The sequence below is a fragment of the Buchnera aphidicola (Sarucallis kahawaluokalani) genome (assembly GCF_005080725.1).
GTDB classification, from domain to species: domain Bacteria; phylum Pseudomonadota; class Gammaproteobacteria; order Enterobacterales; family Enterobacteriaceae; genus Buchnera_L; species Buchnera_L aphidicola_AF.
In genome coordinates, this window is sequence record NZ_CP032999.1 from 85,276 (window position 1) to 142,946 (window position 57,671).

Here is a 57,671-nt window from a genome sequence, read left to right on the forward strand (position 1 = left end):
GAACGTTTATGCTATAAAATAATTTTTTTATTTCTTATTTTTTTTTATAATATATTTATTATAATAACATAATTATTTTTTTTTATTTTTTTTATATAAGGTTAATATGTTTACTGGTATTACACATGGTGTTGCTACAGTATTAGGTATGCAAAAACAACAGGATTTTCAAATTCTGAAAATACAATTTCCGGCTAATTTAGTAAAAAATTTAAAAGTAGGAGCTTCTGTTTCAAATAATGGTTGTTGTTTAACGGTATTTAAAATTAAAAATTATAATATTTATTTTCATGTCATGCAAGAAACCTTACAAAAAACTAATCTTATATTATTAAATGTTGGTTCTAAAATTAATATTGAACGATCTTTAAAATTCGGGGATGAAATTGGTGGGCATTTAATGTCAGGTCATATTATTGGAACAGCGAAAATTTTAAATATTATTAACTTTGGAAACAATAAAAAAATTTTTTTTCAAATTAATAATTTAAAAATTATGAAATACATATTTTTGAAAGGTTTTATTGGAATTGATGGAATTAGTTTGACTGTTGGTGAAATACATAAAAATATTTTTTGTATATATTTTATTCCGGAGACAATATCTACAACAAATATTAAGATGAGAAAAATAGGAGATACAGTAAATATTGAAGTTGATTATTATACGCAAATTGTAGTAGATAGGGCAGAAAATTATTTTAAAAAACTTTATAAAAGTACTTTATAACATATGATTATTTTTTTTAAATATTACATGTTATATTAATATATTATTATTGTATATGTTATTTTATATATTGAGATGATATAATATTTTATGAATACAAAAAATTTATTATATGAATTACAAACCAGGGGTTTTATTGCCAAAGTAAGTAATATCTTTGATTTAAACAAAAATATTGTAAATACTAATATTTCTGTTTATTGTGGTTTTGATCCTACTGCAGATAGTTTACATGTCGGTCATCTTTTACCATTATTATGTTTACGATGGTTTCAAAAATATGGACATAAAATTGTTATCTTAATAGGTTACGCAACTAGTTTAATTGGTGATCCTAGTTTTAAAAATAAAGAACGTCATTTAATGTTGCCAAATCTGTTATTAAAATGGGAAAAAAATATTATTATACAAATTAATAAATTTTTTGAAGATAATAATTTTAATAAACCGATCATCATAAATAATTACGATTGGTTTAAAAAAATAAATATGATTGTATTTTTACGTGATATTGGTAAATTATTTTCAGTTAATAATATGATAAACAAAAAATCTGTTAAAAATAGAATTAATAGAATAGATCAAGGTATATCATTTACGGAATTTTCATATAGTATACTTCAAGCATACGATTTTCTGCAATTATACAAAATTCATCAAGTAATTTTACAAATTGGTGGTTCCGATCAATGGGGAAATATTATTTCTGGAGTGAATTTAGTACGTAAAATGTATCATGATCAAGTGTTTGGGTTAACTATACCATTATTAACTCAATCTAATGGAACAAAGTTTGGTAAAACAGAAAATAATCAGACAATTTGGTTAAGTAGCGATCGTACAAGTCCATATACTTTTTATCAATTTTGGTTAAATATAGATGATAAACAAGTATATTCATTTTTAAAATTGTTTACTTTTTTAGATCTTCAAATAATTGAAGAAATACATAATACAAATAGTAGAATACAAGATGTTAAAGTAATTCTTGCAGATTATATTACAGCAATGGTACATGGAAAAAAAAAATTATATGCTGCTAAAAGAATAACACACAATTTATTTTGTGGTAAAATTATCAATTTGCGGAAATCTGATTTTTTACAATTACAACAAGATGGTATATTTTGTATTAATGCATCTGTATCACAAGATTTAAAAACAATACTTATAAATACGAATTTTGCAGTATCCCGAAGTGATGCACATCGTTTAATTATTGGTAGTGGTCTTAAAATCAATGGTAGAAGAGAAAGAAATCCAGATTATCAGTTTACCAATGTAGATAAATTATTTAAAAGATTTACGATACTTTCTAAAGGTAAGAAAAAACATGTTTTATTATCTTGGTAGTTGTTTATAACAATATTATTTTTTTTTGATAATGCTAAAACTATCTCCACATCCGCAATATGTATGGATATTTGGATTATTAAATTTAATATGCATGTTGATTCCATCAGTTGTAACAAAATCGATTTCTGTTTTATCCATGAGTAACATATCTTGAAAAGATATATATATATTAATATTATTTTTGCAATATACATAAAAGCTACTTTTATCTTCGGAGTATTTATGTTTTATTAGTGATAAATTGTAGCGAAAACCTGCACATCCGGATTTTTTGATATTAATTTGTATACCAATACAGTTATTATTTTTTTTAATTAGGTGATCAAGGTATTTTTCTGCTGCATTAGTTATGGTAATACCAGACCATTTTTTTTTTATATTCATAATATTATAATTTATTTTAGATATTTGATTAATATTATAGTTTATTTATTATAATTTTATCAAAATAATTTTAAGATTCATATATTAATCTATTTCATATTGATGATGTAGTTTAATTTTTAGTATCATACAAATATTTTAATTCAATCATGACAATTATTTTTACGAATTTAGCCAAATTTCATTATATTTATTTAATTACACTATTATATTTTTAATGTAAAAATAATTTAGAGTTATGATATGAAAAAAACAGATGAGTTACGTACAATACGAATTGATCCGTTAATTACCCCTCTGGATTTAGCAAAACGTTATCCATTAACATCCGATATTATTGATAACGTGATCCTAACACGTGCAAATATTGCAAATATTATTACAGGAAAAGATAAAAGATTATTAGTTATTATCGGTCCTTGTTCATTACATGATCCTATAGCAGCTGTTGAGTACGCTAAAAAACTGTTTATATTAAGGAAAAAATATTCTTCTCGTCTTGAAATTATTATGCGTACATATTTTGAAAAACCTAGAACGGTAGTAGGTTGGAAGGGGTTAATTTCAGATCCTGATTTAAATAATAGTTTCAAAGTAAATCGAGGTTTGTCCGTAGCACGTAAATTACTTTTAGATATTAATGCCATAGGTATGCCTGCTGCAACAGAGTTTTTAGATATGGTGATTGGTCAGTTTATTGCTGATTTAATTAGCTGGGGTGCTATTGGCGCAAGAACTACTGAAAGTCAAATTCATAGAGAGATGGCATCTGCTCTTTCTTGTCCGGTGGGTTTTAAAAATGGTACCGATGGAAATATTGATATTGCTATTGATGCAATTCGAGCTGCGCAAGTTAGACATTTATTTTTTGCACCAGATAAACATGGTCAAATGACAATTAATCATACTACTGGTAATCCGTATTCACATATTATTCTTCGCGGAGGAAAACGTCCAAATTACCACTCTGATGATGTAAAATATGTGATTAAAAAATTAAGAAATTTTCAATTACCTGAGTATATTATGATTGATTGTAGTCATGGAAATTGTTTAAAACAACATCGTGTGCAATGCGATGTAGCTGATGTTATATGTAAACAAATTGTTGATGGTACAAAAAATATTTCTGGTGTTATGATTGAAAGTTTCCTAAAAGAAGGTGCTCAAAATGCTTTTCCAAAAAGACACTTAATATATGGTAAATCAATTACTGATCCTTGTTTAGGATGGGAAGATAGTGTAAGTATTCTTGATAATTTAGCTAAAGCTATTGATCATCGTTTTTAAATAATGATGCCAGTCATAGTGACTGGTATCTTTAGTATGATAAAAATATATGTTTTATTGTATAATTATATTATATTTGGTTTTATTTAATTTAAAAATATATTACATGTTTTTATATAATATATAATATATATATAAATTTTTATAAGGAATTTCGAATGCCTGTTATTACATTACTTAATGGAAAAAAAAAAATATATAAAAATATTGTTTCATTAGTAAAAGTAGCAGAAGATATTAAAAAAGGATTTTCAAAAATTATTTTTGGAGCTATGATTAATGGAAAAATTGTTGATATTCATTATTTTATTGAAACAGATGTTTGTATACAGTTTTTAACCGTGAAAGATATTCAATCGAATATATTATTTGCTTATTCATGTTTACAAATGTTAGCATATTCATGTAAAAAAATATGGAAAACTTCAAAAATAGGTATTGGTAATGTTATTAAAAATAAATTTTATTGTGATATTGATATTAATCGCCAATTAAATGAACAAGATATTGTAATGTTAGAAGAATATATGAATAAATTAATTAATAAGAAGTATAATATTCTTTTTAAAAATTTATCATTTTTTGATGTTAAAAAGATTCTTACATTACAAAATGAGTCATATAAGCTATATTACTTAAAAAAAAAATTTCTTTTAAATCAGTTAATTCCTGTTTACTTACATGAAAATTATTTAGATTTATATTTTGGTCCACAATTACCGAATGTAAAATATTGTTTATATTTTAAATTACAACGATGTATAATAATATATCGGAATTATGAAATATCAAATAAAAATTTTCAACGTATTCATGGTACAGTATGGTTGAATCAACAGGAAATGTTATATGATTTAAATAGATCACAGATGATATATAAACGAGATCACAGAAAAATTAATAGAGTGATGAAGTTATACCATAAACAAAAAGAAGCACCTGGAATGATTTTTTGGCATCCTCATGGATGGATTATTTTTAATGAACTAAAACATTTTATTAGTTCACAATTAAAAAAATGGAAATATCAAGAAATAAATACACCACTTATGTTAAATAAAAGTTTATGGAAAATTAGTGGTCACTTAAAAAATTTTAGTAATTCAATTTTTTTTACTCGTTCTGAGAATAATAAATATTGTATTAAACCTATGAATTGTCCTGCGCATATACAAATTTTTAACAGGTATTTACGATCTTATCGCGAACTTCCAATAAGATTTGCAGAATTTGGTGTTTGTCATCGTGATGAAAAATCTGGTGCATTATATGGTTTATTACGATTGAAAAGTTTTACCCAGGATGATGCACATATATTTTGTACTCCAGAACAAGTAAAAACAGAAATTAGTAATTGTATTAAAATGATTATGGAATCATATAAAATATTCGGGTTTAAAAATATTTATATTAAATTCTCAACTCGTCCCAAGAAAAGAATTGGTGATGATGCTATTTGGGATAAAGCAGAGTGTAGTTTACAAAGTGCGTTAATAGATGCTGGGCTTAAATTTGAATATCAGAAAGGTGAAGGAGCATTTTATGGTCCTAAAATTGAATTTATTTTAGAGGATTGTTTACATAGATTATGGCAATGTGGAACTATACAACTTGATTTTTATTTACCTGAACGTTTTGGTTCATACTATATTGATGAGAGTAATCATCACCAAACACCAGTTATGATTCACCGTGCAATATTAGGTTCCATGGAAAGGTTTATTGGGATATTATTGGAAGAATATTCAGGTTTATTACCAATTTGGTTATCTCCAATACAAGTTGTTATTCTTAATATTAATGATCAACATAATGAATATGTTATTAATATTTATAAAAAATTATTCAAAGAAAATATTAGAGTTCAATATGATATTAAAAATGAAAAAATTAATTTTAAAATAAGAAAATATATTGTGGAGAAGATCCCTTATATATTAATTTGTGGTGATAAAGAAATAGATTGTAATCAAGTTAGTGTGCGTAATCGAGATAATATAACAAAGGTAATGCATATCGATAATTTTATAAAAACAATAAAATACGAAATTGATTCTCGTGTTTTATAAATTATGGAGGAATAAGTATTAAAGCTAGTAAACGTATGCAATTCATGAAAAATAATCGTATTAATGACGAAATTAAAGCAAATAAAATTAGATTAATTGGTGTTAATAATGAATTAATTGGTATTGTCAGTTTTAGGGAAGGTTTACAGCATGCTCAAAAGTTACAATTAGATTTAGTTGAAATTAGTCCTAATGCACATCCTATAGTATGTCGTATTATGGATTACGGTAAATTTTTATATAAAAAGAGTAAAAATATAAAAGAACAAAGAAAAAAACAAAAATCTATACATATTAAAGAAATTAAATTTCGTCCAAATACAGATATTGGTGATTATCAAGTTAAATTAAATCATTTAATCCGATTTTTAAAACAAGGACATAAAATTAAAGTTACTATAAGGTTTCGAGGAAGAGAAATGGCACATCAACATATTGGATTAAATATGTTACATAGAATTAAAGATGATTTAAAAGAAATATCTATTATAGAATCATTTCCTAAAAAAATTGAAGGTCGTCAAATGTTAATGGTATTATCCCCAAAAAAAATATAATCATGTAATCTAATAAAAATAAAGGTAATTTTTTATGCCAAAATTGAAAACATTAAAAAGCGCTGCTAAACGTTTTAAAAGTATTAAATCTGGAAAATTTAAACGCAAACAGTCGAATTTGCGACATATTTTGACAAAAAAAACATCGAATCGTAAGAGACATCTTCGATCAAAAATTTTAGTTTCTTATGCAGATCAACGTCATGTACAATCCTTTTTTCCATACATTTAATGTATTATTTTTTAAATTAATTATAATATTTTAAGGAATTTAAGATGGCTCGTGTAAAACGTGGTGTAACTGCTCGTGTAAAACATAAAAAGATTTTACAACAAGCAAGTGGGTATTATGGTGCTCGGTCACGCGTATATCGTGTTGCAAAACAAGCAGTGATTAAAGCTGGTCAATATGCCTATCGTGATAGAAAACAAAAAAAAAGACAATTTCGAAAGCTTTGGATTACTCGAATTAATGCTGCAACTCGTATTCATCAAATGTCATATAGTAATTTTATGTTTGGTTTAAAAAAGATAGGAATGATAATTAATCGAAAAATTTTATCTAATATTGCCATGTTAGATAATAATACATTTAGTTTTTTAATACAAAATATAAAAAATCATGTAAAATAATTTTTAATATATTTTTCTACATAAGCTTCCTATATTCTTGGAAGCTTTGATAATTAAATTTTTAGGAATTATTGTGAGTAAATTAAGTATTATGTTTAATGAAATTCAGTTTTTAAAAGATTTTCATATACAATTAAATAATATTCGTGTAGAGAAAGAATTGGAAGATTTAAGAATTAAATATCTTGGAAAAAAAGGTTTGATTACTGCTTATATTCATAATTCTCGGATGTTAGAATTAGATGAACGAAAAAATTTTTGTAGAAAAATCAACAAAATTAAAAAAGAAATTATGTTGATTTTAAATGAAAAAAAGATATATTTTCAAAATAAATATATTCAAAAAAATATTGATTTACAAAAAATAGATATTTCATTACCAGGTAGTAGAAATAAAATAGGTTGTATGCATCCTATTACTACTACTATTTATTATATAGAAAGTATTTTTACTCAACTAGGTTTTGAAATTATTACAGATAGTTTAGAAATAGAAAATGAGTATTATAATTTTAGTGCTTTAAATATACCAATTTTTCATCCTGCTCGTGATAGAAAAGATACCTTTTGGTTTAATAGTAATATTTTGTTACGTACTCAAACTTCTAATATGCAAATCCATGTTATAGAAAAAAGAAATTTACCAATTAAAATTATTGTTCCGGGAAAAGTATATCGTAAAGATTATGATCAAACACATAGTCCTATGTTTCATCAAATTGAAGGTTTAATCATTGATCAGAATATTAATTTTGCAAATTTAAAATGGATTATTAGTAATTTTTTAAAAATATTTTTTAATGAATATGTAAAAATTAGGTTTCGCTCTTCTTATTTTCCGTTTACTGTATTATCTGCTGAAGTTGATATTATGCGAGATGATAATACCTGGTTAGAAATTTTAGGATGTGGTATGGTACATCCTAATATTTTACAACGATTTGATATTGACACTACTAAGTATTCCGGAATTGCATTTGGTATCGGGGTAGAAAGAATATTAATGTTAAATTATAGAATAAATGACTTACGTACATTTACCAGGAATGATTTAAGGTTTTTAAAACAATTTAAACAAGGTAGATACTTTGCATGAAACTCAGTGAACAGTCTTTACGTAATTGGATTGATACAAAATTAACTATTCAAGATATTTGTCAACAATTAACTGATTTTGGTTTAGAAGTAGAAGAAAGTAAAGCATATATTAATACTTTTGAAAAAGTTATTATCGGTCAGATTACATCTTATAGTAATTATTCTAATACTGGTTTTATAGTTTATAAAGTAAATATAGGTATAAAAAATATTAATGTTATATGTCATAAAGTTTATATTAAAGAAAATATTAAGGTATTTATTGCTCATAATGGTACGAAATTGTTTAATAATCATGTTGTACAGGCACTGCATGTACATGGTGTAGTTTCAGATGGTATATTTTGTACATTTCATGATTTAGGTTTAATGAAAAATAAAAATCAAATTGTACAATTACCAGACTCTGCACCAATAGGTTTATATATTAAAAATTATAATTTTTATAAAGATAAAATTATTAAAATTAATACTACTTTTAATAGAACAGATGTGTTTGGTTCATTCGGTATTGCAAGAGATTTAGCTATCTTAAATAATTTACCGCTTCCTAAAATTATGAATGTTAAGATACCTGTTTTAAATAAAAATACATGTAATATATGTATTGAACATCATAATATGATATATAAGTATTGTGGAAGGGTTATTAAAAATATTAACTTACATGTAAAAACGCCAATATGGATAAAAGAAAAATTAATTAAATGTCAAATTAGTCCTGTTAATATTGTAGTAGATATTATAAATTATGTATTTATGGAATTAGGGCAATCTGTATATGCGTTTACTTTTTCAGATGATATATATAATATTTGTGTTGGTTTTTTAAAAAAAAATATATTATTAAAAGATAATAAAAATATTTGTTTAAATAGTAAAAGTATGGTTTTGAAACATAAAGATAAAATTTTATCATTTTTGGGAAATATTGATTTTAATTATTTTCCTGTAAATTTAAGTAATCAACATTTATTTGTTGGATCATTTTTTATTGATCTAGATATTTTAAATTATTCTACTCATTATATACAATTAAATAATCAGATGAAATTCAATGAATATTTTGTTGATCCAGATTCACAAAAAAATGTTATAGAATATACAACATATTTGTTTTTAAAAATATGTGGTGGCGATTCTAGTACCATATGTAGTATACAATCAAAAAAATATGATCAATATGTATATCGAAAAATTAAATTAAGTTATCATCATGTAATAAAAATGATTGGTCATAATATTTCTTATAATATGATTGAAAAAATATTAATACAATTACGATATCATGTAATTTCGAAAGGTTATGTTTGGTATATCACTCCTCCCTCTTGGAGACCTGATCTCATGATCGAGGAAGATATAATATCTGAAATTTTAAAAATTTATCATCAAAATAACATATTATCTTTGCCTTTATTAAGTAAACATACAGTATTTAAAACAAATAGATTAATTAATTACTTAAAACGTGTCAAATATAATTTAATAGATCGCGGTTATTATGAAATTATTACCTATAGCTTTATTGATCCAAAAATTCAGAAATTAATAAATCCAGGTAAAAAATATTTATCTGTACAAAATCCTATCTCGCAAGATATGTCATGCATGCGACTTTCTTTATGGCCTGGTTTGTTAACAATTTTATTGTATCATCAGAATCGTCAGCATGAAGAGGTTCGTTTTTTTGAAAGTGGTTTATGTTATTTACCTAGTGAGAATAATATTTTAGGAGTAGATCAAAACTTGTATTTTTCAGGAATAATTGGTAACATTGGTGCTAAAAAAAAATGGAATATACCTGCTAAAAAATTTGATTTTTATGATATAAAAGGAGATATAGAGTCCATTTTTGATGTTATTGGTTGTTTAGATAAAATTACATTTTGTAAAGAAAAAATTAATGGTTTACATCCTAATAATAGTACTGTAATTATTTTTAATAAAGAAATTATTGGATATATGGGAGAAATAGATCCATTTTTATCAAAGAAAATGAATTTAATTTATTCTACTTTTTTGTTTGAGTTGTTTTGGTATAAATTAAAATTTCAACACGATATTCAAATTACTGCAGTATCAGAATTCCCATATATTAGAAGAGATATTTCTATTATTGTTTATAATACTATCTTAGTATCGGATATAATTCTTACTTTAAAACAAACATGTTTATCTGATCTTATTAAAATCCAAGTTGCTGATGTTTATACCGGTGATGCTATTACATCAGGTTATAAAAGTATAACATTTAAGTTATTATTTCAAAGTACATATACAACATTAACAGACAATTATGTTGATTCTATGATTAGCGCGTCTATGACAGTTTTACAAAATAAATTTAATGCCATCTTAAGAAGATAGTTTGCACTACTTAAATAAATTATATATTTTTAATTTATAATTTCATAAAATCTATAAAAGATAAAAATATTTTTTGAATATTGTATAATAAAATTATTCTATTGTTTTGAATATTTTTTTTAGTATATTTAATTGAGTTTTGATCTAAAAAATCATTAATTGGTTGATTTAATGTAAATAGTAGTTGTAGAATCTTGGAATATTTTTGATGTTGTATCAGATGATACAGGATACAATGAATATTATTTGTAATGATAAATAATATTTTTTCTTTCTCATTTTGAATTAATTGATAGTTTATATTATCTTGTTTTTGACAAATTTTATTTTTTTTAAGTAGATTAAAGATTCTTTTATATGTAAAAATTAATTTTTTAAAGTGGATATTTTCTTTAAATGTTAATACAGTATTTAATATGAGATTTATTTTTAATAAATTATTTTTGTGACATGCTACAATTGATTTAATAATATTAATATTATGTTTTTTTTTGTACCATGCGTATAATCTATTTTTTATAAAATTCATTATCTCGTCTTGATGGTTTTTATTAGTATACAAATGAGAATAGGTTAAAATTGCATATTTAATTATATGTGTTAAATTAATATCAATTTTTTTTTCTATAATAATTCGTATAATACCTATAGTTAGTCTTCTTAAAAAGAATGGATCTTTATCTTTTTTTGGTTTATAATTAATTAAAAATAAACCTACAATTGTATCAATTTTTTCAGCAAGTGCTAAAGTACAACTTAATGTATTAGAAGGTAATGTATCCTGAGAAAATTTTGGTTTATACTGTTCTTGAATAGATAGGGCTATGTTTTTTGATTCACCATTTTTTAAGGCGTAATATTTTCCAATTATACCTCTTAATTCTGGAAATTCGTATACCATATTAGTATTAAGATCGCATTTCGATAAATATGCCGCACGTATGCTACAAGAAAGACTAGTATTTGTATATTTTGCAATTTGTGTAATTAATTTCATTAGTCGATAAGATTTATCTAACATATTTCCTAATTTTTCGTGAAAGATAATATCTTTTAATAATAAAAAGTTTTCTTGTAGTGTTTTTTTTTGGTCTTTTTCAATAAAAAATGAGATATCAAATAATCGTGCATGTAATACACGTTCATTTTCTAATATAATTTGATGATAATTTTTAGTATGTGTATTAGCAACAATTATAAAATAATTAGTAAATTTATTATCATGAATATAATATATTGGAATAAATTTCTGTATTTTTTCCATAACATATATAATAATTTTTTTTGGAATATGTAGGAATTTTTTTTTAAATTTTCCTAAAAAAATTTTTGGCCATTCTACTAAATAAGTTATTTCTTCTAATAAATTTTCATGAATATAAATTTTTCCTTGTATTGTATTAGCTATTTTTTTTGCTTGATATTGAATTTTTTTTTTTCTAATTTTGTATTTTGCTATTACTTTTCCTTTTTTATATAAAATATTTTCATATTCTTCGGCATTTTGAATGTTAATTTTTTTAAATTTAGTAAATATATTTCCATATAAATATTTTTTTGTAAATAAATTTTCTAGGTTAAATGGAATAAATTGTTCTTGTAGTAGGATAAGAATTTTACGAATCGGTCGAATAAATTTTATATTATTATTATTATTCCATAACATATTTTTTTTTATAAATATATTTTTTAGTGCATATTTTATAATATTTAATAAAACATCTTTTATAGATTTTTTTTTTTGTATTTTTTTGTATGATAACCATGTACCTTTTTCAGTATGTATACGATGTATTTGTGTTAATGTAATATTGAATTTTTTTAACCATTTTAATGCTGGTTGCATGATTTGTCCTTGATCGTTAAAAGAATATTTGATTGCCGGACCTCTATGTTCAATAGTTTGTGTCATTAGTTTTGTATTAATTTTTTTAATAATTACAGCAATTCTCCTGTGAGTGTCAAATAAATTTATTTTTGAAAATTTCATTTGATATTTATTTAGTTCGGATACAATATTGCAATAAAATTGACGAGATATATTTCTTACTTGTTTTGCTGGAATATCTTCAACATTTAATTCTATTAAGCATGTTTTATAGTTCATTTGATGTCAATTATACCTTTAAATTAATGGAAATCCTTTTTTTTTTCTATTTTTATATTGTTGCTTTGCTATTGTAGTAGATATATTACGAATTTTTAAAATGTATTTTTGTCTTTCGGTATTAGAAATAACTTTTTTAGCATCAATTAAATTAAAATAATGAATTGCATGTAAGATATGTTCATAAGAAGGTATTACTAATGGATATTTTAAATTTATTAATCTCATTGATTCTTTTCGGTGTATATTGAATAATTTCATTAATAAATTAATATTAGAAATATCAAAATTATATATTGACTGCTCAATTTCATTATTTTGAAATAATGTTTGGTAATTAATTTTATAGTATTTATTTTGATCCCATATAATATCATACACATTATCTACGTTTTGTATGTGCATAGCTATTCTTTCTAATCCATATGTTATTTCAGTTATGATAGGTTTGCATGTTAATGAACCCATTTTTTGAAAATAGGTAAATTGTGTAATTTCCATACCATTTAACCATATTTCCCATCCCATACCCCAAGCACCTAATGTAGGATTTTCCCAATTATCTTCAATAAAACGTACATCATTTAATGTGATATCTATATTGATTTGTTCCAAAGACTTTAAGTATAATTTTTGTATATTATCTGGTGCAGGTTTTAACATGACTTGGAATTGATAGTATTGTTGTAAACGGTTTGGATTGTCTCCATAACGCCCATCGGTGGGACGTCTTGAATGCTGTAGATATGCTACATGATATGGTTCAGGACCAATTGATTTCAAAAAAGTATTTTGATGAAATGTGCCAGCGCCAACAGTAATATCTATTGGTTCTATAATAATGCATCCTTGTTGTGACCAAAAATTTTTTAATGTATTAATTATATTAATACAACTATTATTTTTTTTCATATTATATAAATTAATTGTTTAAGTGTCTGAAGTGTATAATATTTTAATTATTATCAATACATGTTAAGTGATTTAATAGGATATATGATATTATCAAATATTTTTATTAAAATAAATTTTATGATTTTTTAATATATGATTTACATATAAAAAATATATATATTTTATGTATATCCCGTTGTAGTATATTTTTGACTGATTTTTTAATTATCTATTTACAATATTTAAGGGAAATTATGATTATAATATATGGGGAACAACGTATTAAAATAGGAAAGAGCGCTAGTAGGAAACTGAGAAATGTAAATAATAAAATTCCAAGTGTCGTTTATGGATTAAATAAACCGACATTATATATTTCATTAGATCATGATAAAGTTTTTCATTTACAAAACGATAAAAATTTTTACAAGAATATTATTACTTTAAAGATATCTGATCAACAATACCTCGTCTCTGTACATGCTGTACAAAGACATTGTTTTAAACAACGATTGTTACATATTGATTTTTTATATAAATAAATTTTAATTTTATATTTTTTTTGACTTTCGGTACGTAACTTTTGATTTTATTATACTGAATTTTTGTATAATACCATTTATTGTCTATCGTACCGATTAAAATTTTTAATTTGTATTTCAATGTGTATTAGTATTAAGTAATACATTTGATTTTTAATGTAACAATGTTTACATTTTTTATTTTAATTTTTTGCATATTTTGTATATTTTATTATTTTTACGTATAAACCATATTATTAATAATATTAATACTATTATTATGGTAATTAAAATAAGATATTTGGTTGACAAAAAATTTTTTGTATAATTAAAATGATGAATTATAGCACCTGTGAATATCCCTGGCATAAAATATAATATAGGCCATATTATACAACTAATCAAACTTGGGAATATAAATTTTTTGATTGGAATTGATAACATACCTGCCATCATAGGAATTATTGGTCTTGTAGGACCAATTAGTTTACCTAATAATATAGTCATCATACTATATTTATTAAGTATGTTTTTTATTTTATTAAAAAAAATTATATTTTTTTGAAAGATACTTATTTTATATATCCAATTTTTACATTTCCATCCAATATAATAAGATAAGTAATCACCAATGGAACATGTAAGAACACTAACGGACCATGCAGTATACAGTGATACTTTCCCACTTCCAATAAGTGTGCCTAGTGTAGCCATTAAGACAATTCCTGGTAATATTAATCCTAGTAGTGCTAATGATTCTAAGAAAGTAACTATCATTATTAGTATTAATGGATGTGATGAAAACTGTGTTAAAAAATATGATAAACAAGCTTTCATAATATCTCTTTTTTTTTTTTATAAATTAAAAATGAATTATATTAAATATTTTTTTTAGGTACAGTTTTTTAATGTATTTATGTAATTTAATTTTATATTTTTCTATAATATCATATTATTTGATATTTTAACATTGGTATTTCAAAATATATGAATAGAATTCTACAAGGATATATACCTAAGAAATATTTAGGTCAAAATTTTTTACAAGATAGAGATATCATTAATAAAATTATTAATTTAATTAATCCAAAGAAAGAAGATTCATTAGTAGAAATTGGTCCCGGTTTATCAGCTTTAACAGAACCGATGTGTAATATTTTAGATAATTTAATTGTCATTGAAGTAGATTGTGATATATTAAATTTACTGAAAAGATGTATTTTTTATAATAAATTATATATTTTTAATAGTAATGTAATAAATTTTGATTTTAAAAAATTATCCATTCAGAGAAATAATGCATTGCGTATTTTTGGAAATATACCTTATAATATTTCAGTGCAATTAATATTATATTTAATACAATTTAGAGAATATATTTTAGATATACATTTTATGTTGCAAAAGGAAGTAGCAGATCGATTAGTGGCTTTACCTGGTAACAAAAAGTATGGTCGATTAAGTATTATTACACAATCGTATTATGATATTAATATTGAATTTATTATTCCACCTGATGCTTTTTTTCCTATACCCAAAATATATTCTAGCTTTGTAACTATTACACCTAAAGTATTTCCATTATGCGCCTGGGAAAAAATGCATATTTTAAAAGAAATAACATTTTTTGCTTTTCGACATAGAAGAAAGATACTTAAAAATAGTTTATTACATTATATTAGTAAAAAGTTTTTAATTAATTTAAATATTAATCCTAATTTAAGAGCAGAAAATATATCTGTAAAAGAATATTGTAAAATCGTAGATATTATATATTCTTTAAAAAAATATAATAAATAAAATATTTTATAAGGAATAAAGTATGAGTACATATTTAATTAGCGATATTCATGGACATTTTAAGCAATTAGATTTGTTATTAAAAAAAGTTTCATTTAATCCTATTTATGATACGTTGTTAGTTGCGGGCGATTTGATTGGTCGTGGACCGAATTCTTTAGAGGTATTATTATATCTTCAATCACTAAAAGAAAAGGTTATTGTTGTCTTAGGCAATCATGATATCAATACGGTACTAACCTATTATGGTTTAAAAGAATATGATGAAACACTTCAATTAGGTGCTTTATTTCGATCAAATAAATTACATACATTAATAGAATGGTTACGTAAACAATCATTTTTATATATAGATAAAATTAAGAATATCATTTTGGTACATGCTGGTTTATATCCTTATTGGGATATATACACATTGCAATATTATGCAAGAAAAATACAATATTTTTTATCATCAGATGATTTTTTAAATTTTTTAAAAGAGATACGTAATACCGATAGATTTATTCATTGGAACAATGAATTAACGTTATTAGATAAAATAAAATTTAGTATTAATGTTTTTACTAAAATGCGTTATTTATATTTTAATAAATCTTTGAATTTGCATTATAAATATGCTCCTTCTAAAATATCTAAATGTAAAGGATTAATTCCTTGGTTTGATATAAAAAATTTAATCGATAAAAGGTATTCTATTTTTTTTGGTCATTGGGCTGCTTTATCGGATAAAATGAATATTTATAATAACATCATATTATTAGATACTGGGTGTTCTTGGGGAAAGTATTTAAGTTTATTTCGGTGGGATGATAAAAAATGGTTTATACAAAAATAAATTTATACTTTACTATGTTTTACATCGTAATTAAATACCGTATTTATATCTTGTAATTTAGTAATTTCTTTATATGGATTAGTTTTTAATGATAAAATTGTAGCAAAAGCAGCATTGATTGTAGTATCATAGTAAATATTATTAGATAAGGCAAGAAATCTAATGTGTGGATACGATGTATTGTATGTATTTTCATGTGTTGTATCAATAATATACGAATATTCTTTGTTTTTTAAATGGTCTTGTATATTAGGCCGACCTTCATTAATTTGATTTACAATTCTGGAGTGAATACCGGAGTTTTTTAACAAATGGTGTATTTTTTCTGTTGTATCGATTTGAAATCCTATTTGTATTAATATGATAGATAAGTTTATTACATATTTTTCATCTGATTTTTTAATTGATAGTAAAACGCGGTTAATTTTTTTTATATTGGTTTGCGATGCTAATTTTGCTTTTGCAAAAGCAGAGGCAAATGTTTTTCCTATCCCCATAACTTCTCCTGTAGATCGCATTTCAGGTCCTAAAATTGGATCAACTCCTGGAAATTTATTAAAAGGTAAAACAGATTCTTTGACTGCAAAATACAATGATTTGGCATTGATATTATGATATTTTTGTTGTTTTAATGTTTTTCCAATCATAACTTTAGCTGCTATTTTAGCTAATGGTATATTTGTAGCTTTAGATACAAAAGGAATGGTACGTGATGCTCGAGGATTTACTTCAAGTATGTATATTTTATTATTTTGAATTGCTAGTTGTACGTTCATTAATCCTTTAACGGACAAAGAGAGTGCTAATTGTAGTACCTGTTCTTTTATTTTATTTTTAATATTTTTTTGTACTGTATATGTTGGTAATGAACATGAAGAATCTCCAGAATGAATACCTGCTGGTTCTATATGTTCCATAATTCCACCAATAAGTACATGTTTAGTATCACAGATGATGTCAACATCTATTTCTGTTGCATTTTCCAGATAATGATCTAATAAAATTGGATTTTTTTTTGATGGTGTTAACGTTTTATTAAAATATTCTTTTAAATCTGTGATATTATATACAATTTTCATGAATCTTCCGCCTAGTACATAAGATGGTCGTACCATGATCGGATATTTTATATTATTCGCTATGTTTAATCCTTGTTGTATTGTTTTTACAGTAGCATTTTTTGGTTGTTTTAGATTTAAAGATGATACAATTTTTTGGAATTGATGTCTATCTTCTGCTTTATCGATGTTATTAGGACTAGTTCCGATAATTGGTATGTTAAATTCTTGTAATTTTTTAGCTAATTTCAATGGAGTTTGTCCACCGTATTGTACTATTACTCCAAATGGTTTTTCTATACGTGTTATTTCTAGTATATTTTCTAATGTAATTGATTCAAAATATAATCTATGAGATATATCATAATCTGTAGATACTGTTTCTGGATTACAGTTAACCATAATTGTTTCAAATCCTTCTTCAATTAAAGCTTGTGCAGCATGTACGCAACAATAGTCAAACTCTATCCCCTGACCAATTCTATTTGGGCCGCTTCCTAAAATAATTATTTTTTTATTAGATATACTTGGATGTGCTTCACATTCTTCTGCCCATGTTGAGTACATATATGCTGTTTCTGTATGAAATTCAGCTGCACAGGTATCGATTCTTTTATATGTTGGATGTAACTTTAATTGATAACGTATTTTTCGAATTTCATTTTCTGATACGTTCATTAATATTGCAATTCTTAAATCTGAAAAACCTTTTTTTTTAATTTTTTTTAAAAAATCATAATTTATATCATCAATGTTTTTATTTTTAATAATTTCTTCAGTTTTTATAATATCTTGTATATATGTTAAAAACCAAGGGTCAATGGATGTGAGTTGATAAATATTTTTGACAGACATGTTTGCTCTAAAAGCATCTGCTATATACCATAAACGTTCTGCACCGGGATTTTTTAACTCATTTTTAATTATTCTTATATTTTTAATATCTTTAGTGTCTACTTTGGGATCAAAACCATTGGAATCGATTTCCAATCCCTGCATAGCTTTTTGTATTGATTCTTGAAATGTTTTTCCTATCGCCATGACTTCGCCTATAGATTTCATCTGTGTTGTTAAACGGTCGTTACAACCAGAGAATTTTTCAAAATTAAATCTTGGTATTTTTGTAACAACATAATCAATAGTTGGTTCAAATGATGCAGGAATTTTAGAATTAGTAATGTCATTTTTTAATTCATCTAAAGTATATCCAATGGCTAGTTTTGCAGCAATTTTAGCAATTGGAAAACCCGTTGCTTTCGAAGCAAGTGCAGATGAACGTGATACTCTTGGATTCATTTCAATCACTAACATACGTCCATTTTTCGGATTAATTGCAAATTGCACATTTGATCCTCCAGTTTCAACCCCAATTTCTTCTAGTATTTTTATCGATGCATTACGCATATATTGATATTCTTTGTCAGTCAAAGTTTGAGCTGGGGCAATTGTAATTGAATCTCCTGTGTGTATACCAATAGGATCAAAATTTTCAATACTACAAACAATAATACAATTATTATTACAATCTCGTACTACTTCCATTTCATATTCTTTCCATCCTAACAGCGATTCATCAATTAAAATTTCTTTTGTTGGAGATAATTGGAAGCCCTTTTTACATATTTTTTTAAATTCTTCATAATTGTAGGCAATACCTCCTCCTGTACCTCCCATAGTATAAGATGGTCGGATAATACAAGGAAATCCAATAATTTTCGAGAAATGTAATGCTTCTTCTATATTATGTACTATTTTGCATATAGCTGTTTCTAGTCCAATTTTCTTCATTGACTGTTTAAATAGATTTCTATCTTCTGATTTTTGGATAGCTTGAATACTGGCACCTATAATTTTTACGTTGTATTCAGATAATATTTTTTTTTTATATAATTGTAATGTACAATTTAATGCAACTTGTCCTCCCATTGTTGGAAGTATTGCATCTGGTTTTTCTTTTTGAATAATTTTTTTAATTATTTTCCAGTGAATAGGTTCAATATATGTAGAGTCGGCTATTTCAGGATCAGTCATGATAGTTGCTGGATTAGAATTAATTAAAATAATTCTATATCCTTCTTCTTTTAACGTTTTACATGCCTGTGTTCCTGAGTAGTCAAATTCACAAGCTTGTCCAATAACAATTGGACCTGCGCCAATAATTAAAATAGATTTAATATCAGTACGTTTTGGCATTTTAATTCCTATATTGATTTTTTTTGTATTTTTTTATATTTTTTATAAATTTTTTAAATAATTCTTCTGCATCATGAGGGCCAGGATTTGCTTCTGGATGTCCTTGAAAACCAAAAACATTTTTATGAATTATTTTGATACCTTGAATAGTTTTATCGAATAGTGATTGATGTGTGATTTCAATGTTTTTTGGTAAAAAATTCTTATCAATTGTAAAATTGTGATTTTGTGTTGTAATAAAAACCTTTTTTGTTTTTATATTTTGTACCGGATGGTTGCTACCATGGTGTCCAAATTTCATTTTTAAAATTTTTGCTTGATTAGCTATTGCAAGCAATTGATGTCCTAGGCAAATACCAAAAATTGGTATCATAGTATTTAATAAAATTTTAATATTATTAATATTATTAATACATAATCTTGGATCACCTGGTCCATTAGATAAAAGAATACCATCTGGATTTAATGATATAATTTTTTCAGCAGAAGTATTTTCTGGGACTACAGTTAGGTAACATCCGTAATCAACTAATATTCTTAATATATTTTTTTTTACACCAAAATCATATACAATAACATGAAATGGTAATTTTTTAATACATTGGTTATATTTACCAGTATAAATATTTTTTGTACCTTTATTCCAGTGGTAAATTTTTTTCGTACTGATATCTGTTATTATATTTATTTTAGATTGATTAATAGCGTTGTTAATGCGTTTATATATTGTATTAATATTAGTTGTTTTATCAGTAAATATACATCCATATTGTGTACCTTTATTTCTGATAATTTTAGTTAATTTTCTTGTATCGATATTCATAATTCCAATAATATTATTATTTTTTAAATATTTTTCTAAATTCATATTGCTGCGATAACTACTATGTATTAAAGAAATATCATGCATAATAATTCCTTTAATTTGTATTTTTTCTGATTCGCAATCTGTTTGGTTAATTCCAGTATTTCCGATATGTGGATATGTAAATGTAATAATTTGGTTTGCATACGAAGGATCAGTTAATATTTCTTGATAACCTGTCATAGCAGTATTAAATACAATCTCACCAGTAGTCATTCCTGTTATACCTATGGAAACACCTTCGAATAATGTACCATCTTCTAAAACTAAAAATGCAGATTCTTTCAATGTGCGTGCTCCAAATTGTATAAAGATTGTAGTTATGTTTTTATAATATTTTATTTTTATATTTTTACATATCAATATTAAACTTATATGATATGTATAATTTTTTATTGACTTATATTTTTAAAACATCTATCATACTAAATAATCCTGCTGCTTGTTCTTTTATCCAAATAGCTGCTTGTATAGCACCTGATGCAAATGTATCTCTATTATTAGCCTGATGTGATATTGTAATTTTTTCTCCAGTTCCTAAAAATATAATTTTATGTTCACCAATAACATCTCCTCCTCTAATAATAGAGAATCCAATTTTTTTTCTTTCTCTGGTATTTGTAATTTCTTTTTTTCTATATATACTAACAGTATTCAGATCCCATTTCTTATTTTTAGCAATAATGTTACCTATTTGTAGTGCAGTACCTGAAGGTGAGTCTAACTTATTTCGGTGATGTGATTCTACAATTTCTATATCATAGGAATCATTAATAATTTTTGACGTTTGTTCTAATAATTTAAAAATTAGATTTATTCCAATGCTAAAATTGGATGACATAACAATACTTATTTTTTTTGAGTAGCTTTTTATTGTATTATATTCATTTTCAGTAAACCCTGTGGTACCAATAATAATTTTTTTGTCATATTTATGACAAATTTTTAGATTTTTTAGTGTATTTTTTGGTGTGCTAAAATCTATCAATATATCAAATGATTTTATTATTTTTTCAATATTTGTACTAATTGGAATCTTTTTTTGTTGTTTCGTAAATATATCTAAAGTTTTTTTTTTTACAAGAGCGTATGTTAATATAACATCAGTATATTTCTGTATTACTTGGATTAAACTGGATCCCATACGTCCATATGCTCCAGTAATTGCTATGCGTGTTAATTTTGAGTTCATAATTATATACTTTTTTTATAAGAAGATTACAAAATATTTTTATTTAAAAATATTTTATTATTTTTAGGTGAAATTTAGTATAAATTTTTTTTGATATGCGAAAATTATATTATAATAATTATTTTAAAATTAATTTTTAACATTCAATTGATATAGTCTAAGAATTATTCCAATAAAAAATATTAAATCAGAAAAGTTAAAGATAATAACATGATAATCATTAAAATTAATATCTATAAAATCAATAATATATCCATGATATAGTCGATCAACTGTATTGCTAATTGTTGCGCCTAGTATGCATTGGTAACTATAATAATGGCTAGTATAAAACGTTTTGTATATGAAATATATTATTAATATTAATTGTAATATTAAAATTGTATACTGATATTTTTGATAAATTTTTTCGTATATATTCAATAATAAACCGTAGTTTTTTACGTATAACAAATTTATAAAGGTAAATATTTTTTTATATTCATTGTATTTCATATAATGATTTACTAAATATTTACTATAAATATCTATTAGTATAATGATACAGGTTATATAAAGATTTTTACAAAAATTGACGATGTTCCCCGTTTTGATTAACATTTTTATTACATCTATTACAAATTTTTTTGTCTTGATTATTAAGGTTAATTTTATTAAAAAAATTCCAACATCTTGGACATTTTATTCCTAAAAATTTTTTAATTAATATCTTAATTTCTGGTATATTTTTGTTGCTATTTATATTTTCTAGAGCGTATTTATCTTTTTGAATACTAGTATGAGAAACTAGTAACATAAATTTTAATTCTTTTTCTAGAAGAATTAATGTATTATATATATTTCTTTTCGCATAAATTATAACTTTCGTTTCTAACGATGTATTGATTTTTTTTTTATTTTTTATTTTTTCTAGCATTTTATTTACTTCTATTTTAATTTTAAATAATATTTTCCAAAATTCATCACTAATAATATTTTTTTGTAAGATCGGTTTTATTGTAAACCACGTTTTTATAAAAATAGATTTTGTATTATTAATATTAGGTATATTTTTCCAAATTTCATGTGCTGTAAATGGAAGAATAGGAGTCATCCAACGTACTAAAGATTGTATAATATAGTATATTGCTGTTTGACAGCTTCTTCTTGCAGTACTATTTTTTTGTGTAGTATATTGTCGGTCTTTAATAATATCAAGATAAAATGATCCAAGTGTTATTGAACAAAATTTTATAATATGTTTGATAATTTTGTGAAATTTAAAATTTTGATATAATTTAATTATTTTATTTTGTAATATTTTAGTTTTTGTTATGATCCATAGGTCTAATGCAATCATTTGATTTGTAGGGATTGTATGAATTTTATGATTAAAGTCATATAGATTTCCTAATAGAAATCTACTGGTATTGCGAATCCGTCGATAATTTTCTGATATTTGTTTTATTGTATCTTTTGATATTGTCATGTCATGTGTGTAATTAGTTGATGCCACCCATAGTCTTAAAATATCGGATCCAAATACATTAACAATTTCGCTAGGTTGTACGATATTACCAATAGATTTAGACATTTTTTTGCCTTTATTATCTACTGCAAATCCGTGAGTTAATATTGTATTATATGGTGATACTTTATTTAAAATAGTTCCTATAATTAAAGAGGACATAAACCATCCTCGATATTGATCAGTTCCTTCAAGATACATGTTAATAATTTCTTTTTTTTGAGGTAAATCATAAATATTTAAATAATGTATACAGCCAGATTCAAACCATACATCTAATATATCCGTAGATTTTTCATATTCATGAGAATCGTTTCCTAAAAAAATTTTTTTATCAAGTTGCCACCATATTTCTGATCCTTTTAATGCAATCATTTTTTCTATTTTATGCATTATATTTATTGTGTCAGGATGTAACTTTCCAGTTTTTTTATGAATAAACAATGTCATTGGAATTCCCCAAGTTCTTTGTCTTGAAATACACCAATCTGGTCTATTTTCTAACATAATTTGCATTTTTTTTTGACCCCATTTTGGTATCCAATGTACTTGTTTAATAGCATTCTTTGCTGTTTGCTGTAATTTATGATCGCTAACTTTAATAAACCATTGTTTTGTAGCTCTATATATAATTGGTGTTTGATGTCGCCAACAATGCGGGTATGTATGTTGTATAGTATTACTATGTAATAATTTATTATTTTTTTTTATATTATCAAGAATAATTTTATTACTATGGAAAATATTTTTTTTGTCTAGATCAGGATGTATATCACTGATATATCTTCCTTTTTCATCAATAATATTAGCCAATTTGATATTATATTTTTGACTTATAAGATAATCATCCTCTCCATGGTCGGGGGCAATATGTACAGCCCCTGTACCCATTTCTAATGTAACATGTTTAGATAAAATGATAGGAATGTTAAAATCTAGAAATGGATGTTTGCATTGTATGTTTTCTAAATCTTTTCCAAATACTGTTGTAATAACATTCCACTGATGAATTTTTAAAGTATTCATAATCTGTGGTATTAATTTTTTAGCCAGAATAATATAATTATCTTGAAATTGAATTAATTGGTATTTCACATTTGGATGTACTGCAACTGCTCTATTTGCCGGTAAACTCCAAGGCGTCGTTGTCCAAATAATTATACTAATTGTATGTACTTTATGAGGTATTGGAAATATATTTTTTAAATATTTAGTTGTTAATATTTTAAATTTTACAATTATTGATGTTGTTTTTTGGTTATCATATTCTACTTCTGCATCTGCTAAAGCTGATTGACATTTTGTGCACCAATGTACAGGCTTGGCGCCAAGATATAGGTATTTTTTTTTAATTATTTTCTTGAGTACATTGATGACATTTGCTTCTAGTTTTTTATGCATTGTTAATTGAGAATTATTCCAGTCTCCAAATATTCCTAACCTTATAAAATCTAATTTTTGTTTTTTTACTTGTTGAGTGGCGTATTGTTGACACATCTTACGAAATTTTTTTTTTTTTATGGTATACTCTAAAGTATTATTTTTTTTTTCTATTTGATGTTCTATAGGTAAACCATGACAATCCCAAAAAGGAATATATGGTGTATAAAAATTTGATAATGTTTTTGATTTAATAATTATATCTTTTAAGATTTTATTTATAGCATGTCCAATATGAATATTTCCATTGGCGTATGGTGGCCCGTCATGTAATAAAAAAATTTTTTTATTTTTATTATTTTGTTGAATTATTTGATATATTTCTTTTTTATTCCAATCTTTTAATATTTCAGGCTCTTTTTGTGATAAATTCCCTTTCATAGGAAATTTTGTTTGTGGTAAATTTAAAGTTTCTTTATATGTTTTCATATAATTCTCATGTTTGATTGAAATATATATACTAAAATAATATTTGTAATTCTTATTATATTACATAGGTATAATACAAACTTATTAATTATATTTTTTATTTTAATATTACAAAATTATTTTTTTTAATTATTATAATATCTTTATACAATTAGGATTATTGTATAGAACATAGGAGGTTCAATTTGGCAAATATTAAGTCAGCAAAGAAAGATGCTGTTCAGTCTAAAAGAAATAAAATAATTAATTCTAGTCGTAAAACTATATTACGTAGATTAATGAAAAAATTTTCTGAAGCAGTGTTACAAAAAGATAAAGAATTAGCTAATATCCTTTGGTTAAAATTACAATCTAATTTAGATAAATTTTCTCAAAAAGGTTTAATTCATAAAAATAAAGCTGCTCGATATAAATCTAGATTTTATTTAAAAGTTAAGACCTTAGTTTAATTCATTCCGATTGTGAATGAATATTGAATAATAGTAGTACTGCTTCATAAAATTATTTTTATTAAAAATGAAGCAATACTATAAAAAATTCATCCTGTCAAATCATCAAAAAATTTTTTTACTCCTTCAAAAAATTTTTTTGATTTTTGGTTGTTTTTTTCAGTATTATTTTCATTTAGACTATTTTGCAGTTCTTTAAATAATTTTTTTTGGTGTTGGTTTAAATTGATAGGAGTTTCTACCATTATTTGACACAATAAATCTCCTGTTTGATATGTACGAATAGAAGTTACACCTTTATGTCTAATTCTAAATAATTTACCTGATTGTGTTTCAGGTGGTATTTTAATATTTATTTTTCCTTCTAAAGTTGGTATTTGTATTTCTCCTCCTAGTGTTGCAATACAAATATTAATTGGAATTGTACAATATAAATTATTTTCTTTTCTTTGAAAGAATGGGTGTTTTTTTACAAAAATCTTTATATATAAATCACCTGCATTAGCGTTATTTTTCCCAGCCTCTCCTTCATTTTTTAATTTGATTTTATCTTGATTATCTACTCCTGGTGGGATTTTTACTAATATTTTTTTTTCTTTTTTGATTCTTCCAGTACCTTTACAGTATAAGCATGGATTAGATATAATTTCGCCTGCTCCTTGACAAGTTGAACAAGTTTGTTGAACAGAAAAAAAACCTTGTCGAAGATGTATTTGCCCACTACCATTACATGTTTGGCATTTGTGTGTATGTTCTTTTGACTGAGAACCAGTTCCAAAACAGGGAGAACATGTTTGAAATGTAGTAATTGATATTGTCTTATTTAATCCACGTACAGCTTCTTCTAAACTTAATTCTAAATTATATTGCAAATCTGCACCTTTTTTAGCTCGTTTTTTTTTTTGGGTGCCAAATATGTCACCAAAGACGTCTCCAAATATATCACTAAAATCGGTATTATTAGAAAAATTTGGATCAAAAGATGAATAGTTTGAATATCCTCCTCCTTGATCAAAAGCAGAATGTCCATGTTGATCATATGTTGTTCTTTTTTGTGGGTCTATAAGAACCTCGTATGCTTCTTTGATTTCTTTAAATTTCTTTTCTGAGTTTTTATCACCTTGATTACGATCTGGATGATATTTCATAGCCAATTTTTTATATGCTTTTTTTATTTCACGATCGTTAGCTGACTTAGAGATGCCCAATGTTTGATAATAATCTTTTTTTATCATGCATATTTTCCTAAATATCACTAAATCTCATAACGGACGTAATAATTTTTATATACGTCCGTATAAGTTATAGATTTTTGTTTTTGAGTATTTATTTTTTAGGTTCTTTAACTTCTTCATATTCTGCATCAACAGCATTATCTGTTTTCTGATTTGTTTTTTGATTTGTATTTTGAGATTGTTGATTTTTTTGTATTAATTCCATTAATTTAGAAGATGATTGCATTAATTCTTGTATTTTTTTTTCTATTAGGTTTTTATCATCTTGTTTCATTATATTTTCTAATTCATCAATTTGTTTTTTTATTTTATCGTATTCTTCTGTAGTGAGTTGATTTTTTGATTCTTCTAATTGTTTTTTTGTACTATGTACAATTTGATCACCTTGATTTTTTACTTTAATTAATTCTTCGAATTGTCTATCGGCTTCAGAATTAATCTCTGCATCTGATATCATTTTTTTTATTTCTTCTTCATTTAATCCTGATGATGCCCGGATAGTAATTTTTTGTTCTTTTCCAGTTTTTTTATCTTTTGCAGAAACATGTAATATGCCGTCGGCATCAATATCGAATGTTACTTCTATTTGCGGCATACCTCGAGGTGCGGGTTCAATACCATCTAAATTGAATTGTCCTAGTGATTTATTATCTATAGATTTTTTTCTTTCTCCTTGCAGGATGTGTATAGTTACTGCAGATTGATTATCTTCTGCTGTTGAAAATATTTGACTATGTTTTGTTGGGATTGTTGTATTTTTTTTAATTAGTGGTGTCATAATACCACCCATTGTTTCAATACCTAGGGATAATGGTGTAACATCTAATAATAATACGTCTTTGACATCTCCGGATAATACACCTCCTTGTACTGCAGCACCGAGAGCCACTGCTTCATCTGGATTGACATCCTGTCTTGGTTTTTTTCCAAAAAATTTTCCTACTTTTTCTTGTACTAATGGCATACGTGTTTGTCCACCTACTAAAATAACATCATTTATATCCGATATAGATAATTTAGCATCTTTTAGAGCAGTTTGTACTGGAGTAATTGATTTTGTAATTAGATCTTCTACTAATGATTCTAATTTAGAGCGTGTAATTTTAAGGTTTAAATGTTTTGGACCATTTGCATCGGCTGTAATGTAAGGCAAATTAACATCACTGTGTTGTGCAGAAGATAATTCAATTTTTACTTTTTCTGCTGCTTCTTTTAATCTTTGCATTGCTAGCGGATCATTTCTTAAATCTATATTTTGTTCTTTTTTAAATTCTTCTACTAGGTAATTAATGAGTCTACTGTCGAAATCTTCTCCTCCTAAATGAGTATCGCCATTAGTTGCGAGTACTTCAAATGTTTTTTCCTGATCTACATTATCTATTTCTATGATTGAAATATCAAATGTTCCCCCTCCTAAGTCATATACAGCAACTATTCTATTTCCCGGACTTTTATCTAAACCATAAGCCAATGCTGCAGCGGTAGGTTCATTAATAATACGTTTTACTTCTAATCCAGCAATTTTTCCGGCATCTTTTGTAGCCTGTCTTTGTGCATCATTAAAATATGCTGGTACAGTAATTACTGCTTCTGTAATTCTTTCGCCTAGATAATTTTCTGCTGTTTTTTTCATTTTTTTAAGTACTTCAGCAGAGATTTGTGGTGGTGCCATACGTTGGCCTTTGATATTAATCCATGCATCACCATTTTCAGAATTTATGATTTCATATGGCATAATTTTAATGTCTTTTTGTACTTCTGTATCTTGGAATTTTCTACCAATTAATCTTTTAATTGCAAATAGTGTATTTTTTGGATTAGTTATTGCCTGTCTTTTTGCTGGTTGTCCTACTAAAATTTCTCCGTCTTGAGTATATGCAATGACAGATGGTGTAGTACGATCACCTTCAGAATTTTCTAATACTTTAGCTTTTTTTCCATCAATAATTGCAATACAAGAATTTGTAGTACCTAGATCTATACCTATAATTTTTCCCATAATTATACTTTTCCATTTTTTATGTGTGAATTTTAAGTTATGAGTTGAGATGAATTTTCATAAAAATATTTCTATACTTATTTTTCTTCTGCATGCAATGAAGATATTTATATTTGTTATTAATTTAAATATGGTCTTTCTTGTATTTCATCAAGTATTTTTTTATAATTTCAGTAATTTATATTCTTATAACCTTTTTATAGTATGTAATTTATCAATATAAAATGTTATATATGATGGTATAAAGTATTTATATATATTATAAATTGTATTATTTATATATTATATAATATTAAATATGTTTGAATAATTTATATAAGGATATTAAACATTGTCTGTTGAAAATTATAATTTTTTTTTATTTGTTGTATGTGTGTTAATAATGTGTGGTATGATGTTACTAGGTGGTTGGTTATTAGGTCAGCGTGGTGTTTCTAGAGGGAAAAATATTCCATTTGAGTCAGGTATTAATTCATATGGTGATGCAAATGTAAGATGGGTGATTAAATTTTATTTATTAGGAGTATTTTTTGTAATTTTTGATGTTGAATCGTTATATTTATATACCTGGATTATAAATATTAAAAATATTGGTTGGTTTGGTTTTTTTGAAATATCTTTATTTATTTTTACAATATTTTTAGCATTATTTTATCTTTTAAAAGAAAATGTGTTTAATTGGGATTCTTGCAATGATGATATTATTTAACATATAGTTTTAATTTTATTACTTTGGATAAAATTGGTAATATTATGAAGTATACTTTAACAAAAATTGATATGACTAGTTTAAGTAGGTATCCTAGTCAAAAGAAAACAATTGTAGATGATCCATTAAAAAAAAATGAGAATAATATATTCACTGGAAAGTTAACACAATTAATACATAAAATAGTTAATTGGAGTCGTAAAAATTCTTTATGGCCATATAATTTTGGATTATCGTGTTGTTATGTAGAAATGGTTACATCGTTTACTGCTGTGCATGATATTGCTCGTTTTGGTGCTGAAGTATTACGGGCATCTCCTCGACAGTCCGATGTTATGATCATTTCGGGTACACCTTTTATTAAAATGGTACCGGTTATACAAAGATTATATGATCAAATGTTGGAACCTAAATGGGTGATTTCTATGGGTTCTTGTGCTAATTCAGGAGGTATGTATGATATTTATTCTGTTGTGCAAGGTGTAGATAAATTTTTACCAGTAGATGTTTATATTCCCGGATGTCCGCCTAGACCAGAAGCTTATATACAAGGATTAATGTTATTACAAGATGCAATTGATAAAGAACGTCGTCCATTATCCTGGATAGTTGGTGAACAAGGTGTATATAAAGCTAATATGCAATCCCAAAAAGATAAAAAATATGCTGATCGATCAAAAATAGGAAAATTACGCAATCCTGAGAATATTTAATTTTAAACAAATTGTATATGTATATGGTTATTTATTTTTTTTTTTTTTTGATTTATTTTTATAAAAATTTTTTAATTTTAATATAGAGTTATAGTAATATGAATACTATTGTTTCAGAGTTATGTAAGCATTTTAAAAATAATAATTTTTTTATACAAAACACATTGTTTGATCATCCAATTATTTGGGTAGATCGTAGTATGATACTTTTAGTAGTAAAATTTTTAAAAGAAAATACTCAACAGTACAATATGTTATTTGATTTACATGGAATAGATGAACGGTTACGAAAAAATAGAAATGATATGCCTATTTCTGATTTCTCAGTTTTTTATCATTTAATCTCTATTCAAAATAATACAGATATTATCATTAAAGTGCCATTATTAGAAAAGAATTTAAGTATTTCTACAATAACAAAAATTTTTCCAAATGCGAATTGGTATGAAAGAGAGACATGGGAAATGTTTGGTATTGTTTTTGATAAACATCCAAATTTAACACGAATTATTATGCCAAAAACATGGGTAGGTTATCCTTTAAGAAAAGATTATCCTGCTAGAGCCACTGAGTGTAGTCCTTTTTATTTAAATGCATTAAAGGAAGATGATTCTATGCAGGCTTTAGAATTTAATCCTAATGATTGGGGTATGAAATTAAGAAACAAAAAATCAGAATTTATGTTTTTAAATCTTGGTCCTAATCATCCTTCTGCACACGGAGCTTTTCGAATTATTTTACAATTGGATGGAGAAAAAATTATAGATTGTATGCCAGATATTGGTTATCATCATCGGGGTGCAGAAAAAATGGCAGAGCGTCAATCATGGCACAGTTATATTCCATACACAGATCGTATTGAATATTTAGGAGGATGTGTTAATGAAATGCCATATATATTAGCAGTAGAAAAATTAGCTGGTATTATTGTTCCTGATAGGGTGAAAGTGATTCGTGTAATGTTATCAGAATTATTTCGAATTAATAGTCATTTATTATATATTTCAACTTTTATTCAAGATGTTGGAGCAATGACACCTGTTTTTTTAGCATTTACAGATAGACAAAAAATATATGATATTATTGAGGCTATTACCGGTGCTAGGATGCATCCAGCTTGGTTTAGAATTGGTGGATTGGCTTGTGATTTACCCATTGGATGGCATAATTTATTATTAAGTTTTTTGAATTGGATGCCAAAACGATTAAATGAATATGTTAATTCTGCTTTGAAGAATAGTATTTTAATTCAACGGTCTAAAGGTATTGCATGTTATAATCAGAAAGATGCTTTACAATGGGGTGTTACTGGAACTGGATTACGTGCCACTGGGATTGATTTTGATGTTAGAAAAAAAAGACCATATTCTGGATATGAAAATTTTGATTTTTCAGTACCTTTAGGTAATGGTATTAGCGATTGTTATACTCGAGTAATGCTAAAAATTGAAGAAATTCAACAGAGTTTGATTATTTTAAAACAATGTTTAAATCATATGCCTGAGGGATCGTTTAAAGCTGATCATCCATTGACTACACCTCCAAATAAAAAAGATACGCTACAAAATATAGAAACTTTAATTACACATTTCTTACAAGTTTCTTGGGGTCCAGTAATTCCCGCGAATGAAAGTTTTCAAATGATTGAAGCAACAAAAGGTATTAATAGTTATTATTTGATTAGTGATGGCAGTACGATGAGTTATCGTACTCGAATTCGTACTCCAAGTTTTCCGCATTTACAACAAATTCCTTCGGTTATTCGTGGTAACCTGATATCTGATTTAATTGTGTATTTAGGTAGTATTGATTTTGTTATGTCTGATGTTGATCGGTAATAGTTTTAATAATATTAACTTTTCAAAATAATTAATATGTTAAATAATAAATTAAATGATATAGAGTTATATAAAATTATAGAAGAAACAAAACACTATGAAGATAAAAAAGCTGCATCTATTGAAGCATTAAAAATAGTTCAAAATTCTCGGGGATGGATATCTGATCAGTTAATGTATGAAATTTCTGCGATTTTGTGTATTTCTGTTAGTCAGTTGGAAGAAATAGCTACTTTTTATAGTCAAATATACCGTCAACCAGTTGGACGTAATATTATTAAATACTGTGATAGCGTTGTTTGTTATATGATGGGATGTAATAAGATACAATTAATTTTAGAAGATATTTTAAAAATCAAACCTGGATGTACGACTATAGATCACAAATTTACTTTATTGCCTATTTCATGTTTAGGTAATTGCGACAAAGCTCCTGTTTTAATGATTAATAGTATTACATATTCTAATGTTAATTCTACGTGTATACCAATTTTGTTAGAGAAATGTAAATGAAAAAACATATTAGAACTGCCGAAACACATCCCCTAACATGGCGTTTGAATCAATCATATTCAAATATAGTTTGGGCATCTGAATACTGTAAAAAGAATGGGTATTCAGCACTACATATAATGTTAAAAAATATGATTCCAAAAGATGTTGTGCAAATGATTACGGAATCTAAATTGCGTGGTCGAGGAGGTGCGGGATTTTATACTGGTATTAAATGGAGTCTAATGCCTCAAAAAAAAGATTATCAAGCAAGATATCTTTTATGTAATGCTGATGAGATGGAACCGGGAACTTATAAAGATAGGTTATTACTTGAAAAATTGCCTCATCAATTACTTGAAGGGATGATCATTGCTGGATTTGCTATAGAAGCTTCTATGGGATATATTTTTTTAAGAGGGGAATATATAGATGCTGCATATAATTTAAAACGTGCTATCCTGGAAGCTAGAAAACTTGGATATTTAGGTAAAAATATTTTAGGTACTAATTTCAATTTTGATATTGTTTTACATACAGGTGCTGGAAGATATATTTGCGGGGAAGAAACTGCATTAATTAATTCATTGGAAGGTAATCGACCTAATCCAAGAATTAAACCTCCATTTCCAGCGCTAATTGGATTATGGGGTAAACCAACTTGTGTTAATAATGTTGAAACATTATCGAATATACCATCGATTATTTTGAATGGAGTGAGTTGGTACAAGGAAATTTCTTTAAGTGATGATACAGGGACAAAATTAATGGGTTTTTCCGGTCAAGTAAATAATCCCGGAGTTTGGGAAGTTCCGTTTGGAATCAGTGCAAGGGAACTATTAGAAGATTATGCAGGAGGTATGAAAAAAGGATTTGTTTTAAAGGCATGGCAACCTGGAGGTGCAAGTACAGATTTTTTACTTCCTGAGACACTGGATGTCAAAATGGATTTTTCAAGTATTGCAAACATTGGTAGTCGATTTGGGACTGGTGTTGCAATGGTTGTAGATCATACTGTTAGTATAGTTTCTTTAGTTTTAAACTTAGAAAAGTTTTTTGCTCGTGAATCATGTGGTTTGTGTACGCCATGTCGAGAAGGTTTACCTTGGATCGTAAAAATTCTACAATCTTTTGAAAATGGTTCTGCTACAATAAATGATTTAGATATTTTAGAAGATTTGTGCTTTCAATTAGGTCCTGGAAAAACTTTATGTGCACATGCTCCTGGTGCAATTCAACCGTTACAAAGTGCAATAAAATTATTTCAGTTAGACTTTAAAAAATGTATTATGAATATTAATCAAAAAATGAGTGATACCAGGAATAAAACAAACAGTATTTTTGAATTATTTTTATAGTATTGTTTTGGTATAGCATTTTATTTTTACTAAGATAAATTTTATATTATTTTGGAAATTAATTACTATGGCCATAATTTATATAAATAAAAAGAAATATAATTTTTCTCATGCAAATAATTTATTACAAACATGTTTATCGTTAAATATAGATATACCATATTTCTGTTGGCATCCTGAATTAGGTAGTGTTGGTTTTTGTAGATTATGTGCTGTGAAACAATATAATAATTTAAATGATTCCTCTGGGAGAATTATAATGTCATGTATTACTCCTATAGTGAATAACATGATTATTACAACTCATGACACCGAAGTAAATAAATTTAGGAAAGGAATTATAGAATTACTAATGACGAATCATCCACATGATTGCCCGATATGTGAAGAAGGTGGAAACTGTCATTTACAAGACATGACTGTTTTAACTGGTCATCATAATCGACGATATACCTTTGATAAACGTATACATAAAAATCAATATTTAGGTCATTTTATATCACATCAAATGAATAGATGTATTGGATGTTATAGATGTGTGCGTTATTATAAGGATTATGCTGGAGGTACTGATTTTGGCGTATATGGTGCTAGTAATAACATCTATTTTGGTCGATTTGAAGATGGATGTTTAGATAGTGAACATTCAGGTAATTTAATTGAAGTTTGTCCTACTGGGGTTTTTACTGATAAATTATCATCCAAAAATTATAATCGTAAATGGGATTTGCAACATGCACCAAGTATTTGTCAGCATTGTAGTATTGGATGCAACATTATTGTTGGAGAAAAATATGGTATTGTAAGTAAAATAGAAAATAGATATCATAGTCATATTAATCGTTATTTTTTATGTGATTTAGGTCGTTTTGGTTATAATTATGTTAATACAAAATATAGATTAAAATATCCTATACAAGTATTTCAGAATAAATGTATTATTTTAAATCAAAATGATTCAATTGATATAGTATCAAATATATTAAAAAATACAAATCGTATTATGGGTATTGGATCAATACGATCTAGTTTAGAAAATAATTTTGCATTAAGAAAACTAGTTGGGAAAGAAAATTTTTCTAGTGGTATGTTAGATAATGAGCATAAATGTGTAAAATTAATTATTGATATTTTGGAAAATAGTGGTTTATATATTCCAACATTATATGAAGTAGAAAGTTATGATCTTGTATTAATTATAGGCGAAGATATTACACATACTTCCCCAAGATTGGATCTAGCAATTAGACAATTAAATAAAATTCAACAGAGTAAAAATTATCAGCAATATAATGTTCCTAAATGGCATAATGTCGCTATGTTAAATATATCTAATAAAAAAACGTGTATTTATATTGTACACACTCATGAAATAAAATTGGATAATATTTCAGCAATGAGTCATTATGCTTCTATACGAGATCAGGAAATATTTACCACAGTTCTTGCTCATAAAATTTATGGTGTATCTCATTCATTTAAAAATCTTACTGCAGATGTTATGAATGACACTGAAATTATTTATAAAGCGTTATTGTCATGTAAAAAACCTTTAATTATTTCTGGTACACATTCGGGCAGTATAAATTTAATACATTCATCAACAAATATTGCACAAGGCTTACAAGCGCTAAAAAAAGATGTTGGTTTAATATTACTCACTGCTTCTTCCAATAGTATTGGTGTGGGTTTAATATCTGATTTTTCCATGACAGATGTGATGAATAAAATTTCTTCTGATCAAATTGATACATTAGTTATTTTAGAAAATGACTTGTATCGTTATGTATTAAAGAAAGATATGGACTGTATTTTAAAAAAAATAAAAAATATTATTGTATTAGATCATGTGTTAACTCCCACTGCTCGAAAAAGTACTATATTTTTTCCTACAACTAATTTTTCGGAAAGTTCAGGAACTATTGTTAATTATGAAAGTAGAATGCAAAGATTTTTTTCAGTTTTTAACCCTATGGTATACGATAATACCATTTGTATTTTAGAAGCATGGTTTTGGTTATATAAAATATATTATAAGATACATAATATCAATAACATTGATATTACATTGGATCATGTTATTCAAGATTATATAAATCATATTATCATATTCAAAAGCGTATTGAATGTTGCTCCTAACGAAAAATATCGTATTTTAAATCAAAAAATTGCACGATTATCTCATCGGGCAAGTAGCAGAACAGCAATATTTTCTGAATTAAATATTCATGAACCGAAACAAAAAAATGATGAAAATACCATGTTTGCTTTTTCTATGGAAGGTAATCAGCAACCTAATCAAGATATGGAATATATTCCATTTGTTTGGTCTCCGGGGTGGAATTCGTTACATGCTTGGAATAAATATATATTTAAAAATGATCATTATAATTCTGGTGTTCATATATTTCAAAGAAATAATTTAAATAAGAAATATGATTTGATAGAAAGGTATGATGTAAATGCACGTAACGATGAATGGAAAATTATACCATATTATGTTTTATTTGGTAGTGAAGAATTAAGTCAATATTCTGATGTTATTAGTAAAAATTATTCTACTGCCTATGTTATTATTCATAATAAATATAAAAAAATATTAGGATTAGCGCTTAATCAAAAAATTGAATTTGAATGTTTAGGTCAATTATTTCAATTATCGATTCAATTTTCATCAAAAATACCTTTAAAACAATTAGGTTTGCCATTAGGATTTCCTAATATTCCACATGTTTTATTAGGTTGTGTAGTAAAAAATATCAGAGGCGTAATATAAATACTATGATGCATGTAAATTTCATTCATGTTTTAAGTTTATTTTGCAAAACTTTTATGATTGTATTTTTAATTATTTTTTGTAGTGCTTTTTTAAGTTTTGTCGAACGTAGAGTATTAGGTTTATTCCAAAATCGATTTGGACCTAATCGGGTAGGTTGGTTTGGATCATTACAGTTGATTGCTGATATGATTAAAATGTTATTCAAAGAAGATTGGGTACCTTTGTTTAGTAGAAAATTTATTTTTATTATAGCTCCAGTTATTGCATTTATTACATCTTTACTTGTGATTGCTACAATTCCGTTCGATAAAAATTTTTATATTATTAATTTAAACATCGGTATATTATTTTTTTTAATTATGTCTGCAGTTTCGGTATATTCAATTTTATTTGCTGGATGGTCTAGTAATAATAAATATGCTTTACTAGGTGCAGTTCGTGCTATTGCTCAAACTTTAAGTTATGAGGTATTTTTAGGTTTTTCTTTAATGGGTGTCATTGCCAGAGCAAATTCTTTTAATTTGATTTGTATTGTTAACTCTCAAAAATATATTTGGAATATTATTCCGCAATTTTTTGGATTTTTAACCTTTATTATTGCAGGTTTAGCATTATGTCATCGACATCCCTTTGATCAACCTGAGTCCGAACAGGAATTAGCAGATGGATACCATATTGAATATTCAGGAATGAAATTTGGTATGTTTTTTATTGGACAGTATATATCCCTGATTGTAGTTTCTGCTATAATTACAGTTATGTTTTTAGGTGGTTGGAATGGACCATTTTTTTCTGGATATGTATGGTTTTTTTTAAAAACTGTATTTTTTATAATGTTTTTTATTTTATTACGTGCATCTTTACCAAGGCCTCGTTATGATAAAATTTTGTATTTTGGATGGATTATATGTTTACCCATAACATTATTAAATTTAATTTTTACAGCATTTTTTATATTATTAATTTAATTTTTAGGTATATATCATGAGTATTCAATATATTATTTTAGCAATTTTTACTCAAATTCGTAGTATTTTCCTTACTATGAAGCATATGTTTGCAAAACGTGAAACTAGATTATATCCTGATCATTCAGTATATCTTTCTCCAAGATATCGTGGAAGAATTGTTTTAACAAAAAATCCTGATGGTAAAGAACGCTGTGTAGCATGTAATTTATGTTCTGTAGTATGTCCTGTGAGTTGTATATCTTTGCAGAAATCGCAGAATAAATTTGGTCGGTGGTTTCCATTATTTTTTAGAATTAATTTTTCACGTTGTATTTTTTGTGGATTATGTGAAGAAGCTTGCCCAACTGCTGCAATTCAGTTAATTCCTGATTTTGAATTAAGTGACTTTAATAGAAAAGATTTAGTTTATAAAAAAAATGATCTTTCTATTTTAGGTACTGGAAAATATCATAATTATAATTTTTATGAAAAGACTGGAGTATATAATCAAATAGATACTAGCACTAAAAATAGTGCTCATAGCATACCAGTGAATATAAAGGATTTATTACCATAGGAATAAAAAATATGTATTTATGTTTTTATACTTTATCTATATTGACTATATTATTTACTATACTTTCAATTATTCAAACAAAAATCATGTATGCATTATTTTATTTTTTTATTTCAGTATTAACTACTTCTGGTATATTTTTTGTATTAGGTGATTATATGATAGGTTCATTGCAAATGATTATTTACTCTGGTGCTATTCTAATATTATTTGTTTTTGTTGTAATGCTATTAAACTTTAACGATATGAAAAATAATTGTTGTTCTCGGAAATATAATTATTTTTATTTTTTTTTATTGATCTCATTTTTTTATACTTTTTTTTATAAGATATTTTTTTGTATACATAGAAAATATATTTTTCAAGTAATTAATCATTTAAATGTTTTAGGAAAAATTTTGTTTGATCCGTATATATTATTAATTGAATTTACTTCAATTTTATTATTATCAATTGTGATTATTGTATTTTTGATTTCTAAAAAAAATAAATAATATTATATTTTATACTATAGGATATCATAATATGATTTCTTTATTACATTGTTTATGTTTGTTTTTAATGTTATTTGTATTGGGTGTAATATCAATTATTTTAAATGATAATTTATTATCTATGTTTATTGGTTTAGAGATTATCATGAATTCTATATCATTATTATTTGTAGTGATTGGAAATTATTGGAGTCATACAGACGGACAGGTTATGTATGTTTTATCAATTACATTATCGGCAATAGAATCAAGTATTGGTTTAACGCTATTGATACAATATTTTAGACAAACACATACTTTAAATATTAATAAATTCAGTGAGATTATTGAATGAATATAATTTATTTAGTAATTTTTTTTCCTCTGATAAGTTTTATTTTTTTATTTTTTTTTAAAAATGTTTTATCATATAAAATTATTTCTTTTATTAGTTTTCTTTTGATTAGTTTATCTGTAGTTTCGGTTTGTTTATTAGATATATTTTTTTTTATTAGTCCATATTTTACTTTTGAAAAATGTTTGTGGTCATGGTGGAATATACAAAGTATTACAATTGATATTGGAATTTTAATTGATAGTTTGACCTGTGTATTTTTATCAATGATTACAATAGTTGCGTGTTTGGTATATTTTTTCTCTATATGGTATATGCAGCATAAAACTAATAATATTGGTTTTTTTGAATTGGTAAATTTATTTTTAGTAAATATGTTAATTTTAGTAATATCTAACAATTTTCTTTTCATGTATTTAGGATGGGAAGGAATTAGTGTTTGTTCATATTTATTAATTAATTTTTATTATTCTCAAGTACGTGTTAATTATTCTGCTATGAAATCATTTATTTTCACTAAAGTAGGTGATTTATTTTTAATTACTGCAATATTATTATTATATATTCATTACCATACTTTAAATTTTTATGAAATTGCATTTTTAACAAAAATTTATTTAATAAAAGGAACGAAATTCTTACAAATAGTTAATGTTTTACTTTTAATAGGTGCAATTGGTAAATCAGCGCAAATACCGCTACAAATTTGGTTACCTGAAGCTATGGTAGGACCAACTCCAGTTTCTGCTTTAATTCATGCTGCTACTATGGTGACTTCTGGAATTTATTTAATTTTAAGAAATTATAATGTATTTATATTAACACCACATGTTTTATATATGATTGGTATTGTAGGTGGTATTACTTTAATTTTATCCAGTATAGTTGCTTTAGTTGAAATTGATATAAAACGAATACTAGCATATTCTACAATGAGTCAAATTGGGTATATATTTATTGCTTTAAGTGTAGGTGCATGTAATGCTGCTGTAATGCATTTAATTATACATGCTATTTTTAAAGCTTTATTATTTTTGTCTGCTGGTGTTTTAATTTCTAAGTGTTGTTACGAACAAAATATTTTCCGTATGGGCAATCAATTATATAAAAGATTTCCATTTTTGTATGTTTGTTTTTTAATAGGTGGTGTTTCTTTGGCAGGATTTCCAATTTTTACTGCAGGGTTTTATAGTAAAGAAGGAATATTATTATGCATTTACAATAGTAAAAATATGTTTTTTTTTATTATAGCTATATTATCAATCATTTTAACAACTTTATATATTTTTAGATTAATATTTGTCACGTTTCATACAAGTTCAAATTATCATATTACTAAAACTTCAATGAATTGTTTTCAATATATTCCACTTATTATATTTTCTATATTTTCAACTACTTTTGGAATATTGATTCTTCCAAATATATCTAATATGTTTCCAATGATTGCATTACCGAAAGGTTATACTAAATTTTATTTAGAAAGTATTTCTAGTATATTAGTTATTTTGAATATTTTTATATCATATTATTTTTATATTTTACGGAAAAATATAGTATTAAAAATATTTATTTTAAAATGCTTAGTTACTTTAATAAATTTTATTAAAGACAGTAGTTTTGGTTTTTATTATATTTATGAATTATTTTTTTTGAATATATATTTAGCAGTAGCATATTTTTTATCTCGTAAACCTTTTAATGTATGCAGTTGTTTTGTATTATTTCTTGTAAAAAAAATTAATTTTTTATTAATATCTATTGAAGATATTACATTGAATGTTTATATTATGTTAATTAGTTTAAATATAATTTTTGTTTCTTGTTTAATCATTTTATATTAATATAATAATTTTTTAAAATTTTATATATTTGAATTTTAGAGTTTATATTTTATGAAATCTATAGGAATTATGATATGTTAATTTTTTTTCTGATTATTCCTTTATTAGGTAGTTTATGTTGTTTATTTCTTGGAAATAAATTTTATCATGCATCGCGATGTTTTTCATTATTTACAGTGATATTAATGCTTATATTTTCTACTTTCTGCTGGTATAAATATTTTTACCGATATCATACTACATTATACATTCAATATTGGAATAATGAAGTGATAATACCATGGATTCCTCAATTAGGAATTAATTTACATTTTGCAATCGATGGATTATCATTGATAATGATTTTTTTAACTAGTATTTTAGGATTATTAGCTATTTTACATTCTTTTTCCGAAGATAAAAAAAACGAAAATTTATTTTATTTAAGTTTATTATTAATTTTATTTGGAACGGTTGGTGTGTTGTTATCAATTGATTTATTTCTGTTTTTTTGTTTTTGGGAAATTATGTTATTACCAATGTATTTTTTAATTATTTTTTGGGGTCATAAAAAATATACAAAACAACAAAGAAAATATACTGCAAATCAATTTTTAATTTATACACAAATATCTAGTATATTAATGTTATTTTCAATTTTATTATTATCATTAAATTATTATTATCAAAATAATATTTGGACATTTGATTATAATATTTTCATAAAAAATACAATTCCTTTGTTTTTGCAATATATTATTATGGTGGGATTTTTCATTGCATTCGCGGTAAAAATGCCAATAGTACCATTTCATGGGTGGATTGTAAATTGTTATAGTCAATCTCCTATAGATAGTTCATTAGATTTAATAGGTATGTTAATTAAAGTAGCAGCGTATGGCTTATTACGTTTTAATATTCACCTATTTAAAAATACTCTACATCATATTTATCCTATTATTGTTATACTCGGAATCATTACTATCTTCTATAGTTCTTGGATGGCATTTGCTGAAAAAAATGTAAAGAAAATTATTGCATATAGTTCTATATCACATATGGGTTTTCTACTCATTACCATATATTGCGATAATTATTTTTCATCTATTGGATCAATTATGCAAATTGTTTTTGGTTCATTTACAACAGCAGCGTTATTTATTTTATTAAGTCAATTATATAGACGTATTCAAACTAATAATATTAGTAAAATGGGTGGATTATATTCTCAAATTAAATGGATTCCAGGATTTTTTTTATTTTTTTTATTTGCTAACTTGAATCTTCCTGGAACAGTGAATTTTATTGGTGAAATTATGATGTTAACTGGAGTTTATATTAAGAGTTCATTTATAGGAGGATTATTAGTATTTAGTTTATTATTTGCTGTGATTTATTCTTTAAATATGTTAAATAAAATATTTTATGGTGAAAAAAAAATATTAGTTATAGGTAGTAAAAATATGTATTATTTTGAATTTTTTATTATACTTTTTTTTGTATTAGTAACATTATTTTTAGGGTTTTATCCAAAGATGATTATTAGTATGATACAATTTGCAACACTTTAAAAAGTATATTATGATTTAATTTGATAAGGTTAATCACTTATATGTTTATACCTATTTTTAAATTAGTAGCTTTACTTCCTCTTGTTATTTTAATGACAGGTATTATTGTAATTATGTTTTCTATGATTTTTCGAAGAAATCATTTTTTTGTTTTTTGTGTTACTTTTTTAAGTTTATTTTCTGTATTGTGTATTTTATTTTTAATTTACTTTATTACTCCAATTTTTGTTACTATCCTATTGTATATTAATTTTAATTCTTTATTATATATTTTTCTTATTGTTTTTTCTAGTATGTTAATGTTAATTGTATTTTACTTTTATATAGAAAAAATATTGATGTATCAGGAAGAATTTTATGTATTAATATTATCTTCAATTATTGGTGCTATTATATTAACAGAAGCAAATCATATTATTACTGTATTAATTGGTACGGAACTAATGTCTTTACCAATATTTGGATTGATGACATATTTTTTAGAATCAAAAAGAAAGATTCGAGTGATATTAAAATATATGTTTTTATCTAGTCTGATGACTAGTTTTGCATTATTAGGTATAGTGTTGATATATTTAAAATGTGGAAGTCTAACTTTAAATTGTATTAAGATTACACTTTTAATTAGTAGTAGTTATGAAAATAAAATTTTATTAATTGGTTTAATGTTATTATTTATATCATTTTTTTTTAAATTATCATTATTTCCATTACATTTCTGGATTTTTGATATTTATGAAAATATTTCCCCTGTATTATTATTGTATTCTACGATCATCATAAAAATTGCGAGTTTTTCAGCATTAATTAAAATATTATCATATTGTCCATACGAAAAATGTAAAATTATATATTTAATTATAGAAACTATATCATTTTTTTCGATAATATACGGAAGTATTGTAGTGATTACACAAAATAATATTAAAAAATTTTTTGGTTATTCTTCAATTGTTCATATGGGATATGCATTAATTTCGGTACTGACTATAAATAATTATTATTTATCAAATCATATAGCTTTTATATATTTATTAAATTATGTTATTAGCAGTATTGGAATATTTAGTTTATTAAGTTTATTAGTTTTGTTAAATAATAATATAACATTTGATATAAATCACATGCCTTTATATAATATGTTATTAATTGATAAACCAGTACTAAGTTTTTCTTTTGTAGTTATTATTTTTTCTTTTTTAGGTATCCCATTTACTTTTGGATTTTTTGCTAAGTATTTTACTTTAATAGTAATTTTACATAAAAAACTTTGGTTGATTTTATGTGCAGTCATTATTAATTCTGGTTGTTCGATATATTATTATTTAAAAATAATATTAATTGCATACAATAAAACTAATGTTGCATTAATAAATGGTAAAAAATGTTATAAAATTATTGATATAATAATTATTTTAATCAGTAGTGTAATTATATTATTTGGTATATTTCCACAAATTTTGATGAATTTTTTAAATATGAAATATTTATAAAAATTTATAACTTTAAATGTATATATTTGGAATTTTTATTGGTGATTTTAAATATATAATTTTCTTATGCGTAAATTTTTTAAATTATTTTTATAGCGATTTTTTATGTTGTATATTACATTATTCTCATGATATGATTTATTATATAGAAATTATTTTTATGAAACATTATTTCTACAATCAACATATTTTACTATCAAAATGGTTGCAGTATATTCAATTTATATGCTCAAAAAATATGCGCAATAATATAAGCAGAGTAGTTTATATTGCAAAAAAGTTAAAAATATTAAATATTTCGTCTTTTATTATTACTGTATCTGGTACAAATGGTAAGGGTAGTACATGTGCATTGTTAGAAAAAATACTTTTAGATTCAGGATATACAGTAGGAAAATATTCTTCACCTCACTTATTTAATTACTATGAAAGAATTAAAATTAATGGATCATATATCATCAATCCTTTGATACATATTTCTATATTTAAAAAAATATTGTCAGTATGTAAAGATATAAAATTTTCATATTTTGAGTTTATTACATTGGCTGCATTATTGATATTTCAATCAAGTAATTTAGACGTTATAATTTTAGAAGTTGGATTAGGTGGTAGATTAGATGCTACGAATGTCATTATACCTCATTTAGCAATTGTGACTAACATTGGATTAGATCATATACATGAATTAGGAGATAGCAGATATCTGATAGGATATGAAAAATCGGGTATATTTCGTAAGAATGTAATAGTATGTATTGGAGAAAATAATATCCCTTATTCAGTATATCAAGTAGCAAATTTTTCTAATGTATCTTTATACCGTATACAGTATGAATGGAATTATTTTCAGTCTAATAATAACTGGTATTTTTATGATCAAAATGGTATTGTAAAAAATTTACCTATACCAAAAATATCACTTTCCAGTGCTGCCATTACAATAGCAGCATTGCGTGTCTTAAAATTGAATATTAAAAAAAAAAATATTATACAATCTTTAAAAAAAGTTTTTTTACCTGGAAGATTTCATATTATTCATAGGTATCCACTAATTATATTAGATGCTGCACATAATGCACATGCAACATATTATTTATATCAACAACTAAAGAATTTTTTAAATCAAAAAAAAAATATTAAAATTTATGGATTATTTGGAATATTATCTCGTAAAGATATTAAAAATACTGTATTAAATTTGAAGGAATTAATTCATTGTTGGTATTACACTAGTTTACAAACATATGATTCTGCTACAGAATATATTTTAAAAGAAATATTACCAAATAGTGCTTTATTTTATCCTAGTGTACAAAATGCTATATATCAATTAATGCAACGTGTACAAAAAAAAGATTTAATATTAGTATTTGGATCTTTTGTTTCTGTTGCTGAAGCTATTACGTCAATTCGATCTATATATTTTCAACTATAAATAATTTATTTTATAAAATCGAACGTTGTATATTTTTTATATTCAAACATAGCTGAAATAGATTCTTCATTACTAATTCTTCGAATTGCTTCTGCTAACATTGTAGATAAAGTTAATGTTCGAACCTTTGTTTGTTTTTTGATTTCTGATGTTAGTGGAATAGTATCACAAACAATAATTTCATCAATATATGTTTTTTGAATATTATTGAGAATATTACCAGAAAACACAGGGTGTGTTGCATATGCTAAGACTTTATTTGCTCCGTGTTTTTTTAATGCCTGTGCAGCTTTACATAATGTATCTCCAGTATCAATCATATCATCTACTAAAATACAATCTCTATTGGAAACATCACCTATAATATTCATGACTTGTGCAATATTTTTTCGAGGTCTTCTTTTATCAATAATTGCCATATCACTGTCATTTAATAATTTTGCAATTGCTCTTGCTCGAATAACTCCTCCAATATCAGGAGAAACAATAATTGGATCTTTTAATTTTAATTGTAACATATCTTCCAATAAAACAAAACTTCCAAAAACATTGTCTACTGGTACATCAAAAAATCCTTGTATTTGCTCTGCATGTAAATCAACTGTAAGAATACGATCAATTCCAACATTAGATAGAAAATCTGCTACTATTTTTGCTGTAATTGGTACTCTAGTTGAACGCACTCTACGATCTTGTCGTGCATATCCGAAGTATGGAATCACTGCAGTGATTCTTCCAGCAGATGCCCTTCTTAAAGCATCTATAATAACTGCTAGTTCAATAATATTGTCATTTGTTGGGTAACAGGTTGATTGAATAATAAAAATATCGTCTCCTCTAACATTTTCATTAATTTGAACACTAATCTCTCCATCACTAAAACGACTAACTGTTGCATTTCCAAGTTTGCTATATAATTTATTTGCAATTAATTTTGCTAATATTGGGATTGAATTACCAGAAAATATTTTCATATTTAACATAAAGATCTCTTGTATTAAGATTCTAGTGAGTATTTTTCATATTAATCATAATAGAATTAAATATGTTTTACATTTGAAAAATATTATTTTAAATTAAATTATAATGTAAATTAAAATATATTAATATTATAATAAAAATTGTAATTTTATATATGATATTTTTTATGTGTATGTAACGTAAATAAGGAAAATTATAATTTGAAAAAAACTATTATAAATAAATTAGATAAATTATATGATCAAGTAAAAAAAATTGAAATATTACTTTCATCAAAAAAAATTATTTCTAATCAAATACGATTTAAAAAATTATCAAAAAAATATTTAAAATTATCGAATTTAATTAATTATTTTTTGAGATGGAAAAAAATAAAAAAAGATATTCAATTAACTAAGCAATTATTAATTGATCCTGAAATGTTTGATATAGCACAAGATGAATTACGTTTATTAAATGATCAAAAAAAATCTTTACAAAATAAAATTAAAAATATGCTTTTACCAGACGATGCCAGTAATATTAAAAGTTGTTTTATTGAAATTAGAGCAGCCACTGGTGGTGATGAAGCTGCAATATTTTCGGGGGATTTATTTAAAATGTATGGTCGTTATGCTGAATTTAATCATTGGAATTTTAAAATTATTAGCAGTCATACAGGCGAAAAAGGAGGTTTTAAAGAAATTATTGTAAAGGTTACTGGGTCTGGTGTATGTAGTAAGTTAAAATTTGAATCTGGTGGACACCGTGTACAACGTGTTCCTAAAACAGAATCACAAGGTAGAATTCATACATCAACTTGTACAGTGGCAATCATTCCGGTAATAAAATCATCTAGAGAAATTGTAATAAATAATTCTGATTTGAAAATTGATACATTTCGATCTTCTGGTGCTGGAGGACAGCATGTTAATACTACCGATTCTGCAATTCGTATTACACACATACCTACAGGTACTGTGGTTGAGTGTCAAGATGAGCGTTCACAACATAAAAATAAATCTAAGGCACTTTCTATTTTAATTTCTAGAATTCATGCACATGAGATGGAGAAACGTAATAAAGAGAATTCACTAATTAGAAAAAATTTATTAGGGACAGGTGATCGTTCTGATCGTAATAGGACGTATAATTTTCCGAAAAATAGAGTAACTGATCATCGTATTAATTTGAGTGTATATCGTCTAGATGATATCCTAAATGGAAATTTGGATATCTTAATTGATCCAATTACTCAAGAGTATAATGCTAAATTATTGTTAAAAATTGTATAACATAATATGAATATTAATTTTTGGATCAAATATGGTGTTCGGTTTTTATCTAAAGTACAAACACCAACTTTAGATACAGAATTATTAATTAGTTATGTAATTCAAAAATCACGTACTTGGATAAATATTTTTGATAATTATATTTTAGATTATAAACAGACTGTTTTTTTAAAAAAATTATTATTAAGACGTTTATTAGGTGAGCCTGTTGCATATATTATGCACAAAAAAGAATTTTGGTCTTTATCTTTTTATGTTTCAAAATATACTTTAATCCCAAGACCAGAAACAGAAATTTTAGTACAAAATAGTTTGATTCGAATAAATCATGGGGATTATGTATTAGATTTAGGAACAGGGTGTGGAGCAATATCTTTAGCTATAGCATATGAAAAACCTAATTGTAAAGTTATCGGAATTGATTGCGTACATCAGGCAGTAAGCATTGCAAAAAAAAATTCTAAAAATTTAAATATTACAAACGTTAATTTTTTTTATAGTAATTGGTTTTCTTGCATTAATCAAAAATTTAATTTAATTGTAAGTAATCCTCCATATCTGAGTAAATATGAAAAATTTACTTTATCCAAAGAATTATTTTTTGAACCACCTGTTGCTTTATTTTCTAGTAATAATGGTTTTTCAGCAATTGATTATATTATTAATCATTCCAAAAAGTATTTGGAATTACAAGGTTGGTTATTAATTGAACATGGTTGGAAACAAAAAAAATTAGTTTATCAATTATTTCAAAAAAGTTGTTTTAGTAATATTTATTCATATAAAGATCCTTTAGGATATTATAGAATAACAGTGGGACAAAAATTATATTAAATATTTTATTGGTGAAATAAAATATAGTGTTTTATGTATAAGTGTATATAATCGTATGATATTTTTATAAAATTATATATTTTTATTGGAGAATTTATGTTAAATACTGTAGTATTAGTTTTAAATTGCGGAAGTTCGTCGTTAAAGTTTTCTATTTTAGATCCTATAAATAATAAAAAGTATCTTTTTGGATTGGTTGAACGATTGTATACTTCTAATTCATATATTACGTGGTATTTTGATAATAAAAAAAATAAAAAAAATATTGGTCATACTATTTCTCATAGCCACGCAATAAAATTTATTGTGCAAGTAATTTTTGCTAAATATCAATCATTAATTTTAAAAATTCAATATATTGGACATCGTGTCGTTCATGGTGGTGATCAATTTATGAAATCAGTTATTATCAACGACTCTGTCATACAAAATATTAGTAAAAATACAATTTTTGCTCCTTTACATAATCCAGTAAATTTATTGGGTATTAAAGCAGCTATAAAGTATTTTCCAAAATTAAAAAAAAAAAATTTTGCAGTATTTGACACCTCTTTATACTATAATATTCCCGAACATGCATATTTATATCCCATACCATATGAATTTTATCAAAAACATCGTATTCGTCGCTATGGCGCTCATGGTATTAGTTATCTATATATTATTCAACAAATATCAAAAATTTTAAATATCGATTTGAAGCGTTTAAATATTATTATCTGTCATTTGGGTGGAGGTGCATCGGTATCGGTATTTTGTAATGGTATATGTGTAGATACTTCTATGGGTTTAACGCCTTTGGAAGGTTTAGTTATGGGTACGCGTAGTGGTGATATAGATCCTTCAATAATATTTTTCATGTATAATATTTTAGGTTTAAGTATATATGATATTCAGAATATATTAATTAATAAATCTGGTATAACTGGTTTAACCAATGGAAAAACAAGTGATTTTCGTGATATTGAAAAGTTATATTATTCTGATATGCAGGCATATAGAACTACAAATATTTTTTGTTATAGATTATCTAAATATATTAGTGCATATTCTACTGTATGTAATGGGAAAATACATGCTTTAGTATTTACTGGAGGTATTGGCGAAAATTCTGCTTTGGTACGTGAATTAACTATACTGAGATTATCTTTGATTGGTTTTCAACTAGATAATCAAAACAATTATAAAAAATTGCTTAAAACATATAATTTTATTCATAAAAAAGATACTATTCCGATTTTAGTCATACCAACGAATGAAGAACTTATGATTGCTCAAGAAGCAATAAAATTGTTTAGATAATTTTTGATTATTTATAAAAATAAATTTTTATTATTATAAAATAATATTATTATTTGATATTCGAGAGAATATTGTGAAACGTACTATTATGTTAATTCCTCTTGGTAAGAGTGTAGGTCTTACCACTATCAGTTTAAGTTTAATAAAGTTATTGCATCAAAAAAATGTTATTTTTTTTAAACCGTTTCTTGAAAAATTATATAATATAGGTGATACATCTTACATTTTAAAAAGATATTATTCTATTTCTTGTATTGAAAGTATTATAGATAATATTCATATACATCCTATGAAGGAAAAATTTGTTCAAAAAATTGTACAGGATGCTGTAGATTTATATTATTTATACAGGAATAAATATGATATTATATTTATTGAAGGTGTTAAATCTAATCAATATAATATTCACGATTTAAATATTAAATTTTTACAACATATTGATGCTGAAATTATTTTCTATGACTCTGGTATTAATTTTTTTTTAAAAGATAATTTTAATTACCATAAAATATATGGTATTAAAAATAATATTTTAGGTGTTATCAAAAATTTTTGTAATGTTTCTATAAATTTTTATAATGATCTTTTATTTTTTCGTTCTCATGCTGATTGTAATGATTATCGTTCTATAAATATACCCTCTGCTTTTACTGCATATATTCCTTGGAATAGAGAAATAATAAATTTTTCTATATATAAAATATTCAAATTGATCAAAATAAAACAATTTATTAAAAATAAATATCAAATAAATTTAATTGATTCTTTTATATGTTATAATCACTTTTTATTGCATTATAGTAATAATATGCATAATACCGTTTTACTCATCCCATTTTATGTATTTTTGCAACAATATGATCAATTGATATATATAATATTAAATACAAATGGTATACATTCTATTATATTAACTAATTGTAATCAATACGATATAGAAAAAATTTTTATATTGATGCAACAAATCAAGTATAGTATAATATTTTTTTATACTGAATGTAGTTTTAACAGCGTTGTATCCACTATTCATAGTTTTAAAATTAAAATATTACATAAAAATGCGCGTGATATTGATGTATTATTAGATTATATCATTTATCATATTAATCGTAGATTACGAAGCATTCTTTATGCTAATACAAAAAAAAGTATTTATTTTTCACCTGTGATGTTTCAAAAATATTTAATTGATACAGCTAAAAATCTTCAACGGCATATTTTATTACCTGAAGGTACTGAGAAACGTATTATACATGCCGCTAGTATTTTATCTAATTTAAATGTTGCGCGTTTTACATTATTAGGAGATAAGAATATTATATATTATACAGCTAAACAACAAGGGATTAATCTTTCTAATAATATTGATATCATTGATCCTAAAAATCTATATAAAAAATATGTTGAAAAATTTTTTATATTAAGAGCACATAAAGGAATAACTTGGCAATTTGCAGAAGAATGCGTGCAAGATAACATGGTATTTGGTTCTTTATTATTACGTGATAAAAGTGTAGATGGTATAGTATGTGGTGTTAATTATACAACTTCACATGTTATACGTACTGCTTTACAATTAATTGGTATGAATAATATTTGTAATCAAAAATATAATCTTTTATTATCATCTGCTTTTTTTATGTTACTTCCTAAGACATTATTAATATATAGCGATTGCGCTGTAAATATTAATCCTAATGCACAACAATTATTTAATATTGCATATAATGCTGTTAATTTAGCAATTTTATTTGGGATTGAACCTAAAATAGCTATGTTATCCTATTCTACCGGTAATTCAGGAACGGGTCATACAGTAGATAAAGTACGAGAAGCTACTATTTTGTTAAAAAAAATATTTCCACATTTTAGTATTGAAGGTCCTATTCAATACGATGCTGCAATTAATTCGAATATTTTAAGTATTAAATTACCTAATTCATCTTTACATGATACGGCTAATATTTTTATTTTTCCCGATTTAAATTCAGGTAATATTACTTATAAAGCTGTACAACAATCTTTAAATATATCTTCTATTGGTCCAATTTTGCAAGGTTTAATGCAACCAGTAAATGATTTATCGAGAGGAGCTACTATTAGTGACATTTTATATACCATACTTGTTACTATAATACAGTCAAAAATATAATTTTTATTCAGTATCATATTTAAATAATAATATGTATGTTACTTTTTATATTACAACAGCATGCTAAAATATGTTTCGGTTGTATATACGATAAAATATTTTTATGAAAATATTCTATTTTTCCATGTATTAACTTTACACTACAACTTCCACAATAACCTTCTTGGCATTGATAAAATATATTAATATTATTAATTAATAATATTTTCAATAATGATAGTTTTTTTTGTTCTATGGTGATATAGTATTTTTTATTTATTATCTGAATAATATATTTTTTTTTATATTTTAAATTTTTTAAATGCATCTTTTGATACCTCACAATCTATTTGGCTAGTTAAATAGGAGCTTGCTTCGACTTCTTGTGGTGCAACCTGCACGTTATCTGACGTTAACCAATTGTTAATCCACGGAATTGGATTTTTTGTCTTTGGAAATATTGTTGGCAAATTAATTGCTTGCATTCGCAGATTTGTAATATATTCGATATATTTAAACATGATATTTTTGTTTAATCCTAGCATAGGTCCATGTTTAAATAAATATTCTGCCCATTGTTTTTCTTGTAATGCAGAAGTTTTAAATAAATTAATAGATGTTTGTTCACATTCCTTGATTATTTTTTGCATTTCTGGATCACTTTCTTCATTTTTTAGAATGTTAATAATATGTTGTGTTCCAGTTAAATGTAAGGATTCATCTCGTGCTATCAATCGGATGATTTTAGCATTTCCCTCCATGAGTTTTTGTTCTGCGAATGCAAAAGAACATGCAAAACTAACATAAAATCGTATTGCTTCAAGAACATTGACGCTAACAAGACATAAAAATAAAGCTTTTTTAATAGTTTTTAAGTTAATCTTTATTTTTTTTTTGTTGTTTATATAATATCCTTCTCCAAATAAATTCCAATAGTTAGTCATAGTAATTAAGTTATCATAGTAATAAGAAATATTTTTTGCACGTTCATAGATATTTTTATTTGAAATAATTGTATCAAATATATCTGATGGAACATGAGTAATATTTCTAATAATATGTGTGTATGATCTAGAATGAATTGTTTCTGAAAATGACCATGTTTCTACCCATGTTTCTAATTCGGGTATTGAAATAATAGGTAAAAAAGCAATATTTGGACTTCTTCCTTGAATGGAATCCAATAGAGTTTGGTATTTTAAATTACTAATAAAAATATGTTGTTCATGTTTTGGTAAATATGAAAAATCTATCCGGTCTTTAGATAAATCAATTTCTTCAGGTCTCCAGAAGAAAGAGAGTTGTTTTTCTATTAAATTTTCAAAAATTTGGTATTTTTGTTGATCAAATCGGGCAATGTTTACAGATTGTCCAAAAAACATTGGTTCTTTTAGTTGATTATTATTATTTCTAGAAAAAGTAGTATATGGCATAATTTTACCTAATTTATATTTTAATATTAAAATTTATATTCTATAATATACATGATCCATGGTTACATTGATTATTATAATTATTATTCAGAACTTCTGATTGGTATTCTTTTACGCCATCTCTAGTATTTTGATAATATAAGGTTTTTAATCCTAAGTTATATGCAGTGAGTAGATCTTGTAAGAGGGTTTTCATTGGTATCTTATTTTTGGGAAATTTTTTAGGGTCATAGTTTGTATTTGTTGAGATTGACTGGTCAATAAATTTTTGCATAATACCAATTAAATTTAAGTATCCTGTATTATTTGGTATATCCCATAATAATTCATATTTTTTTTTCAGTTCAATAAATTCTGGTACAACTTGTTTTAACATACCATCTTTTGAAGCTTTAATAGTAATGTAACCTCTTGGTGGTTCGATACCATTTGTAGCATTTGCTATTTGTGATGATGTTTCTGTTGGCATAATTGCTGATACTGTGGAATTTCTTAAACCATATTTCATAATTTGATTTCTTAATTTTTTCCAATTTAACTGTAAGTTATTTTTACAAATTTTATCAATACTTTTTTTATAAGTATCTATTGGAAGTAGACCTCTAGCATAGTTTGTTTGATAGAATAACGGGCATGCTCCTTTTTCTTTCGCTAATTTGCATGACGCATATAATAAATAATATTGAATGTATTCAAATGTGGTATGTGTCAAATTATTTGCACTACCATCTGAATATCGTACATTATTTTTTGCTAAATAATACGCAAAATTAATTACTCCAATACCTATAGATCGTCTATTTTTAGCACCATTTTTTGCTGCAACAACTGGATATTCTTGATAATCGATAATTTCATCTAATGCTCTAACTAATAAGTTCGATAATTGTTTTAGTTCTTTTAAATTTTTAATACATCCTAAATTAAATGCGGATAATATACATAATGCAATTTCAGAATTTGTATCATGTAAATCATGGATTGGAATAGTTGGTAATGTAACTTCTAAACATAAATTTGATTGTTTAATGGGAGCATACTCTGGATTAAATGCACTATGTGTATTACAATGATCTACATTTTGTATGTAAATTCGACCTGTTGAAGTTCTTTCTTGCATAATTAAAGAAAATAGTTCAATTGATTTAATTATTTTTTTTCTGATATTAGGATTTTTTTCATATTTTATGTATAATTTTATAAATTTTTTTTGATTGGAAAAAAAATAATTATATAATCCGGGAACGTCTGATGGACTAAACAGTGTAATATATTCTTGATTAATTAATCTTTGATACATAATTTTATTAATTTGGACACAGTAATCTACATGTCGTACCCTGTTTTCTTCTATACCTCTATTATTTTTTAATACGATAAGACTTTCAATTTCTAGATGCCAAATTGGATAAAATAATGTTGCTGCGCCTCCTCTAATTCCTCCTTGCGAACATGATTTTATTGCTGTTTGAAAATATTTATAAAAAGGTATGCATCCTGTATGAAAGTTTTCTCCATTACGAATTGAACTACCAAGAGCACGAATTTGACCAACATTAATACCAACTCCTGCTTTTTGTGAAATATATTTTACAATTGAACTTGCAGTTGCGTTAATAGAATTTAAACTATCTGCACATTCTATTAATACACATGAACTAAATTGTCTAGTTGGTGTACGTACTCCAGCCATAATAGGTGTTGGTAAAGAGATTTTAAATTTTGAAATAGCATCATAAAAGTTTTTAATATATTTCATTTTTTTTTTTTGAGGATATTTAAGAAATAAACAAGCTGAAATCATAATATATAAAAATTGAGCACTTTCGTATATTTTTCCACTAACTCTATCTTGTATGAGATATTTTCCTTCTAATTGTTTTACAGCAGCATAAGAGAAATTCATATCACGATTATGATGGATAAATTTATCCATAATATTGTATTCTTCTTGAGAATATCCTGTGATTAATTTTTCATCGTATTTTTTTAATTTTATCATATTTGTTACATGTTCATAAAGACTTGGTGGATGAAATGTTCCATATGCTTTTTTTCTTAATTGAAATATTGTTAATCGTGCAGCCATGAATTGATAATCTGTCGCATGTTCTGAAATAAGATCTGCTGTAGTTTTTATAATTATATCGTGAATTCGATTTGTTGAGATTTTATTATATAATTGTATTTTTGTATTGAGTATAATTTTTTCTATTGAAATATTATTTAATTTTTTTGATGCACGTTCTAATATGTTTTTTATTTTTTGAAAATTAATTTTTTCTGTATTTCCATTTCGCTTAGTAACTAATAATACGTTTGGCATTTTTTAATTACCTGATAATTAAAGAAGAATAATATATAAAAATTTTTTTAAATATTTTTATGCTATTTCTAAGTAAGACACTTAAGTTTATTATTAGCAATTTTTTGTAATGCAACCACCTTTTCTTTTTTAGAGGTACGGATTAAAATTACACCTTGTGTATTTCTTCCTAAAATTCTAATTTCAGAAACGTTTGTACGTACTAACGTACCAGCATTAGTAATCATCATAATTTGATCATTTTTAGAAACTTGTATTGCGCTGATAACTACACCATTTTTTTTTGTAATTTTAATGGATCGTACACCTTTAGTTGCTCTAGATTTTATAGGGAAATTTTCAATCTTTGTTCGTTTTCCATATCCATTTTCTGTCATTGTCAATATTGTGCCTTTTTCATGAGGAACAAGTAATGATACTACCTGGTCATCTTTATCAATATTAATACCCCGAATACCATATGCAGTTCTACCCATTTTCCGAACTTCTTTTTCTGAAAAATGTACTACTTTTCCTTTTTTGCTAAAAAGCATAATGTTGTTTATTCCATTAGTTATTTCAGCACCAATAAGTTCATCTTTATTTTTTAAATGAATTGCTATCATTCCAGTAGATCGGGGTTTTTTAAATATATGTAACGGAGTTTTTTTTACAATACCACTAGCGGTTAACATAAAAACATTTTTATTATTTGTAGCCTTGCTTAAATTTAAAATAGCAGTAATTCGTTCTTTTTTTCCTAGTGGAATTAAATTAATAATTGGTCTACCTATGGCATGTCGGCTTGCTTCTGGTAATTGATATACTTTAATTTTATATAAAATTCCTCTATTTGAAAAACATAAAATTGTATCGTGTGTATTTGTAATTAATAATGTTTCTATATAATCTTCTTTAGTAGTTTTTGCCGCAGATTTTCCTTTTCCACCTCTATGTTGTGTATTATAATCCGATAATGGCTGATATTTTACATATCCTTTATGTGATAAAGTAACTACTACGTCTTCTTTTGGGATCATGTCTTCTATTTCTACTTCGGTATTATGTTCTATAATTTCTGTTTTTCGTTTATCACCAAATTGGTGTTGTATGATTTTTAATTCTTTTTTAATGATTTTTAACATATCTTCATTATTATTTAGAATGCATGATAATGATTTTATTTTTTTTAATAAGGTGTTATATTCATCTAATATGCGTTCTTGTTCTAAAGTGGTTAATCGTTGTAATTTTAATTCTAAAATCGCTTCTACTTGATTAGTTGTAAATTTATATTCTGTATCAGTTTTATTTTGATTATTTTGTAATATATTACTTTCTACATTGATTATTTCTGATAATTTAGTATTTATTGTCCATTTTTTTGACAATAATTTTTCTTTTGCTAAATTAGGTTTTTTGGATTGTTGAATAATTTCAATAATTTCGTTGATATTATTTAATGCAATAGTTAATCCTTTTAAAATTTGTATTTTTTTTTTTGCTTTTTTTAATTCAAAAATAGTTCTTCGTGTAATAATATTTTTTCTATGCGATAAAAAACATTTTAATATATTTTTTAACGACATAATTTTTGGTTGTCCATAGTATAATGCTACCATATTAATACCAAAAGATATTTGCATTTGTGTTAACATATATAGTTGATTTAATAATATTTCTTTAATTGTATCTTTCTTGATTTCAAGAACAATACGCATACCATCTTTATCTGATTCGTCACGTAAGGCATGAATACCTTCTATTTTTTTTTCTTTCATTAATTCTGCAATTTTTGTGATTAATATTGCTTTATTTACTTGATATG

Annotated in this window: 47 protein-coding genes and 1 tRNA gene (2 of these 48 only partly in view); 31 read left to right on the forward strand and 17 right to left on the reverse strand. The window is 24.8% G+C overall.

The window, feature by feature from the left end; genetic code table 11:
- Positions 1-6 (reverse strand) — tRNA-Val (locus D9V78_RS00410) (it extends 68 nt beyond the left edge of the window).
- 100 nt (positions 7-106) lie between these two features.
- Here D9V78_RS00410 and D9V78_RS00415 point away from each other — a divergent pair.
- Entirely contained in the window at positions 107-730 is a 624-nt protein-coding gene (locus D9V78_RS00415; protein WP_158350337.1) for a riboflavin synthase subunit alpha, read from the forward strand.
- A 90-nt stretch (positions 731-820) separates the two neighbouring features.
- Complete coding sequence (gene tyrS, locus D9V78_RS00420; RefSeq protein WP_158350338.1) at positions 821-2,083, forward strand: tyrosine--tRNA ligase; 1,263 nt, start codon at positions 821-823, stop codon at positions 2,081-2,083.
- A gap of 15 nt (positions 2,084-2,098) precedes the next feature.
- On the opposite strand, the gene D9V78_RS00425 is transcribed toward tyrS, so the two are convergent.
- The gene (locus D9V78_RS00425; RefSeq protein WP_158350340.1) at positions 2,099-2,470 is read right to left on the reverse strand and encodes an iron-sulfur cluster assembly accessory protein; all 372 of its coding nucleotides are present in this window, start codon (positions 2,468-2,470) and stop codon (positions 2,099-2,101) included.
- Positions 2,471-2,713: 243 nt separating this feature from the next.
- Between D9V78_RS00425 and D9V78_RS00430 the strand changes: the two genes are divergently transcribed.
- From D9V78_RS00430 to pheT, 7 genes are all read left to right on the forward strand, one after another.
- Positions 2,714-3,760 carry a 3-deoxy-7-phosphoheptulonate synthase gene (locus tag D9V78_RS00430; RefSeq protein ID WP_158350342.1) on the forward strand — a complete coding sequence of 349 codons (1,047 nt, stop codon included), beginning with the start codon at positions 2,714-2,716 and terminating at the stop codon, positions 3,758-3,760.
- Positions 3,761-3,918: 158 nt separating this feature from the next.
- Positions 3,919-5,829: a threonine--tRNA ligase gene (gene thrS / locus D9V78_RS00435; protein WP_158350344.1), complete on the forward strand. Its 1,911-nt coding sequence runs from the start codon at positions 3,919-3,921 to the stop codon at positions 5,827-5,829.
- Between the two features lie 17 nt (positions 5,830-5,846).
- Positions 5,847-6,386 (forward strand): translation initiation factor IF-3, encoded by a 540-nt coding sequence (infC, locus tag D9V78_RS00440; protein WP_158350346.1) that lies wholly within the window; start codon positions 5,847-5,849, stop codon positions 6,384-6,386.
- 34 nt (positions 6,387-6,420) lie between these two features.
- Positions 6,421-6,618, forward strand: coding sequence for a 50S ribosomal protein L35 (gene rpmI, locus D9V78_RS00445; protein WP_158350348.1), 198 nt, complete (start codon positions 6,421-6,423; stop codon positions 6,616-6,618).
- Between the two features lie 44 nt (positions 6,619-6,662).
- Complete coding sequence (gene rplT, locus D9V78_RS00450) at positions 6,663-7,019, forward strand: 50S ribosomal protein L20 (protein WP_158350350.1); 357 nt, start codon at positions 6,663-6,665, stop codon at positions 7,017-7,019.
- 73 nt (positions 7,020-7,092) lie between these two features.
- Entirely contained in the window at positions 7,093-8,115 is a 1,023-nt protein-coding gene (gene pheS, locus D9V78_RS00455) for a phenylalanine--tRNA ligase subunit alpha (RefSeq protein ID WP_158350352.1), read from the forward strand.
- Complete coding sequence (gene pheT / locus D9V78_RS00460) at positions 8,112-10,487, forward strand: phenylalanine--tRNA ligase subunit beta (protein WP_158350354.1); 2,376 nt, start codon at positions 8,112-8,114, stop codon at positions 10,485-10,487. The genes pheS and pheT overlap by 4 nt, the downstream gene beginning before the upstream one ends.
- Before the next feature lie 34 nt (positions 10,488-10,521).
- Here the strand turns inward: pheT and glyS are convergent, their stop codons facing one another.
- Positions 10,522-12,594: a glycine--tRNA ligase subunit beta gene (gene glyS, locus D9V78_RS00465; RefSeq protein WP_158350357.1), complete on the reverse strand. Its 2,073-nt coding sequence runs from the start codon at positions 12,592-12,594 to the stop codon at positions 10,522-10,524.
- Between the two features lie 18 nt (positions 12,595-12,612).
- Positions 12,613-13,506, reverse strand: a complete 894-nt coding sequence (gene glyQ, locus D9V78_RS00470) for a glycine--tRNA ligase subunit alpha (protein ID WP_158350359.1) — start codon at positions 13,504-13,506, stop codon at positions 12,613-12,615.
- A 236-nt stretch (positions 13,507-13,742) separates the two neighbouring features.
- Here glyQ and rplY point away from each other — a divergent pair, with 236 nt between their 5' ends.
- A complete protein-coding gene (gene rplY / locus D9V78_RS00475) occupies positions 13,743-14,030 on the forward strand; it encodes a 50S ribosomal protein L25 (RefSeq protein WP_158350361.1) in 288 nt (95 codons plus the stop codon).
- Positions 14,031-14,207: 177 nt separating this feature from the next.
- Here the strand turns inward: rplY and D9V78_RS00480 are convergent, their stop codons facing one another.
- Positions 14,208-14,846: a DedA family protein gene (locus tag D9V78_RS00480; RefSeq protein ID WP_158350363.1), complete on the reverse strand. Its 639-nt coding sequence runs from the start codon at positions 14,844-14,846 to the stop codon at positions 14,208-14,210.
- Between the two features lie 150 nt (positions 14,847-14,996).
- Here D9V78_RS00480 and rsmA point away from each other — a divergent pair, with 150 nt between their 5' ends.
- Together rsmA and D9V78_RS00490 are read left to right on the forward strand one after the other, a co-directional pair.
- A complete protein-coding gene (gene rsmA / locus D9V78_RS00485) occupies positions 14,997-15,809 on the forward strand; it encodes a 16S rRNA (adenine(1518)-N(6)/adenine(1519)-N(6))-dimethyltransferase RsmA (RefSeq protein WP_158350365.1) in 813 nt (270 codons plus the stop codon).
- Positions 15,810-15,831: 22 nt separating this feature from the next.
- The gene (locus tag D9V78_RS00490; protein ID WP_158350368.1) at positions 15,832-16,647 is read left to right on the forward strand and encodes a symmetrical bis(5'-nucleosyl)-tetraphosphatase; all 816 of its coding nucleotides are present in this window, start codon (positions 15,832-15,834) and stop codon (positions 16,645-16,647) included.
- 2 nt (positions 16,648-16,649) lie between these two features.
- On the opposite strand, the gene carB is transcribed toward D9V78_RS00490, so the two are convergent.
- The 5 genes from carB to ileS all read right to left on the reverse strand — a co-directional run bounded on the left by carB (position 16,650) and on the right by ileS (position 25,331).
- On the reverse strand, positions 16,650-19,898 hold the full coding sequence (gene carB / locus D9V78_RS00495) for a carbamoyl-phosphate synthase large subunit (protein WP_158350370.1): 3,249 nt from the start codon (positions 19,896-19,898) through the stop codon (positions 16,650-16,652).
- A gap of 1 nt (position 19,899) precedes the next feature.
- Positions 19,900-21,051: a glutamine-hydrolyzing carbamoyl-phosphate synthase small subunit gene (gene carA, locus D9V78_RS00500; RefSeq protein ID WP_158350372.1), complete on the reverse strand. Its 1,152-nt coding sequence runs from the start codon at positions 21,049-21,051 to the stop codon at positions 19,900-19,902.
- Between the two features lie 112 nt (positions 21,052-21,163).
- Positions 21,164-21,955 carry a 4-hydroxy-tetrahydrodipicolinate reductase gene (gene dapB / locus D9V78_RS00505; protein WP_158350374.1) on the reverse strand — a complete coding sequence of 264 codons (792 nt, stop codon included), beginning with the start codon at positions 21,953-21,955 and terminating at the stop codon, positions 21,164-21,166.
- Positions 21,956-22,084: 129 nt separating this feature from the next.
- Positions 22,085-22,555: a signal peptidase II gene (lspA, locus tag D9V78_RS02130; protein WP_158350376.1), complete on the reverse strand. Its 471-nt coding sequence runs from the start codon at positions 22,553-22,555 to the stop codon at positions 22,085-22,087.
- The gene (gene ileS, locus D9V78_RS00515; protein WP_158350378.1) at positions 22,518-25,331 is read right to left on the reverse strand and encodes an isoleucine--tRNA ligase; all 2,814 of its coding nucleotides are present in this window, start codon (positions 25,329-25,331) and stop codon (positions 22,518-22,520) included. Before ileS ends, lspA begins: the two co-directional genes overlap by 38 nt.
- A 185-nt stretch (positions 25,332-25,516) precedes the next feature.
- On the opposite strand from ileS, the gene rpsT reads away from it, so the two are divergent.
- Positions 25,517-25,780, forward strand: coding sequence for a 30S ribosomal protein S20 (gene rpsT, locus D9V78_RS00520; RefSeq protein ID WP_158350380.1), 264 nt, complete (start codon positions 25,517-25,519; stop codon positions 25,778-25,780).
- Between the two features lie 89 nt (positions 25,781-25,869).
- On the opposite strand, the gene dnaJ is transcribed toward rpsT, so the two are convergent.
- A complete protein-coding gene (gene dnaJ / locus D9V78_RS00525; RefSeq protein ID WP_158350382.1) occupies positions 25,870-27,015 on the reverse strand; it encodes a molecular chaperone DnaJ in 1,146 nt (381 codons plus the stop codon).
- A gap of 91 nt (positions 27,016-27,106) precedes the next feature.
- Complete coding sequence (dnaK, locus tag D9V78_RS00530) at positions 27,107-29,014, reverse strand: molecular chaperone DnaK (protein ID WP_158350384.1); 1,908 nt, start codon at positions 29,012-29,014, stop codon at positions 27,107-27,109.
- 382 nt (positions 29,015-29,396) lie between these two features.
- Here dnaK and ndhC point away from each other — a divergent pair, with 382 nt between their 5' ends.
- From ndhC to folC, 14 genes are all read left to right on the forward strand, one after another.
- A complete protein-coding gene (gene ndhC / locus D9V78_RS00535) occupies positions 29,397-29,723 on the forward strand; it encodes an NADH-quinone oxidoreductase subunit A (protein ID WP_261978907.1) in 327 nt (108 codons plus the stop codon).
- A gap of 44 nt (positions 29,724-29,767) precedes the next feature.
- Positions 29,768-30,436 (forward strand): NADH-quinone oxidoreductase subunit B, encoded by a 669-nt coding sequence (locus D9V78_RS00540; RefSeq protein WP_158350388.1) that lies wholly within the window; start codon positions 29,768-29,770, stop codon positions 30,434-30,436.
- 98 nt (positions 30,437-30,534) lie between these two features.
- Positions 30,535-32,274: an NADH-quinone oxidoreductase subunit C/D gene (gene nuoC, locus D9V78_RS00545; protein WP_158350390.1), complete on the forward strand. Its 1,740-nt coding sequence runs from the start codon at positions 30,535-30,537 to the stop codon at positions 32,272-32,274.
- Positions 32,275-32,310: 36 nt separating this feature from the next.
- Positions 32,311-32,787, forward strand: a complete 477-nt coding sequence (nuoE, locus tag D9V78_RS00550) for an NADH-quinone oxidoreductase subunit NuoE (RefSeq protein WP_158350392.1) — start codon at positions 32,311-32,313, stop codon at positions 32,785-32,787.
- Positions 32,784-34,124, forward strand: coding sequence for an NADH-quinone oxidoreductase subunit NuoF (nuoF, locus tag D9V78_RS00555; RefSeq protein WP_158350394.1), 1,341 nt, complete (start codon positions 32,784-32,786; stop codon positions 34,122-34,124). The genes nuoE and nuoF overlap by 4 nt, the downstream gene beginning before the upstream one ends.
- Positions 34,125-34,191: 67 nt before the next feature.
- The gene (gene nuoG, locus D9V78_RS00560) at positions 34,192-36,900 is read left to right on the forward strand and encodes an NADH-quinone oxidoreductase subunit NuoG (RefSeq protein ID WP_158350396.1); all 2,709 of its coding nucleotides are present in this window, start codon (positions 34,192-34,194) and stop codon (positions 36,898-36,900) included.
- A 5-nt stretch (positions 36,901-36,905) separates the two neighbouring features.
- The gene (gene nuoH / locus D9V78_RS00565; protein ID WP_158350398.1) at positions 36,906-37,871 is read left to right on the forward strand and encodes an NADH-quinone oxidoreductase subunit NuoH; all 966 of its coding nucleotides are present in this window, start codon (positions 36,906-36,908) and stop codon (positions 37,869-37,871) included.
- 16 nt (positions 37,872-37,887) lie between these two features.
- Complete coding sequence (gene nuoI / locus D9V78_RS00570; protein WP_158350400.1) at positions 37,888-38,430, forward strand: NADH-quinone oxidoreductase subunit NuoI; 543 nt, start codon at positions 37,888-37,890, stop codon at positions 38,428-38,430.
- 11 nt (positions 38,431-38,441) lie between these two features.
- Positions 38,442-38,924, forward strand: coding sequence for an NADH-quinone oxidoreductase subunit J (locus D9V78_RS00575; RefSeq protein ID WP_158350402.1), 483 nt, complete (start codon positions 38,442-38,444; stop codon positions 38,922-38,924).
- 31 nt (positions 38,925-38,955) lie between these two features.
- Positions 38,956-39,258, forward strand: coding sequence for an NADH-quinone oxidoreductase subunit NuoK (gene nuoK, locus D9V78_RS00580; RefSeq protein ID WP_158350404.1), 303 nt, complete (start codon positions 38,956-38,958; stop codon positions 39,256-39,258).
- Complete coding sequence (locus tag D9V78_RS00585; RefSeq protein ID WP_158350406.1) at positions 39,255-41,102, forward strand: NADH-quinone oxidoreductase subunit L; 1,848 nt, start codon at positions 39,255-39,257, stop codon at positions 41,100-41,102. Before nuoK ends, D9V78_RS00585 begins: the two co-directional genes overlap by 4 nt.
- 74 nt (positions 41,103-41,176) lie before the next feature.
- Positions 41,177-42,652 (forward strand): NuoM family protein, encoded by a 1,476-nt coding sequence (locus D9V78_RS00590; protein ID WP_158350407.1) that lies wholly within the window; start codon positions 41,177-41,179, stop codon positions 42,650-42,652.
- 41 nt (positions 42,653-42,693) lie between these two features.
- Positions 42,694-44,145, forward strand: coding sequence for an NADH-quinone oxidoreductase subunit N (locus D9V78_RS00595; protein ID WP_158350408.1), 1,452 nt, complete (start codon positions 42,694-42,696; stop codon positions 44,143-44,145).
- A 160-nt stretch (positions 44,146-44,305) separates the two neighbouring features.
- Positions 44,306-45,583, forward strand: a complete 1,278-nt coding sequence (folC, locus tag D9V78_RS00600; protein ID WP_187306112.1) for a bifunctional tetrahydrofolate synthase/dihydrofolate synthase — start codon at positions 44,306-44,308, stop codon at positions 45,581-45,583.
- A 5-nt stretch (positions 45,584-45,588) separates the two neighbouring features.
- Here folC and D9V78_RS00605 read toward each other — a convergent pair whose 3' ends face one another.
- Positions 45,589-46,566 carry a ribose-phosphate pyrophosphokinase gene (locus tag D9V78_RS00605; protein ID WP_158350412.1) on the reverse strand — a complete coding sequence of 326 codons (978 nt, stop codon included), beginning with the start codon at positions 46,564-46,566 and terminating at the stop codon, positions 45,589-45,591.
- A 198-nt stretch (positions 46,567-46,764) separates the two neighbouring features.
- On the opposite strand from D9V78_RS00605, the gene prfA reads away from it, so the two are divergent.
- The 4 genes from prfA (at position 46,765) to pta (ending at position 52,126) form a co-directional block, all read left to right on the forward strand.
- Positions 46,765-47,838 carry a peptide chain release factor 1 gene (gene prfA / locus D9V78_RS00610; protein WP_158350414.1) on the forward strand — a complete coding sequence of 358 codons (1,074 nt, stop codon included), beginning with the start codon at positions 46,765-46,767 and terminating at the stop codon, positions 47,836-47,838.
- Positions 47,839-47,844: 6 nt separating this feature from the next.
- Positions 47,845-48,672, forward strand: a complete 828-nt coding sequence (gene prmC / locus D9V78_RS00615) for a peptide chain release factor N(5)-glutamine methyltransferase (protein ID WP_158350416.1) — start codon at positions 47,845-47,847, stop codon at positions 48,670-48,672.
- 96 nt (positions 48,673-48,768) lie between these two features.
- Positions 48,769-49,974, forward strand: coding sequence for an acetate kinase (locus tag D9V78_RS00620; protein WP_158350418.1), 1,206 nt, complete (start codon positions 48,769-48,771; stop codon positions 49,972-49,974).
- Between the two features lie 73 nt (positions 49,975-50,047).
- On the forward strand, positions 50,048-52,126 hold the full coding sequence (pta, locus tag D9V78_RS00625) for a phosphate acetyltransferase (RefSeq protein ID WP_158350420.1): 2,079 nt from the start codon (positions 50,048-50,050) through the stop codon (positions 52,124-52,126).
- A 19-nt stretch (positions 52,127-52,145) separates the two neighbouring features.
- Here the strand turns inward: pta and yfaE are convergent, their stop codons facing one another.
- The 4 genes from yfaE to gyrA all read right to left on the reverse strand — a co-directional run.
- Entirely contained in the window at positions 52,146-52,433 is a 288-nt protein-coding gene (yfaE, locus tag D9V78_RS00630; RefSeq protein WP_158350422.1) for a class I ribonucleotide reductase maintenance protein YfaE, read from the reverse strand.
- Positions 52,408-53,538 carry a class Ia ribonucleoside-diphosphate reductase subunit beta gene (nrdB, locus tag D9V78_RS00635; protein ID WP_158350424.1) on the reverse strand — a complete coding sequence of 377 codons (1,131 nt, stop codon included), beginning with the start codon at positions 53,536-53,538 and terminating at the stop codon, positions 52,408-52,410. Before nrdB ends, yfaE begins: the two co-directional genes overlap by 26 nt.
- Before the next feature lie 40 nt (positions 53,539-53,578).
- A complete protein-coding gene (nrdA, locus tag D9V78_RS00640; RefSeq protein ID WP_158350426.1) occupies positions 53,579-55,864 on the reverse strand; it encodes a class 1a ribonucleoside-diphosphate reductase subunit alpha in 2,286 nt (761 codons plus the stop codon).
- A gap of 68 nt (positions 55,865-55,932) precedes the next feature.
- A protein-coding gene (gene gyrA, locus D9V78_RS00645) for a DNA topoisomerase (ATP-hydrolyzing) subunit A (protein ID WP_158350428.1) crosses the window boundary here: on the reverse strand, positions 55,933-57,671 show its 3' portion. 793 nt of this gene lie beyond the right edge of the window; 1,739 of the gene's 2,532 nt are visible here — the last part of the coding sequence; its start codon lies beyond the right edge, outside the window; its stop codon occupies positions 55,933-55,935.

Bases quoted from the DNA above. Each gene is read 5' to 3' on its own strand.
- D9V78_RS00415 (WP_158350337.1), top strand. From the start codon at position 107: ATGTTTACTGGTATTACACATGGTGTTGCTACAGTATTAGGTATGCAA.
- tyrS (WP_158350338.1), top strand. From the start codon at position 821: ATGAATACAAAAAATTTATTATATGAATTACAAACCAGGGGTTTTATT.
- D9V78_RS00425 (WP_158350340.1), bottom strand. From the start codon at position 2,470: ATGAATATAAAAAAAAAATGGTCTGGTATTACCATAACTAATGCAGCA.
- D9V78_RS00430 (WP_158350342.1), top strand. From the start codon at position 2,714: ATGAAAAAAACAGATGAGTTACGTACAATACGAATTGATCCGTTAATT.
- thrS (WP_158350344.1), top strand. From the start codon at position 3,919: ATGCCTGTTATTACATTACTTAATGGAAAAAAAAAAATATATAAAAAT.
- rpmI (WP_158350348.1), top strand. From the start codon at position 6,421: ATGCCAAAATTGAAAACATTAAAAAGCGCTGCTAAACGTTTTAAAAGT.
- rplT (WP_158350350.1), top strand. From the start codon at position 6,663: ATGGCTCGTGTAAAACGTGGTGTAACTGCTCGTGTAAAACATAAAAAG.
- pheT (WP_158350354.1), top strand. From the start codon at position 8,112: ATGAAACTCAGTGAACAGTCTTTACGTAATTGGATTGATACAAAATTA.
- glyS (WP_158350357.1), bottom strand. From the start codon at position 12,594: ATGAACTATAAAACATGCTTAATAGAATTAAATGTTGAAGATATTCCA.
- glyQ (WP_158350359.1), bottom strand. From the start codon at position 13,506: ATGAAAAAAAATAATAGTTGTATTAATATAATTAATACATTAAAAAAT.
- rplY (WP_158350361.1), top strand. From the start codon at position 13,743: ATGATTATAATATATGGGGAACAACGTATTAAAATAGGAAAGAGCGCT.
- D9V78_RS00480 (WP_158350363.1), bottom strand. From the start codon at position 14,846: ATGAAAGCTTGTTTATCATATTTTTTAACACAGTTTTCATCACATCCA.
- rsmA (WP_158350365.1), top strand. From the start codon at position 14,997: ATGAATAGAATTCTACAAGGATATATACCTAAGAAATATTTAGGTCAA.
- D9V78_RS00490 (WP_158350368.1), top strand. From the start codon at position 15,832: ATGAGTACATATTTAATTAGCGATATTCATGGACATTTTAAGCAATTA.
- carB (WP_158350370.1), bottom strand. From the start codon at position 19,898: ATGCCAAAACGTACTGATATTAAATCTATTTTAATTATTGGCGCAGGT.
- dapB (WP_158350374.1), bottom strand. From the start codon at position 21,955: ATGAACTCAAAATTAACACGCATAGCAATTACTGGAGCATATGGACGT.
- lspA (WP_158350376.1), bottom strand. From the start codon at position 22,555: ATGTTAATCAAAACGGGGAACATCGTCAATTTTTGTAAAAATCTTTAT.
- ileS (WP_158350378.1), bottom strand. From the start codon at position 25,331: ATGAAAACATATAAAGAAACTTTAAATTTACCACAAACAAAATTTCCT.
- dnaJ (WP_158350382.1), bottom strand. From the start codon at position 27,015: ATGATAAAAAAAGATTATTATCAAACATTGGGCATCTCTAAGTCAGCT.
- dnaK (WP_158350384.1), bottom strand. From the start codon at position 29,014: ATGGGAAAAATTATAGGTATAGATCTAGGTACTACAAATTCTTGTATT.
- ndhC (WP_261978907.1), top strand. From the start codon at position 29,397: ATGTGTGGTATGATGTTACTAGGTGGTTGGTTATTAGGTCAGCGTGGT.
- D9V78_RS00540 (WP_158350388.1), top strand. From the start codon at position 29,768: ATGAAGTATACTTTAACAAAAATTGATATGACTAGTTTAAGTAGGTAT.
- nuoC (WP_158350390.1), top strand. From the start codon at position 30,535: ATGAATACTATTGTTTCAGAGTTATGTAAGCATTTTAAAAATAATAAT.
- nuoE (WP_158350392.1), top strand. From the start codon at position 32,311: ATGTTAAATAATAAATTAAATGATATAGAGTTATATAAAATTATAGAA.
- nuoF (WP_158350394.1), top strand. From the start codon at position 32,784: ATGAAAAAACATATTAGAACTGCCGAAACACATCCCCTAACATGGCGT.
- nuoG (WP_158350396.1), top strand. From the start codon at position 34,192: ATGGCCATAATTTATATAAATAAAAAGAAATATAATTTTTCTCATGCA.
- nuoH (WP_158350398.1), top strand. From the start codon at position 36,906: ATGATGCATGTAAATTTCATTCATGTTTTAAGTTTATTTTGCAAAACT.
- nuoI (WP_158350400.1), top strand. From the start codon at position 37,888: ATGAGTATTCAATATATTATTTTAGCAATTTTTACTCAAATTCGTAGT.
- D9V78_RS00575 (WP_158350402.1), top strand. From the start codon at position 38,442: ATGTATTTATGTTTTTATACTTTATCTATATTGACTATATTATTTACT.
- nuoK (WP_158350404.1), top strand. From the start codon at position 38,956: ATGATTTCTTTATTACATTGTTTATGTTTGTTTTTAATGTTATTTGTA.
- D9V78_RS00585 (WP_158350406.1), top strand. From the start codon at position 39,255: ATGAATATAATTTATTTAGTAATTTTTTTTCCTCTGATAAGTTTTATT.
- D9V78_RS00590 (WP_158350407.1), top strand. From the start codon at position 41,177: ATGTTAATTTTTTTTCTGATTATTCCTTTATTAGGTAGTTTATGTTGT.
- D9V78_RS00595 (WP_158350408.1), top strand. From the start codon at position 42,694: ATGTTTATACCTATTTTTAAATTAGTAGCTTTACTTCCTCTTGTTATT.
- folC (WP_187306112.1), top strand. From the start codon at position 44,306: ATGAAACATTATTTCTACAATCAACATATTTTACTATCAAAATGGTTG.
- D9V78_RS00605 (WP_158350412.1), bottom strand. From the start codon at position 46,566: ATGTTAAATATGAAAATATTTTCTGGTAATTCAATCCCAATATTAGCA.
- prmC (WP_158350416.1), top strand. From the start codon at position 47,845: ATGAATATTAATTTTTGGATCAAATATGGTGTTCGGTTTTTATCTAAA.
- D9V78_RS00620 (WP_158350418.1), top strand. From the start codon at position 48,769: ATGTTAAATACTGTAGTATTAGTTTTAAATTGCGGAAGTTCGTCGTTA.
- yfaE (WP_158350422.1), bottom strand. From the start codon at position 52,433: ATGCATTTAAAAAATTTAAAATATAAAAAAAAATATATTATTCAGATA.
- nrdB (WP_158350424.1), bottom strand. From the start codon at position 53,538: ATGCCATATACTACTTTTTCTAGAAATAATAATAATCAACTAAAAGAA.
- nrdA (WP_158350426.1), bottom strand. From the start codon at position 55,864: ATGCCAAACGTATTATTAGTTACTAAGCGAAATGGAAATACAGAAAAA.